Source organism: Asanoa hainanensis (assembly GCF_900188485.1).
In the GTDB taxonomy this organism is placed as follows: Bacteria; Actinomycetota; Actinomycetes; order Mycobacteriales; family Micromonosporaceae; genus Asanoa; species Asanoa hainanensis.
The window spans coordinates 113,637-168,893 of the sequence record NZ_FZPH01000016.1; the positions used below are offsets into that span (position 1 = coordinate 113,637).

56 protein-coding genes and 1 riboswitch (2 of these 57 running past the window's edge) are annotated in these 55,257 nt (G+C 71.9%); of the genes, 30 read left to right on the plus strand and 26 right to left on the minus strand.

All coding sequences use genetic code 11. The features are described 5' to 3' along the window. The 4 genes from CHC05_RS31605 to CHC05_RS31620 all read left to right on the plus strand — a co-directional run. Positions 1 to 333, plus strand: partial view of a nitroreductase family deazaflavin-dependent oxidoreductase gene (locus CHC05_RS31605; protein ID WP_089254285.1) — the 3' portion only. Its footprint begins 111 nt before the window's first position; the window shows 333 of its 444 coding nt (coding positions 112–444); the start codon falls outside the window, past its left edge; it ends in the stop codon at positions 331 to 333. A gap of 77 nt (positions 334 to 410) precedes the next feature. Beyond that, the gene (locus tag CHC05_RS41780; protein ID WP_089254286.1) at positions 411 to 713 is read left to right on the plus strand and encodes a cupin domain-containing protein; all 303 of its coding nucleotides are present in this window, start codon (positions 411 to 413) and stop codon (positions 711 to 713) included. A 91-nt stretch (positions 714 to 804) separates the two neighbouring features. Continuing rightward, positions 805 to 2,316 carry a serine hydrolase domain-containing protein gene (locus CHC05_RS31615; RefSeq protein WP_089254287.1) on the plus strand — a complete coding sequence of 504 codons (1,512 nt, stop codon included), beginning with the start codon at positions 805 to 807 and terminating at the stop codon, positions 2,314 to 2,316. Between the two features lie 39 nt (positions 2,317 to 2,355). Next, positions 2,356 to 3,435 (plus strand): cytochrome P450, encoded by a 1,080-nt coding sequence (locus tag CHC05_RS31620; protein ID WP_089254288.1) that lies wholly within the window; start codon positions 2,356 to 2,358, stop codon positions 3,433 to 3,435. Position 3,436: 1 nt separating this feature from the next. On the opposite strand, the gene CHC05_RS31625 is transcribed toward CHC05_RS31620, so the two are convergent. The 3 genes from CHC05_RS31625 to CHC05_RS31635 all read right to left on the minus strand — a co-directional run bounded on the left by CHC05_RS31625 (position 3,437) and on the right by CHC05_RS31635 (position 6,552). Beyond that, complete coding sequence (locus CHC05_RS31625) at positions 3,437 to 4,897, minus strand: long-chain-fatty-acid--CoA ligase (protein ID WP_089254289.1); 1,461 nt, start codon at positions 4,895 to 4,897, stop codon at positions 3,437 to 3,439. An 80-nt stretch (positions 4,898 to 4,977) separates the two neighbouring features. Further along, a complete protein-coding gene (locus CHC05_RS31630; RefSeq protein WP_245871309.1) occupies positions 4,978 to 5,955 on the minus strand; it encodes a phosphotransferase in 978 nt (325 codons plus the stop codon). Between the two features lie 42 nt (positions 5,956 to 5,997). Continuing rightward, a complete protein-coding gene (locus CHC05_RS31635) occupies positions 5,998 to 6,552 on the minus strand; it encodes a TetR/AcrR family transcriptional regulator (RefSeq protein ID WP_089254291.1) in 555 nt (184 codons plus the stop codon). 93 nt (positions 6,553 to 6,645) lie between these two features. Between CHC05_RS31635 and CHC05_RS31640 the strand changes: the two genes are divergently transcribed. Beyond that, entirely contained in the window at positions 6,646 to 7,569 is a 924-nt protein-coding gene (locus CHC05_RS31640) for an SDR family NAD(P)-dependent oxidoreductase (RefSeq protein WP_089254292.1), read from the plus strand. Here CHC05_RS31640 and CHC05_RS31645 read toward each other — a convergent pair. Continuing rightward, a complete protein-coding gene (locus CHC05_RS31645; protein ID WP_089254293.1) occupies positions 7,556 to 8,155 on the minus strand; it encodes an iron transporter in 600 nt (199 codons plus the stop codon). The genes CHC05_RS31640 and CHC05_RS31645 overlap by 14 nt on opposite strands. A 71-nt stretch (positions 8,156 to 8,226) precedes the next feature. Between CHC05_RS31645 and CHC05_RS31650 the strand changes: the two genes are divergently transcribed. Beyond that, entirely contained in the window at positions 8,227 to 8,847 is a 621-nt protein-coding gene (locus CHC05_RS31650) for an NADPH-dependent F420 reductase (RefSeq protein ID WP_089254294.1), read from the plus strand. Between the two features lie 55 nt (positions 8,848 to 8,902). On the opposite strand, the gene CHC05_RS31655 is transcribed toward CHC05_RS31650, so the two are convergent. Beyond that, entirely contained in the window at positions 8,903 to 10,270 is a 1,368-nt protein-coding gene (locus tag CHC05_RS31655; protein ID WP_089254295.1) for a glycosyl hydrolase family 18 protein, read from the minus strand. Between the two features lie 106 nt (positions 10,271 to 10,376). Between CHC05_RS31655 and CHC05_RS31660 the strand changes: the two genes are divergently transcribed. From CHC05_RS31660 to CHC05_RS31670, 3 genes are all read left to right on the plus strand, one after another. After that, positions 10,377 to 11,534, plus strand: a complete 1,158-nt coding sequence (locus CHC05_RS31660; RefSeq protein WP_089254296.1) for an RNA-guided endonuclease InsQ/TnpB family protein — start codon at positions 10,377 to 10,379, stop codon at positions 11,532 to 11,534. 231 nt (positions 11,535 to 11,765) lie between these two features. Then, positions 11,766 to 12,752 (plus strand): NADPH:quinone reductase, encoded by a 987-nt coding sequence (locus CHC05_RS31665; protein WP_089254297.1) that lies wholly within the window; start codon positions 11,766 to 11,768, stop codon positions 12,750 to 12,752. Between the two features lie 9 nt (positions 12,753 to 12,761). After that, positions 12,762 to 13,964, plus strand: a complete 1,203-nt coding sequence (locus tag CHC05_RS31670; protein WP_089254298.1) for a DNA polymerase domain-containing protein — start codon at positions 12,762 to 12,764, stop codon at positions 13,962 to 13,964. A gap of 84 nt (positions 13,965 to 14,048) precedes the next feature. Here CHC05_RS31670 and CHC05_RS31675 read toward each other — a convergent pair whose 3' ends face one another. Next, positions 14,049 to 14,711 (minus strand): Type 1 glutamine amidotransferase-like domain-containing protein, encoded by a 663-nt coding sequence (locus tag CHC05_RS31675; RefSeq protein ID WP_089254299.1) that lies wholly within the window; start codon positions 14,709 to 14,711, stop codon positions 14,049 to 14,051. Positions 14,712 to 14,798: 87 nt separating this feature from the next. Here CHC05_RS31675 and CHC05_RS31680 point away from each other — a divergent pair, with 87 nt between their 5' ends. Next, entirely contained in the window at positions 14,799 to 15,329 is a 531-nt protein-coding gene (locus tag CHC05_RS31680) for a winged helix-turn-helix transcriptional regulator (protein ID WP_089254300.1), read from the plus strand. Here CHC05_RS31680 and CHC05_RS31685 read toward each other — a convergent pair. The 3 genes from CHC05_RS31685 to arfB are packed head-to-tail and all read right to left on the minus strand — an operon-like array spanning position 15,292 to position 17,578. Beyond that, positions 15,292 to 16,023, minus strand: a complete 732-nt coding sequence (locus CHC05_RS31685) for an enoyl-CoA hydratase/isomerase family protein (protein WP_089254301.1) — start codon at positions 16,021 to 16,023, stop codon at positions 15,292 to 15,294. The two genes, CHC05_RS31680 and CHC05_RS31685, sit on opposite strands and share 38 nt — an antisense overlap. Positions 16,024 to 16,074: 51 nt before the next feature. Then, on the minus strand, positions 16,075 to 17,127 hold the full coding sequence (locus CHC05_RS31690; RefSeq protein ID WP_089254302.1) for an ROK family protein: 1,053 nt from the start codon (positions 17,125 to 17,127) through the stop codon (positions 16,075 to 16,077). 25 nt (positions 17,128 to 17,152) lie between these two features. Next, positions 17,153 to 17,578, minus strand: coding sequence for an alternative ribosome rescue aminoacyl-tRNA hydrolase ArfB (arfB, locus tag CHC05_RS31695; protein WP_089254303.1), 426 nt, complete (start codon positions 17,576 to 17,578; stop codon positions 17,153 to 17,155). Positions 17,579 to 17,642: 64 nt separating this feature from the next. Between arfB and CHC05_RS31700 the strand changes: the two genes are divergently transcribed. Then, positions 17,643 to 18,122 carry a MarR family winged helix-turn-helix transcriptional regulator gene (locus tag CHC05_RS31700; protein ID WP_245871310.1) on the plus strand — a complete coding sequence of 160 codons (480 nt, stop codon included), beginning with the start codon at positions 17,643 to 17,645 and terminating at the stop codon, positions 18,120 to 18,122. Next, complete coding sequence (locus tag CHC05_RS31705; protein ID WP_089254304.1) at positions 18,119 to 19,372, plus strand: MFS transporter; 1,254 nt, start codon at positions 18,119 to 18,121, stop codon at positions 19,370 to 19,372. Before CHC05_RS31700 ends, CHC05_RS31705 begins: the two co-directional genes overlap by 4 nt. On the opposite strand, the gene CHC05_RS31710 is transcribed toward CHC05_RS31705, so the two are convergent. Continuing rightward, positions 19,299 to 20,252 (minus strand): Kae1-like domain-containing protein, encoded by a 954-nt coding sequence (locus CHC05_RS31710; RefSeq protein WP_089254305.1) that lies wholly within the window; start codon positions 20,250 to 20,252, stop codon positions 19,299 to 19,301. The two genes, CHC05_RS31705 and CHC05_RS31710, sit on opposite strands and share 74 nt — an antisense overlap. Before the next feature lie 117 nt (positions 20,253 to 20,369). Here CHC05_RS31710 and CHC05_RS31715 point away from each other — a divergent pair, with 117 nt between their 5' ends. Next, entirely contained in the window at positions 20,370 to 21,620 is a 1,251-nt protein-coding gene (locus tag CHC05_RS31715; protein WP_089254306.1) for a M48 family metalloprotease, read from the plus strand. 6 nt (positions 21,621 to 21,626) lie between these two features. Here CHC05_RS31715 and CHC05_RS31720 read toward each other — a convergent pair whose 3' ends face one another. The 4 genes from CHC05_RS31720 to CHC05_RS31735 form a co-directional block, all read right to left on the minus strand. Then, entirely contained in the window at positions 21,627 to 21,812 is a 186-nt protein-coding gene (locus CHC05_RS31720; protein WP_089254307.1) for a hypothetical protein, read from the minus strand. 167 nt (positions 21,813 to 21,979) lie between these two features. Next, positions 21,980 to 22,771 (minus strand): class I SAM-dependent methyltransferase, encoded by a 792-nt coding sequence (locus CHC05_RS31725; protein WP_245871311.1) that lies wholly within the window; start codon positions 22,769 to 22,771, stop codon positions 21,980 to 21,982. A gap of 87 nt (positions 22,772 to 22,858) precedes the next feature. Beyond that, positions 22,859 to 23,101 carry a hypothetical protein gene (locus tag CHC05_RS31730; RefSeq protein WP_089254308.1) on the minus strand — a complete coding sequence of 81 codons (243 nt, stop codon included), beginning with the start codon at positions 23,099 to 23,101 and terminating at the stop codon, positions 22,859 to 22,861. Between the two features lie 10 nt (positions 23,102 to 23,111). After that, entirely contained in the window at positions 23,112 to 23,327 is a 216-nt protein-coding gene (locus CHC05_RS31735) for a hypothetical protein (protein ID WP_144022865.1), read from the minus strand. A 275-nt stretch (positions 23,328 to 23,602) separates the two neighbouring features. On the opposite strand from CHC05_RS31735, the gene CHC05_RS31740 reads away from it, so the two are divergent. Genes CHC05_RS31740 through CHC05_RS31750 form a run of 3 tightly spaced genes read left to right on the plus strand, consistent with a single transcriptional unit; the run spans position 23,603 to position 25,062 of the window. Next, on the plus strand, positions 23,603 to 23,857 hold the full coding sequence (locus CHC05_RS31740) for a hypothetical protein (protein ID WP_245871312.1): 255 nt from the start codon (positions 23,603 to 23,605) through the stop codon (positions 23,855 to 23,857). A 32-nt stretch (positions 23,858 to 23,889) separates the two neighbouring features. Continuing rightward, complete coding sequence (locus tag CHC05_RS31745; protein ID WP_089254311.1) at positions 23,890 to 24,774, plus strand: helix-turn-helix domain-containing protein; 885 nt, start codon at positions 23,890 to 23,892, stop codon at positions 24,772 to 24,774. A 57-nt stretch (positions 24,775 to 24,831) separates the two neighbouring features. Continuing rightward, positions 24,832 to 25,062, plus strand: a complete 231-nt coding sequence (locus tag CHC05_RS31750) for a hypothetical protein (protein ID WP_245871313.1) — start codon at positions 24,832 to 24,834, stop codon at positions 25,060 to 25,062. Between the two features lie 21 nt (positions 25,063 to 25,083). On the opposite strand, the gene CHC05_RS31755 is transcribed toward CHC05_RS31750, so the two are convergent. Next, the gene (locus tag CHC05_RS31755; RefSeq protein WP_089254312.1) at positions 25,084 to 28,563 is read right to left on the minus strand and encodes a 3-keto-alpha-glucoside-1,2-lyase-like domain-containing protein; all 3,480 of its coding nucleotides are present in this window, start codon (positions 28,561 to 28,563) and stop codon (positions 25,084 to 25,086) included. 192 nt (positions 28,564 to 28,755) lie between these two features. Here CHC05_RS31755 and CHC05_RS31760 point away from each other — a divergent pair, with 192 nt between their 5' ends. Further along, a complete protein-coding gene (locus tag CHC05_RS31760; RefSeq protein WP_089254313.1) occupies positions 28,756 to 29,568 on the plus strand; it encodes a S1 family peptidase in 813 nt (270 codons plus the stop codon). Here CHC05_RS31760 and CHC05_RS31765 read toward each other — a convergent pair. Next, positions 29,565 to 30,506: an aldo/keto reductase gene (locus CHC05_RS31765; protein WP_089254314.1), complete on the minus strand. Its 942-nt coding sequence runs from the start codon at positions 30,504 to 30,506 to the stop codon at positions 29,565 to 29,567. The genes CHC05_RS31760 and CHC05_RS31765 overlap by 4 nt on opposite strands. A gap of 46 nt (positions 30,507 to 30,552) precedes the next feature. On the opposite strand from CHC05_RS31765, the gene pdxR reads away from it, so the two are divergent. From pdxR to CHC05_RS41785, 3 genes are all read left to right on the plus strand, one after another. Beyond that, positions 30,553 to 31,932: a MocR-like pyridoxine biosynthesis transcription factor PdxR gene (gene pdxR, locus CHC05_RS31770; RefSeq protein ID WP_089254315.1), complete on the plus strand. Its 1,380-nt coding sequence runs from the start codon at positions 30,553 to 30,555 to the stop codon at positions 31,930 to 31,932. A 34-nt stretch (positions 31,933 to 31,966) separates the two neighbouring features. After that, positions 31,967 to 32,048, plus strand: a riboswitch (ZMP/ZTP riboswitch). 17 nt (positions 32,049 to 32,065) lie between these two features. Beyond that, complete coding sequence (locus tag CHC05_RS31775) at positions 32,066 to 32,923, plus strand: bifunctional 5,10-methylenetetrahydrofolate dehydrogenase/5,10-methenyltetrahydrofolate cyclohydrolase (protein ID WP_089254316.1); 858 nt, start codon at positions 32,066 to 32,068, stop codon at positions 32,921 to 32,923. 320 nt (positions 32,924 to 33,243) lie between these two features. Further along, positions 33,244 to 33,390 carry a hypothetical protein gene (locus tag CHC05_RS41785; protein WP_179266471.1) on the plus strand — a complete coding sequence of 49 codons (147 nt, stop codon included), beginning with the start codon at positions 33,244 to 33,246 and terminating at the stop codon, positions 33,388 to 33,390. Here CHC05_RS41785 and CHC05_RS31780 read toward each other — a convergent pair. Continuing rightward, on the minus strand, positions 33,387 to 35,036 hold the full coding sequence (locus CHC05_RS31780) for a glycosyltransferase family 39 protein (RefSeq protein WP_144022866.1): 1,650 nt from the start codon (positions 35,034 to 35,036) through the stop codon (positions 33,387 to 33,389). The two genes, CHC05_RS41785 and CHC05_RS31780, sit on opposite strands and share 4 nt — an antisense overlap. 91 nt (positions 35,037 to 35,127) lie before the next feature. Between CHC05_RS31780 and CHC05_RS31785 the strand changes: the two genes are divergently transcribed. The 4 genes from CHC05_RS31785 to CHC05_RS31800 all read left to right on the plus strand — a co-directional run bounded on the left by CHC05_RS31785 (position 35,128) and on the right by CHC05_RS31800 (position 37,861). Further along, a complete protein-coding gene (locus CHC05_RS31785) occupies positions 35,128 to 35,571 on the plus strand; it encodes a DUF5709 domain-containing protein (protein WP_089254318.1) in 444 nt (147 codons plus the stop codon). A gap of 66 nt (positions 35,572 to 35,637) precedes the next feature. Beyond that, positions 35,638 to 36,720 (plus strand): LLM class flavin-dependent oxidoreductase, encoded by a 1,083-nt coding sequence (locus CHC05_RS31790; protein WP_089254319.1) that lies wholly within the window; start codon positions 35,638 to 35,640, stop codon positions 36,718 to 36,720. Continuing rightward, positions 36,717 to 37,331, plus strand: a complete 615-nt coding sequence (locus CHC05_RS31795; protein WP_089254320.1) for a CE1759 family FMN reductase — start codon at positions 36,717 to 36,719, stop codon at positions 37,329 to 37,331. The genes CHC05_RS31790 and CHC05_RS31795 overlap by 4 nt, the downstream gene beginning before the upstream one ends. Positions 37,332 to 37,348: 17 nt before the next feature. Beyond that, positions 37,349 to 37,861 (plus strand): LURP-one-related/scramblase family protein, encoded by a 513-nt coding sequence (locus CHC05_RS31800; RefSeq protein ID WP_089254368.1) that lies wholly within the window; start codon positions 37,349 to 37,351, stop codon positions 37,859 to 37,861. 397 nt (positions 37,862 to 38,258) lie between these two features. Here the strand turns inward: CHC05_RS31800 and CHC05_RS31805 are convergent, their stop codons facing one another. Next, entirely contained in the window at positions 38,259 to 38,915 is a 657-nt protein-coding gene (locus CHC05_RS31805) for a hypothetical protein (RefSeq protein WP_089254321.1), read from the minus strand. A 96-nt stretch (positions 38,916 to 39,011) separates the two neighbouring features. Here CHC05_RS31805 and CHC05_RS31810 point away from each other — a divergent pair, with 96 nt between their 5' ends. Beyond that, positions 39,012 to 40,409: a cation:dicarboxylate symporter family transporter gene (locus CHC05_RS31810; protein ID WP_089254322.1), complete on the plus strand. Its 1,398-nt coding sequence runs from the start codon at positions 39,012 to 39,014 to the stop codon at positions 40,407 to 40,409. A 3-nt stretch (positions 40,410 to 40,412) separates the two neighbouring features. Here the strand turns inward: CHC05_RS31810 and CHC05_RS31815 are convergent, their stop codons facing one another. The 5 genes from CHC05_RS31815 to CHC05_RS31835 all read right to left on the minus strand — a co-directional run bounded on the left by CHC05_RS31815 (position 40,413) and on the right by CHC05_RS31835 (position 48,519). After that, positions 40,413 to 40,616 carry a hypothetical protein gene (locus tag CHC05_RS31815; RefSeq protein ID WP_089254323.1) on the minus strand — a complete coding sequence of 68 codons (204 nt, stop codon included), beginning with the start codon at positions 40,614 to 40,616 and terminating at the stop codon, positions 40,413 to 40,415. A gap of 14 nt (positions 40,617 to 40,630) precedes the next feature. Then, entirely contained in the window at positions 40,631 to 41,695 is a 1,065-nt protein-coding gene (locus tag CHC05_RS31820; RefSeq protein ID WP_089254324.1) for a LacI family DNA-binding transcriptional regulator, read from the minus strand. A gap of 89 nt (positions 41,696 to 41,784) precedes the next feature. Continuing rightward, entirely contained in the window at positions 41,785 to 45,495 is a 3,711-nt protein-coding gene (locus CHC05_RS31825; protein WP_089254325.1) for an alpha-L-rhamnosidase, read from the minus strand. A 126-nt stretch (positions 45,496 to 45,621) separates the two neighbouring features. Continuing rightward, positions 45,622 to 47,085 carry an MFS transporter gene (locus CHC05_RS31830; protein ID WP_089254326.1) on the minus strand — a complete coding sequence of 488 codons (1,464 nt, stop codon included), beginning with the start codon at positions 47,083 to 47,085 and terminating at the stop codon, positions 45,622 to 45,624. Positions 47,086 to 47,196: 111 nt separating this feature from the next. After that, positions 47,197 to 48,519, minus strand: a complete 1,323-nt coding sequence (locus CHC05_RS31835) for an aldehyde dehydrogenase family protein (RefSeq protein WP_089254327.1) — start codon at positions 48,517 to 48,519, stop codon at positions 47,197 to 47,199. Between the two features lie 23 nt (positions 48,520 to 48,542). Here CHC05_RS31835 and add point away from each other — a divergent pair, with 23 nt between their 5' ends. Further along, positions 48,543 to 49,475 (plus strand): adenosine deaminase, encoded by a 933-nt coding sequence (add, locus tag CHC05_RS31840; protein WP_245871314.1) that lies wholly within the window; start codon positions 48,543 to 48,545, stop codon positions 49,473 to 49,475. On the opposite strand, the gene CHC05_RS31845 is transcribed toward add, so the two are convergent. Continuing rightward, a complete protein-coding gene (locus CHC05_RS31845) occupies positions 49,453 to 50,649 on the minus strand; it encodes an amidase (protein WP_089254328.1) in 1,197 nt (398 codons plus the stop codon). The genes add and CHC05_RS31845 overlap by 23 nt on opposite strands. Positions 50,650 to 50,708: 59 nt before the next feature. Between CHC05_RS31845 and CHC05_RS31850 the strand changes: the two genes are divergently transcribed. Then, positions 50,709 to 50,987: a hypothetical protein gene (locus CHC05_RS31850; protein WP_245871315.1), complete on the plus strand. Its 279-nt coding sequence runs from the start codon at positions 50,709 to 50,711 to the stop codon at positions 50,985 to 50,987. Here CHC05_RS31850 and CHC05_RS31855 read toward each other — a convergent pair. Then, a complete protein-coding gene (locus tag CHC05_RS31855) occupies positions 50,984 to 51,577 on the minus strand; it encodes a bifunctional 4-hydroxy-2-oxoglutarate aldolase/2-dehydro-3-deoxy-phosphogluconate aldolase (protein WP_089254329.1) in 594 nt (197 codons plus the stop codon). The genes CHC05_RS31850 and CHC05_RS31855 overlap by 4 nt on opposite strands. Positions 51,578 to 51,598: 21 nt before the next feature. Here CHC05_RS31855 and CHC05_RS31860 point away from each other — a divergent pair, with 21 nt between their 5' ends. Then, positions 51,599 to 52,555, plus strand: coding sequence for a sugar kinase (locus tag CHC05_RS31860; protein WP_089254330.1), 957 nt, complete (start codon positions 51,599 to 51,601; stop codon positions 52,553 to 52,555). Here CHC05_RS31860 and CHC05_RS31865 read toward each other — a convergent pair. Further along, on the minus strand, positions 52,539 to 53,531 hold the full coding sequence (locus CHC05_RS31865) for a DUF5937 family protein (protein WP_089254331.1): 993 nt from the start codon (positions 53,529 to 53,531) through the stop codon (positions 52,539 to 52,541). The two genes, CHC05_RS31860 and CHC05_RS31865, sit on opposite strands and share 17 nt — an antisense overlap. A 66-nt stretch (positions 53,532 to 53,597) precedes the next feature. Here CHC05_RS31865 and CHC05_RS31870 point away from each other — a divergent pair, with 66 nt between their 5' ends. Together CHC05_RS31870 and CHC05_RS31875 are read left to right on the plus strand one after the other, a co-directional pair. After that, complete coding sequence (locus tag CHC05_RS31870; RefSeq protein WP_089254332.1) at positions 53,598 to 54,944, plus strand: MFS transporter; 1,347 nt, start codon at positions 53,598 to 53,600, stop codon at positions 54,942 to 54,944. Next, a protein-coding gene (locus CHC05_RS31875) for an alpha/beta hydrolase (protein ID WP_245871320.1) crosses the window boundary here: on the plus strand, positions 54,865 to 55,257 show its start. Its footprint extends 459 nt past the window's final position; the window shows 393 of its 852 coding nt (coding positions 1–393); it begins with the start codon at positions 54,865 to 54,867; the stop codon falls past the right edge of the window. The genes CHC05_RS31870 and CHC05_RS31875 overlap by 80 nt, the downstream gene beginning before the upstream one ends.

The window sequence follows — 55,257 nt, forward strand, 5'->3', positions numbered from 1 at the left end:
ATCATTCTGCTGACCTCGGTCGGCGCGAAGACCGGCAAGATCCGCAAGACGCCGCTGATGCGGGTGGAGCACGACGGCGAGTACGCGGTCGTCGCCTCGCAGGGTGGCGCGCCGATGCACCCCGTCTGGTACCACAACCTCGTCGCCCGCCCGCACGTCGAGCTGCAGGACGGCGCGGTCCGCAAGGACTACGTGGCCCGCGAGGCGACCGGCGAGGAGCGCGCGACCTGGTGGAAGCGGGCGACCGCGACCTGGCCGGACTACGACGACTACCAGACGAAGACCGACCGGGTGATCCCGCTGTTCGTGCTGACGCCGCTGGCTGATGCGTAAACGGACCTGAACCACGACGTCAGTCGATCCGTGCCCCGCGGCAAAGAGCATGTTCCGCTGCGGGAAGGAGTGATCGAATGAAGTTGATCAGAGGCCGGCATGCCGGGGCAGGCCTCGCCGTCGTGGCCGGCGCGATGGCCTTCGTCGCGCTGGCCGCGTCGCCGGCCGCGGCCAGCCCCGTCTTCTGCGGCGCGGGCCGCGGGCTGACCGCCGAGAACGCGATCTGGGGCGCCATGGACGACGCCGCCAACTCGGCGCAGTCCATGGGCTTCTACGGCCAGTGCACGCTCACCGAACCGGCCCAGATCTTCGAGGTGTTCGACGACCCGCGCTTCGGCCATCTGTTCCGGGCCCAGGTGCTGGTCACCTGCCTGCCGTAAGGCGACGGAACGGCGATCCCGACTCCCGGGGTCGCCCTTTCCCGCGTGTCGAACAAGGCGAATTGCCCACATTTGCGGTAAACGAAAGACCATGCGACGACGTACGCTCCTGCGTGCCCTCGGCCTGGCCGCCGGCGCCGGCACGCTGGGCACACCGGCGAGCGCGGCACCGCTCCCCTGGGCCGACTTCGACCGGCAGGTCCGCGCGGAGTTCGCCCGCGAGCGGCTGGTCGGCGCCGCGGTGGCGATCGTCAGCGCCGACCGCGTGCTGCACCGCCTGACGCTCGGCCACACCGACCCGGGCCGGCGGACGCCCATCTCGCCGCGTACGCACTTCCTGGTCGCCTCGACCACCAAGTCGATGTCGTCCCTGCTGGCGGCGACCTATGTGGACGAAGGCGTGATCGGCTGGGACCAGCGGGCGGTCGACGCCTGGTCCGGGTTCCGCGCGCCGACGCCGGAGCTCACCCGGACGCTGCGGGTGCGCGACCTGCTCGGCATGGGCACGGGGATCGGCGAGCCGGCGGCGCTCTCGACTCTGCACGAGGGCTTCCCGACCGCCGAGCAACTGCTCCAGCAGGTCGTCAACCTGCCGGTCGAGGCACCTCCGGAAACCCGCTGGATCTACAACAACACGGTGTACGCCACCGGCGGTTACCTGCCGCTGCTCGCCTCGGGCGTGCGCCCCGCCGACGTCGCGGCCGCCTGGGTCAACGCGATCCGCACGCGCGTGTTCGCACCGGCCGGCATGACCACCAGCACGATCGCCGACGACCCGCGCGGCGTGGTCGCCGACTACAGCCGGGGCAACGGCGTCGACATCTTCGGCGGTACGAACGTGCTGCCGTACGGCCCGGTCGGCAGCTACGCACCGGCCGGCGGCACGCTGTCCACACTGGACGACATGGCCAGCTACGTGCGGCTGCAGCTGCGCCGCGGCCGCTCGGTGACCGGGCGGCGGGTGGTCTCGGCCGCGAACCTCGCCGAGTGCTGGCGGCCGCACGTCGACGTGCCCATCGACCCGGTCCTGGACCCGGACGGGGTCGCGCAGGGCTACGGGATGGGCTGGATCCGCGAACGGTTCACCGACGGCACGTCGCTGGTCTGGCACAACGGGGCCATCGACGGCTTCACCGCGTACGTCGGCTTCCTGCCCGAACGCGACCTCGGCCTGGTCGTGCTCAACAACCTCAACCCGGAGCCGACGGGCCTGTTCCTCTACCTGTACGTGCTCAACCTGATCCTCAGCAGCCGGTTCGGCCTCAACGAGGGCGTGCCGCCGAAGGTCAGCGCGGCGGCGGCCCGGGCGCGCGAGACGCTGACCGCCAAGGGCCCCACGACGCGCCCGGTCGACCCACGCCGGGTCGGGCCGTGGCTCGGCTACTACGAGGGCGGCTACCTGCTGGCGCTGGACCGGTCGCGGTTGGTCCTGGCCCTGCAGTCACGGCGGTTCGACCTGCGCTGGGTACGCGGCGAGACGTACCTGATGGCCGACGGCCTCGTGCCCGGCGCGACCGTGCTGCTGCGCCGCGACCCGGACGGCACCCCGACACTCGCGGTGGCCGGCGTCGAGACGGTCCGGCGCGAAGTGGGTCCGAACTGACCGGTTTATGACTGTTTCCGGCGGGGAACGGTGGTTCGCATGATGCTCACGAAGGGTTACTCCTGGTTACCGGAGCGCCGCCGCCGGAGCGCCGACGGTGTGGTCGAGACCCGCGTGCTGGGCCGGCCGGCGTTCGGCATCGGCGGGGCCGCCGCCGCCCGCTTCTTCTACGACGAGCGGCAGGTCCGCCGTCCCGGTGCCGCCCCGCTGCCGCGCGTGTTGTTCACCGCCGACCGGGTCCACGACCTGGTCGGTGAGACCGCGGCCACCTGGGACGCCACCGCGCCCCGCTGGGCGGGCCGGTCGGTCTCGCTGCTCGACGAGTCCGCCGCCGTGCTGGCCGACGGCGTCGCCCGCTGGATGGGGCTGCCGCGGGACGGCGACCTGGCCGGGGACTGTGTCGCGATGGTCGAGGGGTCCGCCGACGCCGCCGGGCCACGGCGCTGGCGGGCCCGGGCCGCGCGCCGCCGGCAGGAACGGCGGCTCACCGACGTCGTGGCGACCGTGCGCGACGGCCGCCCGCAGGCACCGGGCAGCGCCACCGCCCTCGAGGTCGTCGCGCGGCACCGCGCCGGCGACGGTCACCTGGTCAGCCGGGAGACCGCGGCCGTCGAGCTGCTCGACATCGCGCGGCCGGCGATCGCCGTCTGCTGGCTCGTCGCGTTCGCCGCGCACGCCCTGCACCGCTGGCCCGAGCACCGGGACGCCCTGCGCTCCGGCGACCCGGGGTTCGCGCGGGCGTTCGCGCACGAGGTCCGCCGGCTCTATCCGGGCGCGCCGTTCGTCGCCGGGCGGGCGGCCGGCGCGGTCGAGTTCGCCGGGCACGCGATACCCGACGGCGCTGTGGTGCTGCTCGACCTCCACGGGCCGAACCACGACCCCGCCGTGTGGAAGAACCCGTACCGCTTCGACCCCGGGCGGTTCCTCGGGCCCGACGCGCTGGACCCGGCCGACGTGGTGCCGCCGGCCGCGGACGAGCCCGCCACGGTCGCGCTGCTGTCCGACCTCGCGGTGCGGGTGGCGCGGCTGGACTACGAGGTGCCGCCGCAGGACCTGGACATCCCCTTGGACCGCGCGCCGACCCGGCCCCGGTCCGGGATGCTCGTCCGGCCGCGCTGAGTCAGAGACGCGCCCGCAGCTCGCGTTTCAGCAGCTTGCCGGTCGCGCTCTTGGGCAGCGTCTCCAGCACCCGCACCTCGCGCGGGCACTTGTAGTCGGCCAGGCGGGTCCGGCAGTAGGCGATGAGCTCCGCGGTGTCCAGGTCGGCGCCGGGGCGCACCGAGACGACCGCGACGATCTCCTCGCCGAGCCGCTCGTCGGGGCGGCCGACGACCGCGGCCTCGGCGATCGCCGGGTGGCCGTAGAGGACCTCCTCGACCTCGCGCGGGTAGACGTTGAAGCCGCCCCGGATGATCAGGTCCTTGATCCGGTCGACGACGTAGAGGAAGCCGTCCGCGTCGCGGTAGCCCAGGTCACCGGTGTGCAGCCAGCCGTCCCGGATGGTCTCCGCAGTCGCCGCCGGGTTGCCGTGGTAGCCCTTCATCACCACGTGGCCGCGGACCAGCAGCTCGCCGACCTCGCCGGTCGGCACCTCCGCGCCGTCCGACGCCGCGACCCGCACGTCGACACCCCAGATCGGCCGGCCGATCGAGCGGATGCGGCGGTCGTCGACGCCTGGGTTCATCGTCGCCGTGCTGCCCGTCTCGGAGAGCCCGTAACCCTCCAGCACCGTGATGCCGAACTTCTCCTCGACGCCCTTGAGCACCGCCTCCGGCATGGACGCGCCGCCGCACGAGCCGAGCCGCAGCGCCGACAGGTCGCGGTCGCCGGTGTCGGCGTTGAGCAGCGCGTGGTACATGGTCGGCACGCCGGCCAGGATGCTGACCCGGTGGTCGTGCAGCGCGTCGAGGACCAGCTCCACGTCGAACCGGGGCACGGCCACGATCGTGCCGCCCTTGCGGACCGCCACGTTGACCACACTGGACAGTCCGTACACGTGGAAGAACGGGAGCACCGCGAGGGCAACGTCGTCCGGGCCGCTGTCGAACCGCTCGCCGGAAAGCGAGCAGTTCAGGTAGAGCTGGAAGTGCGTCAGCTCGGCGCCCTTCGGGCGGCCGGTCGTGCCGCTCGTGTAGATGATGACGGCGGTGTCGTCGGCGTTGGTGCTGGCCGCGTACGGCAGCGGATCGTCGGCGCCGAGATAGTCGGGCCGGTCCGGGTTCAGCACCGGCACACCGTCGGGCACCTCGCCGGCGGACAGGTCGCCGGCGACCACCACGCGGGCGCCGCTGTCACTGACGATGTGCGCGACCTCGGCGGCCTTCAGCAACGGGTTCATCGGCACCGCGACCAGCCCGGCCTTGAGAATCCCGAAGTAGCACTCGAGAAACTCGACGCGGTTGGGCAGCATCAACGCCACCCGGTCGCCGGGCGACGCGTGCCGCAGCAGACCGGCCGCGGCCCGGTCGGCGGCGGCGTCGAGCTCGGCGAAGCTGACCTTGCGATCGCCGAAGATGACGGCGGTCTTGTCGGGGTCGCGGCGGGCGGACTCGCGAAGGATCACGCTGAGGTTGAACGTCACGACGGTGCCTCCCCAGGGACGACGAGATCCGTCGATTCTCGCCGAACCCGCGCCGGATGACACCTGATGAATGTCAGGGCTCAGACGACGTCGGGCTCCGTCAGCTCGCCCAGCCATTCGGCGGGTGCGGTGCGCATGTCGTCGTCGAGCGGGAGTGAAGACCGGTCCAGCGCCCGCCGCCACGAGAGGGCCCGGCTGACCCGGGTCACGCGGCAGGCCAGCGTGGCCGAGCGGCGCAGGGCCACCGGGTCGCCGGGCCACGCCGACAGGTACGCGTCGCGCAGCCGCAGCAGTTCCGGCGCGCCCGGCTCCAGGCCGAACGTGTAGCCCGCCGACGACAGCGTCACCAGCAGCGTGCCGAAGGGGTGCGCGACGCTCGCGTCGCCCCAGTCGAAGAAGCGGCCGCTCGCGAACACGTTGCCGTCGTGCAGGTCGTCGTGTTGCAGCGACGTGCCCAGGCCGTCGCCGGCCAGCTCGGCGCACCAGGTCTCGAAGGCCGGCATGACCGCGCTGAGGGCGGCCAGCCGGTCGGAGCCGAGGTCGGCGCGGATCGCGTCGTCGTCGAGCAGGCCCGCCAGCAGGCCCGGCAACAACGCCGGCCGCTGGTCGGGCACGCCGAGCGCGACCATCTCCTCGGCCCGCGCCGCCAACTCCTGCTGCAACCCGGCGTAGGACACCAGCAGCGCCGACCAGTCGTCCAGTGTCGGCGAGCTCTCGCGCAGGATCGCGCCCGCGTCGGCGGTCAGCAGCCAGCCCCGGTCGGGGTCGACGGCGACGGGCACCAGCACCGACTCGGGCGCCCACCAGCCGAGAGCGGACGCCAGTCCCGCCTCGTAGCGGCAGCCGAACGTGTTGGCCTTGAACCAGAACGGGCCCGCGGCGGTCGGCGCCCGCAGGGTGACCGACCACGGGCGGACCCGGGTCTGCCCGAGCGGACCGGTGACCGGGTGGCCGAGGGCCGCGAGCCGCTCGGTGGCCCAGGCCTCGGCGCCCGCCCGCCAGCGCGGGTCGAGCCAGTCGTTGCCGTCTACTGTGGAGCCGTCCGTCACGGGAAGCACGGGCGTCACCCTAGCCCGGGACGCGCCCGGGCAGCACCGGATTTACCGCTGGCGCAGCCCGTCGAACAGCAGGTCGAGCAGCCGGTCGGCCTGCTCCCGCGACGTCGCCGCCAGGGTCACCCCGTTGGTCGCGACCAGCAGGTCGAAGGGGTCGACGTCGGCCCGCAGGATGCCGGCCGCGGCGCCGGCTTCGAGCAGCGGTGCGATCGCGCCGATCAGCAGCGCGCCGCTCTCCGCATAGGGGTCGCCGCCGGACGCGATCACCGCCCGCAGCGCGTCGGCCATGCCCGCCTTGGTGCTCAGGAAGTCGACGCACCGGCCCAGGAAGGCCCGCACCGCCTCGTCGGGCGGCAGGGAAAGCAGCTCCGCCGACCCTTCGACCAGGTGCGCGAGCTCGTTGCGGTACGCCGCCTCGACCAGCGCCTCCCGCGTCGGGAAGTGCCGGTAGAGCGTCCCGATCCCGACGCCGGCCTCCTTGGCGATCGCGTCCAGGGTGACGTCCGGGTCGCGGGAGAACGCGGTGACGGCCGTGGCCAGCAGGCGGTCCCGGTTGCGCCGGGCGTCGGCGCGCAAGGGGCGCGGTGTGGCGGCGGTCACGACGGGTTCCTTCCGACCAGTGTGGCAAACCGGAGGAGCCTCCGGTTATGGTTCCGGAGGACCCTCCGGTTCAACCTTACAAGGAGTCGGACCATGCCTGACCGCGTCACCACCCCCTTCACCGCCGCCTCGACCGCCGCCGACGTGGTCGACGGCGTCGACCTCACCGGCCGCCGGGCCATCGTCACCGGCGGTGCCTCCGGCCTCGGCATCGAGACCGCCCGCGCGCTGGCCACCGCCGGCGCCGAGGTCACCCTCGCCGTGCGCGACCTCGTCGCCGGCGCCCGGGTCGCCGAGGACCTCGTCGCCGCCACCGGCAACAAGCAGGTCTTCGTCGGCCACCTCGAGCTCGCGGACCCGGCCTCGGTCGCGGCGTTCGTCGCCGAGTGGGACGGGCCGCTGCACATCCTGGTCAACAACGCCGGCGTGATGGCCGCGCCGCTGTCCCGTACCCCCGATGGTTGGGAATCGCAGTTCGCCACCAACCACCTCGGCCACTTCGCGCTGGCCACCGGCCTGCACCCCGCCCTGGCGGCGGCACAGGGCGCCCGGGTCGTCGCGGTGGCCTCGTCCGGCCACATCTTCTCGGGAGTCGTCTTCGACGACATCAACTTCGAGCGGCGGGCGTACGAGCCGTGGTCGGCCTACGGCCAGTCGAAGTCGGCCAACGTGCTGTTCGCCGTCGAGGCCGCCCGGCGCTGGGCCGACGACGGCATCACCGCCAACGCGCTGCACCCGGGCGGCATCCGGACCAACCTCCAGCGGCACGTCAGCGAGGCGGACCTGGAGGCCGCGCGCAAGGCGGCCAACAGCACGATCGCCTGGCGTACGCCCGAGCAGGGCGCGGCGACGTCGGTGCTGCTGGCGGCCTCACCGCTGGTCGCCGGCGTGACCGGCCGCTACTTCGAGGACTGCAACGAGGCGGCACCGAACGTGCCCGGCACCTTCACCGGGGTCGCCCCGCACGCGATCGACCCGGAAGCCGCGAGCCGGCTGTGGGAGCTCAGCTCGCGGTAGGCGCGTCCTGGCCGCGGGGTGAGCCCTCCGGGCTCTCCTTGCGGCCGTTGGCGAACGTCACCTTCTCGAACCGCACGTCGACCCGCTCGGCGTACCGCTTTCCGTTGACCGGGTCGTGGCGCATGAACGTCGGCGCCGCGATCCGGACGGTGACGTCGAACGGCCCGGCGTCCGGCACCTTGGCGTTGCCGCCGTAGTGGTAGAGGAACGGGTGCCACAGGAACGGCAGCTCGGCGTTGGTCAGGATCGGCTTCCCGTCGCGCTCGACGTCGACGTGCACCCGCAACCCCGGCACGAACCGGCCGTCGCCGGCGTCGGCCACGGCGACCTCCAGGTGCACGTTGGCGTCCGGCGCCGCCTCGCGCCAGAGCAGCACGCCGTCCTCGAGCATGTACATGCCCTCGGCGTTCTCGTTGACGAACGCGACCAGGTAGTCGCCGGCCCGGGCGGTCGCGGCGCCGTCCTCGTCGGCCATGGCGCCGATCGCGTGCCCGTACGCGTCGCCCTGCTCCCGTGCGACCCGAAGCTCCTCGCGGGTCGCCTCGTTGCTCTCTTCCATCGGCGGATACGTCGGTTCGGTGGTCATGCGTGGCGGTTACCCGCACGGCCGCGGTCATAACCGGGAAGATCGCCGCAGGCCGGGGTGTTTCAGGCGACATGGAAATCGGAATCATCGGTGCCGGCCTCATCGGCGGCACCCTCGCCCGGCGCCTCGGGGCGCTCGGCCACCGCGTGGTCGTCGCCAACTCCCGCGGCCCGGAGACCCACGACGAGTCGCTGGCCTCCGCACCCGGTGTGACGCCCGGCACGGCCGCCCAGGCCGCCGACCACGACCTGGTCATCGTCTCGGTCCCGACGAAGGCGGTGCCGGACCTGCCGGGCGCCTTCGCGGGCAAGATCGTGGTCGATACCAACAACTACTACCCGTCGCGGGACGGCCAGATCGCGGAGATCGACGCCGGCACGCCGTCGAGCCGCTGGGCCGCGGACCACCTCGCCGGTGCCCGCGTGGTCAAGGCGTTCAACTCGATCAACTGGCGGCAGCTCGGCGACGCGGGCCAGCCGGCCGGCACGCCGGGCCGGATCGCCCTCCCGGTCGCCGGTGACGACGCGGAGGCGAAGCGGGTCGTCTCGGAGCTGATCGACGCGCTCGGGTTCGACGTGGTCGACGCCGGGCCGCTGGACGAGAGCTGGCGCCAGGAGCCCGGCACGCCGGTCTACGGCGCCGACGCCGACGCCAACGGGGCACGCACCGCACTGGCGGCCGCCGCCCGATAGACGCGCCATCGGGTACGGCGAGGACGTGCTCCCGCCGTACCCGATGCGCGGCTTGTTAAGGCAGGACCCAGCGCTGGTTCGCGCCCGCGAAGCAGTCCCAGATCTGCAGTCGAGCACCGTCGGCGCTGCTGTTGTCGCGCACGTCGAGGCACTTGTTGGACTGCGGGTTGCGCAGCGTCTGGTTGGACTGCGCCTGCCAGACCTGCGCGCCGGAGCCGTTGCAGTCCCAGAGCTGCACGTTGGCGCCGTTGGCGACCGAGCCGCTCGCGACGTCCATGCACTTGCCCAGCGCCCGCAACGTGCTGTCGCTCGACACCGTCCAGGTCTGCGCGTTGGTGTTGTTGCAGGTGTAGAGCTGGATCGCCGTGCCGTTGGCGGTGTTGGCCGCCGCGACGTCGACGCACTTGCCGGCCAGGCCGGTGATCCGCCCGGTGCGACCGGTCGGCGGCGGCGTAGTGCCACCGGTCGCGACCGTGTAGATCGCGCTGACCAGCGAGTTGGCGTTGTTCGGGTCCTGGGACAGCTCCCAGTTCATCATCCCGCCGGCGTTGGCCATGGCCCACTGCGTCTTGGCGCGGATCGTCGGCAGGCCGTTGTAGCACTGCTGCGCGCCGTTGATGGTCGCGCAGTCCTGGTTCGCCCACGCGGCGTTCTGGGCGATGATCTGGTTGTACGGGATGCCGCCGGGCCGGCTGTAGAACGGCACGCCGACGACCGCCTTGCTGGCCGGCAGGCCGCGCGCCTTCCAGCCGTTGATGTTGTCGATCGTCCACTGGTAGTTGGCGTGTGGCGTACCGCCGTCGTAGGTCATGATGTTGAGGAAGTCGACGTAGCCGAAGACGGCCGGCTGCACGCCCTGCGCCGTGCCGCCCCCGGAGACGACCGCCGCGGTCAGCAGCTTGCCCCGGCTGTGCATGGCCGTGCTGAGCTGCGACATCAGCGCCGTGAAGTTGTTGCCGCTCGTGCCCGGGTCCGGGTACTCCCAGTCGATGTCGACACCGTCCAGGTTGTACTGGTTGACCAGGTTCACGACGTTGTTGACGAACGTGGTGCGGGTGCCCGCGTTCCCGGCCATCTGCTCGAAGCCGGAGTCGTTGCCGTCGTTCCAGCCACCGATCGCGATGAGCACCTTGGTGTTGGCGGCGTGGCCGAGGCTGACGATCTGCTGGAGCTTGCTCGGGTTGTCGACGGCGGTCAGGCTGCCGTTCCCGTTGGGCAGCACGAACGCGTAGTTGACGTGGGTGAGCTTGCTGTACTGGATCGCGGTCGCGCTGCCGGCCCACGAGGGCATGTAGCCGACGCTCTTGAAGCCGTTGGGCAGGACGGCGGCCTGGGCGGGAGTGGGCGCGGCGAGGACGGCCAGCGTGCCGGCCGCGACCGCCGTGACGGCGGCGGACAGGGCAGCGGCGAATCTCTTGGTCATGGGTTTACCTCCATGAATGCCTCAGCGTTTGGTCCGGGAGAAACTGGGAGCCGCCGGGCGGCATGCCTCCGCGAACCCAACAAGCGGGTCCATTACGTTGTGAGATATGGGAAGGGTGGTCAAGCGGGCGTTCCGCTACCGCTTCTATCCCAGCGACGCGCAAGCGGCCGAGCTGGCTCGGACGTTTGGGTGCGTGCGCAAGGTTTACAACCTCGCTCTCGCTGCCCGAACCGAGGCGTGGACGGTCCGACAGGAACGCGTCAGCTACAACGCCACCTCGGCGTGGCTTACCGGTTGGAAGAAGAACGACGAACTCGCGTACCTCAACGAGGTTTCGTCCGTCCCCCTCCAGCAGGCGTTGCGGCACTTGCAGGCGGCGTTCGTCAGCTTCTGGTCCAAACGCGCCAGGTACCCGACGTTCAAGTCCAAACGCACGTCGCGTCGGTCCGCCGAATACACCCCCAGCGCGTTCCGCTACCGCAACGGCCAACTCACCCTCGCGAAGATGTTCGAACCACTCGCGATCGTGTGGTCGCGTCCGCTGCCGGTAGGCGCGTCGCCGTCGACCGTGACGGTGTCGCAGGATGCGGCAGGCCGCTGGTTCGTCTCGCTGCGCTGCGAGGACGTGATCCCGGAGACCACCGTCACCGGGGCCGTCGGTATCGACGCCGGGCTCGACAGTCTGCTGGTCCTCTCCACTGGGGAGAAGGTCACCAACCCGCGCCACGAGCGCCACGACCGCGAGGCCTTGGTGCGAGCGCAGCGAAACCTCTCGCGTAAAGCAAAGGGTTCCAACAATAGGGCGAAGGCACGGTTGAAGGTCGCCCGCGTCCACGTCCGGATCGCCGACCGACGCCGCGACCAACTGCACAAACTGACGACTCGACTCGTGCGCGAAAACCAAACGCTCGTGATCGAGGACCTGACCGTCCGCAACCTGGTCAAGAACCGGCGCCTTGCCCGGGCCATCAGCGACGCCGCATGGCGGCAGTTTCGGACCATGCTGGAATACAAATCCAACTGGCACGACCGAAACCTGATCATCGTTGATCGGTTCCCGTCGTCGAAGCTGTGCTCCGCTTGCGGCGCGCTCGTGGAAAAGATGCCTCCGCATGTGCGGGAATGGATCTGCCGGTGCGGCACGCACCACGACCGGGATTTGAACGCAGCACGCAGCATTTTGGCGGAGGGGCTCTCCGTGGCCGCCTGTGGAGCTGGCGTAAGACCTCACGGGCGCACGCCCGCACGAGGCAGCCGGTGTTGAAGCAGGAAAACCCAAGGGCGACCGAGGGAATCCCTGCCCTTCGGGGTGGTGGAGGAAGTCAAGGGCGGACCTTTCGAGGCACACAGCCTTGTACGTGGAGACGGACGGGGGTACGCGGATGTGCGGCGGGTGGTGGGTGGTCCCGCCGATGGGCCTCGAGGTGGCAAAAGCTTAGGAAACTTTACTATTGAAGTCAATGGATGTTCTGTTGCGTTGACTAGGCTGTCGTCCATGCTGGCTGCCGTGTATCGCGACCATGGGCCCGCCGCCGAGGTGCTGCGGATCGAGGAGCTCGACACCCCGAGTCCCGGGCCGGGCGAGGTGCGGGTGCGCGTCGCCTACTCGGGCGTCAACCCGACCGACTGGAAGACCCGCTCGGGCACCGTGGCCCAGCCGCGCGCGTCGCACCTCCAGGTGCCCAACCAGGACGGCTCGGGGGTCGTCGACGAGGTCGGCCCGGGCGTCGACCCGGCGCGGATCGGCCAGCGGGTGTGGCTCTACATGGCCGCCTACAAGCGGGTTCACGGCACCGCCGCGCAGTTCACCGTGATCCCGTCCGACCAGGCGATCCCGCTGCCCGACAACGCGTCGATGCGACTCGGTGCCAGCCTGGGCGTCCCGGCCGTGACCGCACACCGGTGCCTGTTCGCCGACGGCCCGCTCGACGGCCGCACCGTGCTGGTCGCCGGCGGTGCGGGCGCGGTCGGCCGGGCCGCGATCCAGTTGGCGCTGGCGGCCGGCGCGACCGTGATCAGCACGGTGTCCAGCGAGGCCAAGGCCGACCTGGCGCGCGAGGCGGGCGCCCGGCACGTGGTCGACTACCGGTCGCCGGACGCGGCCGAGCAGATCCGGGCGATCGCACCCGAGGGCGTCGACCGGATCATCGAGGTCGCCCCGGCCAGCAACCTGGCCCTCGACCTCGCCGTGGTCGCCCCGAACGCGATGATCGTCTGCTACGCGGCCGAGCCGCAGCCGCCGCAGATCGTGGTCCGCGAGCTGATGAACCGCAACCTGGTCCTGCGCTTCGTGCTGCTCTACACGATGCCGGACGAGGCGTTCCAGCAGGCGGCCGCGGACATCACCGCCGCGCTCACCGCCGGCCTGCTCACTCCCCCACCGATCACGGTCTTCCCGCTGTCGGAAACGGCGGCAGCCCACGACGCGGTCCAGGCCGGCGCGGTCGGAAAGGTCCTGATCGAGGTCGACCCATCGCTTTAAGGTGGTGCTGTGGCGTCTGAAAAGCTGGAGGTCGCCGGGCGCGAGGTGACGATCACCAACCCCGACCGGGTGGTGTTCCCCGCGGCCGGCCACACGAAGCTCGACCTGGTCCGCTACTACCTGACCGTGGCCGAGGGCGCGTTGCGTGGCGTCGGCGGGCGGCCGATGGTGCTCAAGCGCTTCGTCAAAGGCCTCGCCGAAGAGGCGATCTGGCAGAAGCGGGCGCCCACCAAGCGGCCGGACTGGATCGAGGTCGCCGAGCTCCACTACCGGTCCGGCACGTCGGCGGCCGAGACCGTGGTCCGCGACGCCGCCGCGCTGGCGTGGGTGGTCAACCTCGGCTGCATCGACCTCAACCCCCATCCGGTGCGCGCCGAGGACCTCGACCACCCCGACGAGCTGCGCGTCGACCTCGACCCGATGCCCGGCGTCGAGTGGGGGCAGATCGTCGACGTGGCCCTGGTCGCCCGCGAGGTGCTGGAGGAGCACGGCCTGACCGCCTGGCCGAAGACGTCGGGCTCGCGGGGCTTCCACATCTACGCGCGGATCGACCCGCACTGGAGCTACCGCGACGTGCGCCTGGCCGCCGAGACGGTGGCCCGCGAGGTCGAGCTCCGGGTGCCCGACCTGGCCACCGCACGCTGGTGGAAGGAGGAGCGGGAAGGCGTCTTCGTCGACTTCAACCAGAACGCCAAGGACAGAACGGTGGCCTCGGCTTATTCGGTGCGCCCCCGCCCTGATGCACGCGTCTCGACGCCACTCGACTGGTCCGAGGTCCCGGACTGCCGGCCCGCCGACTTCACGCTGACGACCGTGCTGGATCGGTGGGCGGAGCGCGGCGATCCGTGGACCGGCATCGAGGACGCCCGCGGGTCGCTGGAGCCGCTGCTCGACCTGGCGCGGCGGCTCGGGCCGGCCGAGAAGCCACCCAAGGGCGAGGGGCGTCGACTGCAGACCAGGCCGTTGATCGAGATCGCCCGCTCGAAGACCAAGGACGAGTCACTGGCCGCGCTGGACCGGTGGAAGGCCCGGCACGCGGCGATCGTCGGCTACCTCGAGCCGGCCGACGTGCTCGTCGACGGGATGCGGGGGCGCAGCTCGATCTGGTACCGCATCCGCGTCAACCTCCAACACATCCCCGAGGAGATGCGACCGGAGCAAGAGCCATTGGAAATCGACTACAACCCGTGGACCCCAGGATCAGGATCATAAATTCTGACTCGGGTCCGCGGTGGGCGCGACCGTTGCCCCGCCAGAGACCGCTCCGCTTCGCTCCGCTGCCAGGTCCGCGGTTGGTCAGTCGAACTGCTTCCAGTGGCCCTCCGAGATGACCTCGACCTTGCCGTCGACCACCTTGAGGGCGCTCTGGTCATCGAGGGCGTAGGACGGGTGGCCGATGCTGGCCGCCCAGCGCTCCGCTTCGGACAGGGCGTTGGACGGCCACTCGTCCAGGTGCGGGAAGATCGAGAAGTCGACGACTCCCAGGGTGTTGTCGTTGCCCGTCGGGGACTTCCACTGGACGAAGTCCTCGCCGATGCGGGGCGTCAGGACCATGCTGCCGGCGCTCAGGCCTACCCAGACCTTGTCGTCGAGTGACGGGATGAGGTCCGCCAGGCCTGACTCGCGTAGCCAGTGGGACAGGTAGAGCGCGTCGCCGCCGTTGACCAGCAGGACGTCGGCGTTCTGGACCCAGGAGACCCAGCGCTCCTTGTCGAGGCTCGGCAGCGCCGTCAGCTCCAGGACGCCGACGGACTTCCAGCCGAGCTCCGTCATGGGGCATTGGGGTTCCTGTCCACTCACGAACGACCACGCCCGGACCGGGCCCGCCATCGGGTGGCCGTAGCTCGCGGTGGGAATGCAGAGCGCATCGGACTCGGCGATCGGCTTGTCGAGCAGGTCGACCAGGGCGGTGTGGATGCTCGGGTTCTTGACGCCGGCGGACGTGAGTAGCAGCTTCATCGATGCCCCCGAAACTGGTTGCGGATTGAAAGCAAGCTAACACGACTGGTTGCGAAGTACCATCGGACAACAATGACTAACGACACCATGACTGAGGAACGTGGACCGGCGCACCGGTCGGGATGCCCGATCAACCTGTCGGTCGAGGTGCTCGGCGACCGGTGGTCGCTGGTCGTGCTGCGCGACGTGATGTTCGGCGACCGGCACTACTTCCGCGAGCTGCTGACCCAGTCGCAGGAGGGGATCGCGTCCAACATCCTCGCCGACCGCTTGCGGCGCCTCGTCGCCAACGGGCTGCTGTGGCGGGCCGGCGACGACAGCCACCGGCAGAAGATCCGCTACAGCCTCACCGAGGCCGGCGTGCAGCTCGTGCCGGTGATGGCGGCGCTCGGCTCTTGGGGCCGCCGGCACCTGCCCGCCAGCCACGAGCTCTCGGTGCGCGCCGAGCTGCTCGAACGCGGCGGCCCCGAGCTGTGGGACCGGTTCATGGACGAGCTGCGCGAGCAACACCTCGGCATCGCCCGGCCGCCGGGCACGCCGTCGGTGTTCGCCGAGCTCCAGGCGGCGTACGAGGCCGCGGTCAACGCCGCTTCGCCAGCGACTCCAGATAGGCGCTGATCGCGGCGCGGACCGCGGGGCTGTTCCACACCTCGATCACCTCGTCGGTGGAGCCGCCGGCCATCAACCGGCTCGCGTCGGCGCGCAGCGCGGCCTTGGTCATCGCGAAGCTGACCGCCGGAATGGCCGCGAACGCCTCCGCCCGGGCCAGCGCCGCGTCGAGCAACCCCTCCGGCGCCACCACCTCGTCGACCAGGCCGATCGCGAGCGCCTCGTCGGGCCGCAGGGTCCGCCCGGTGTTGACGAGCGCCGCCGTGCGCGGACCGACCACGTAGCGGATCGCCTCCAGCGCGGTCGCCGGGAACGGCACCCCGACGAGCAGCTCGGTCACGCCGATCGTGCCGGCGGACATGAACCGGTAGTCGCAGCCCGCGGCGATCACACACCCGCCGGCGATCGCGTGGCCGTTGACGGCGGCCACCACCGGGCGCGGGTGGTCGAACACCGCGCGGAAGGCACCGCCGAGGGCGAGCAGGAACTCCCGGGTGTACGTCTCGCCGCCCTCGTACAACCGCTTGAGGTCGACGCCGGCGGAGAACGCCCGCCCGGCGCCGGTGAGCACGACCGCGGGCGCGTCGACCAGGCCCGCGAGCGTCGACGTGAACTCCCGCAACGTGTCGAGGTCCAACACGTTGACAGGACCGTTCTCGAACCGGACAACCGAAACCGCACCGCGTTGCTCGACGCCGATCATCACAGGATCATCCCACGCGACCGGGTCCGGCGTCCGGCCCGCGAAGGACGGTCAGCTGGTGCCGCGCGGCACCGACTGGCGTGCCGCGAGCGCGGCACCGCGCGCGCCCGCCATGTCGAGGTCCGGGACGAGGGCGAACGTCGCCACCTGGCGCTGCTCGTCGCGCAGGTTGGTGTTCTTCTCGACCTGCTGCAGGAACCACTGCCCGAACGCCGCCGAGGCCTGCACGACGCCACCGCCGACGAAGTAGGCGTCCGGGTCGGTGAAGTTGGCGGCGATGGTGAACAGCCGGCCGATCGCCGCGGCCTGCTGCTCGAAGATCTTCACAGCCAGCGGGTCACCCGCCTCGCCCAGCCCGCGCACCAGCTTGGCGGCGGTGGCCACCGAGGCCTCCCCCGCGAGCGGGTGCTCGGGGTGCATGGCCAGCCAGTACGGCAGCAGGTTGCGCTCGATCCCGGTCAGCGAGGCGACGCTCTCCGCGTCGCCGAAGAAGCCGCAGTTGCAGCCTGGGACCGGCTGGTCGCCGTCGAGCAGGCCCTGCATCGGGATGTGCACGTGCCCGAGCTCGCCGGCCATGCCCGCCGCGCCGGAGACGATCCGCCCGGACTCGATGACGCCGCCGCCGAGCCCGGTGCCGACGATCGCCGACACCGACGATCGCGTGCTGCCGAGGAGTCCGAAGTGGACGTGGTGGGCGTACAGCGCGGCCGCGTTGCCGTCGTTGTTGTAGACGACCGGCAGCCCGAGCTTGTCCTCCAGCGCGCCCCGGACGTCGTACCCCCGCCAGGCCGGGTCGACGAAGTTGGTCGAGCCCTTGGTCGAGATCACGCCGGTGGCGCTGGCCGGGCCGGGGGTGTCCAGGCCGACGGAGCGCACCGCGGCCCGGGGCACACCGGTCTGGGTCAGCACGTTGTCGAACGCCTCGGCCAACGCCTCGACGGCGACGACCGGACCTTCCTTGACCCGGCTCGGGCTCTCCAGCAGCCCTTCCACCAGGAACTCGCCGGCCGAGTCGAGCACCGTCGCGTTGTTGGCATTGCCGCCGTTGTCGAGGCCGACCACCACCCAGCGATCACCCTCGAGCGCCCGCACGCTGTCGTTCATGAACCGATCCTGTCACGCTCTCGCGTTAGCCGCCGTCGTCCGGACGCCGGAGGCGCTTGGTCTCGCCGCGCCGCTTCTTCGCCGCGATCCGGCGTTCCTTGGCTCCCCGCGACGGCTTGGTCGCGCGCCGTGGTGGGGGCGGCGGCTCGATCGCGCGCGCGACCAGGACGGCCAGCCGTTCCAGGGCGGCCTCGCGGTTGCGGAGCTGGGCACGGTGCTCGGAGGCGGCGATGGTGAGCACGCCGTCGACCAGCCGGTTGCCCAGCCGTTCCAGGGCCCGCTCCTTGAGCACCGGGCCGAGAGCGGTGGTGGACGCGAGGTCCCAGGACAGCTCGACCCGCGAGTCGGCGGTGTTGACCCCTTGCCCGCCGGGGCCGGAGGAGCGGGAGAAGCGCCAACGCAGCTCGGCATCGGGAATCTCCACGCCGGGTCTGATCGTCAGTGGCGCCATGCCGCCCAGGATAGGTCCCGAACAGGTTTGACAGTACTTATATAAGTGCTGTTACATCTGGTCCGTGGACCTTCTCGACAGCAGTCACTGGGGACCGGTCTGGGCGCTCCTGCACGGGATGGACCGGGAGATCGCGGCGCTCTACAGCGAGGCCGGCATCGGCGACGTGCGCACCCGGTTCGTCGGCCCGATCATCCAGCTCTCCCGGCACGAGCCGCTGACCATCCAGGAACTGGCCGGCCGGATCTCCGTCACCCACTCCGCGATGAGCCAGACCGTGGCCGCCATGCGCCGGGCCGGGCTGGTCGACGACGCCTCCAACGTCGACGGGCGTACGCGGCGGATCCAGCTCTCCGACCGCGGCCGGGAGCTCGTGCCGTTCCTGGCGGCCGAGTGGCGGGCGACCGAGCGGACCGTCCGCGAGCTCGACGCCGAGGTCCCGTACGCGTTGACCGCCGTGGTCGAGGACCTCCGGCGGGCGCTGGAGCAGCGGTCGTTCCGGGACCGGCTGCGGGCCAACTTCTCGCTCGAGCAGCTCGAATGAGAGGCACCCTCGTCGACCTGCGTCCGCTGCGGGACCACCCGACCTTCCGCCGGCTCTGGCTGGGCCGCACGCTGTCCGGCTTCGGCGGCCAGTTCGGCGGCTTCGCCGTCGTCTTCTACGTCTGGGACCGCACCCACAACCCGGCCCTGGTCGGCCTGATCGGCCTGGTCACCGCGGTGCCCCTGGTCGTGGTCGCGCTGCTGGGCAGCGCCTTCGTCGACCACGTCGACCGGCGACGGCTGGCCGCCGGTGCGACCTGGGGACTGCTCGCGACCAGCCTGCTGATGGCGGTCACCACGGCCACGGCCAGCCCCGTCGGCGTACTGATGGCACTGGCCGCCGTCCACTCCGGACTGTCGGCGCTGGCGGCGCCGGCGCTGCGCGCGTTCACCCCGGTGCTGCTGCCGCAGTCGCGGCTCGCCGCCGGGCTGGCCCTCGACCACCTCTCGTTCCAGCTCGCCATGCTGCTCGGACCGGCGGCGGCGGGTTTGATGACCGCGTACGCCGGCACCACGGTCTGCTTCGTCATCGACGCCGTCTCGTTCGGCGCCGCGCTGGTCGGGATCGCCGGCCTGCCCCGGGTCACCGGCACGCCGGGCGGTGGGGCCGGGCTGCGCGCCGTGGCCGACGGGATCCGGTTCGCGGTGCGCACCCGGCCCGTGGCGGGCGCGCTGCTCGCCGACCTGTGCGCCACCCTGCTGGCGATGCCGGTCGCCGTGTTCCCGATGGTCAACCAGGAGAAGTTCGGTGGGTCGCCGGCGCGACTGGGCCTGTTCCTGACCGCGATCGGCGTCGGGGGCGCGATCGCGTCCGTGCTGTCCGGGCTGTCGACGCGGCGTACCCGACCAGGCCTGGTGCTGTTGGTCTGTGGCGGGGTCTGGGGCCTCGGGCTGGCCCTGGCCGGATTCGCCGGCACGCTGCCCGCGGTGCTCGGCTGCCTGGCGATCGCCGGCGCGGCCGACACGTGGGCGGTGGTCGCCCGGGGCACGGTGGTGCAGACGTCCACACCGGACGGTTACCTCGGCCGGGTGGCCGCCCTCGAACACGTCGTCGGCGTCGCGGGGCCCGAGGTGGGCAACCTGCGCGCGGGCCTGGTGGCGTCGGTGACCGGCGGCGGATTTGCGCTGGCGATCGGCGGGCTGAGCTGCGTGGTCGGCACCGTCTTGCTGGCCGCCCTCAGCCGGCCGCTGCGCACAGCAACTGTCCCAGGACCAGCGGCGGTTGTCCCGGTTGTCCCGTCAGCACCGTGAACCCGCGCAGCGCGGTGCACACGGCGTCGGTCAGCGCGGGATCGTCGAACACCGCGCCGGCGAGCACCACGATGTCGAGCCCGAGGTCGTCGGCACACCGGCGGGCCTGCCGGGCGACCAGGGTGGCGACCGTCGCCCGGACGCGCGCGGCGATCGTCTCGGCCGACGTGCCCCGCCGCACGTCGCCGACCACGGCCCGGACCAGGTCGCCAGGATCCAGACCGCGCATCGGGTACGGGTCGAAGGCCCCGTGCCCGGTCGTCGGCCCGTGCAACGCGGCGAGCGCGTCGAGGAGCAGGCCGAGACTGGACGTGGCGCCGCAGCCGTGGCCGGAGTCGAGTTGCCCGGCGAGCACTCGGCGCTCGCGGGTGGCGCAGGCGCGTACCGGCGGCAGGTCCAGGTCCCACGGCACGCCCGCGTGCCGGAGCTGGGCCAGCGCCGCATGGTGGGTGCGCCCGGCGGTGCGCACGTAGTCGAGGTGCGCCAGCCGGCGGAACTCCTTGTAGCCGGCGGCCAGCACCTCGCCGCCCCAGGTGGCTCCGTCCGGACCGTAGCCGCCGCGGTCGAAGGCGAACCCGATCACGTGCTCGTCGGGCCCGAGCCGGTGCGCGGCCATCACGGCGGCGACGAGGGCGTGATGCCGGACGACGGCCCGCACGGGCAGCCCGTTGCGCGCCGCCCACCGCCTGGCCGGATCGCCCGGGTATAGATCGACCGCGACGAGCTCGGGTTTGGCGCCGGACTCCGTCCGCAGGCCCGCGAGCGCATCGTCCAGGTCCTGGTCCTCGCTGGTCCACGCCTGCCGGCCCACGCCGAGCGCCGCCCGACCCGCACCCACGGCAAACGTCGGCGGCACTTCCCACGGCAGCGCGACCACCACACGCGAAATTCTCGCGGGCCGGGGCGAAGGAAGGTGCCCTTATTAACGCTTTCCGTTGTATAAGGGCGCCTTCCATTCGCGCTTGACTGAAGATCATCGTTCTCGCAGGATGCGTCGGTGACCGATCGCTGCCCGACCTGCAACATCCCGTTGGCCGTCGCCGAGGACGAGCCGCCGTGGTGCTCCCACTGCGAGTGGAACCTGGACACGCTCGCCCCGATCGAGGGGGCGACCTGGTTCTGGCGGTCGATCCGCACCCGCGACCACCGCGCGGGGTTCCGCTCCGACCGCCTGCTGGCGTCGGGAGCGGCGCGGGGTCGGCCATGGGTGTACGCGCTGCTGGTCGCGCTCTCCGTCGCGCTGGTGGCGGTGCCCGTGACCGCGTTCCTCGCGGGCCTCTGGCTCCTGATCGCCGGCCCGGTCGCGCTCGGGCTGCTGCTTCTTCTCGTCGCGTACGCGGTGCGTCCCCGGCTGGGGCGGGTCAAGAAGGTGCTCAAGGGGCACTACCGGGTCGACGCCGACCGCGCACCCGCGCTCTACGGCCTGATCGACCGGGTGGCGACCGCGGTCGACGCGCCTCGGCCCGACATCGTCGCCATCCAGCCCGCCTGGTGGAACGCCGGCACGACCGTGGCCGGCCTTCGGCAGCGCCGGATCCTCATGTTGGGCATTCCGCTGCTGGCCAGCCTCGACCGCGGTGAGTTCGTCGCGCTGCTCGGCCACGAGCTGGGCCATTTCGCCAACCGGGACTCGCGACGCTTCCTGCTGACGCTGCCGGCGCGGGTGACCTTCGGACACATCGCCCGCGCGCTGCGGCCGAGCCGGGTCTCCGGGGCCGAGCGGGACCTGCTGGGGCTGCAACTGATCGTTTTCGAGCTCTGGCGGCTGATCAGCGGCCTGCTGTCGTGGCTGTCGTTCGCGGTGCACGCGGCGATCCAGGCCGCCGGGTCACGCGAAGACCGGCACGCCGAGCAGCGGGCGGACCTGTTGGCCGTGAAGGCGGCCGGGCGCGCTTCGACGCTGGGACTGTTCGACGCTATGGCCGCGTTCCCGCTGTTCCACGGCGCGATCAGCGGCGTAGCTCGCAAGGGCTACGCGATGGCGGAGTGGCGGGCGCGGATCGCGCAGAACCGCGCGCGCAACGACGAGGGCCGCACCGCCGTGCTACGCCAGCTCACCATCCGCACCGAGGCGTCACTGTTCGCCAGCCACCCGTCAACGGGCCGGCGCCACCAGTACGTGTCGACGCTACCCAACTCCTACGCGACGGTGACGGTCACGGACACCGAGTGGACGACGATCGTACGCGAGGTAGCCCCGTACGCGGAGACGTTGCGAAACGACCTCGCGGAGCAGTACGAGATGTGAGCCCTGTCAGTAGGGCTCGGCGACCACGTCGCCGGCCGCGGCCGTAAGGCGCGTGCCGTCGGTGAGGATGACGTCGACGAGCCCGGCCGCGTCCGCGGCACTGACCCCGAACACCGGCGCGCCGGCCAGATCCGACTCGGGCGACCTGCGGTTGCGTGGCGGGCGATAGACCCAACGGATCTCACTCGCCACTCCGTTAGCGTTCATCGGCCCGGCCCCCCGTTCCCCACCGCGACCCCGTCGGAGACCGCGCCACCATTTGACCGGATTTTGCCGCCACCCACGAACCGGCGCGCCGGGCCGAACGGGTTGCCCACGAGACCGCCGTTCCGCAGGTCAGATTGTCGCTGCGGCTCGGATCAGCCCGGGACGGTGCCGCGGACGGTCCAGGCTCGGGCGGTGAGGCGGATCGAGCCGTCCGGAGCCGCCGGGAGGCGCGAGCGCAGCAGGTCGCGGAGGCGGTTGCGGTCGGTGGGCTCGAGTGAGGCGACGAAGCCCGGCGCCGGGCCCTGTCCACCGAGGAACGGGGTCCAGAAGTCGTCGAACCCCGTGAACGTCGTCGGGGTCGACACCGCGTCGACGGTCACGCCCTCCAGGCCCGCGCCCGTCCACAGTGTGCGGAGCGGATCCGGGCGGCACACGGCGGCGAACCTGTCGAGCTCGTCCGGCGCCGCCGGGTCGATCTTCGCTGCGGCCGCCCAGAAGTGGCGGAGCATCTCCATGCCGTCGCCGTAGTCCCAGACGTACGCGGCCACCGTGCCGCCCGGGGTCGTGACCCGGGCCAGCTCGGCCACGGCCCGGCGGGGCTCGGGCACGAAGTTGAGCGCCAGCCCACTGACCGCCAGGTCGGCCTCGCCGTCCGGCAGGGGCAGCGCCATCGCGTCACCCACCCGGAACCGCGCGCGCGGATCACCGACCCGGTCAGCGGCGGCGGTCACGAAGGCGGCCGAGCTGTCGACGCCGACGAGGTCCGCGGGTGCCGCCGCCGCGAGGATCGCGCCGCTCAACGCACCCGTGCCGCACCCGACGTCGACCCACCGCCGCCCGGCCGGCGCGGTCAGCCAGCGCAGGAACAGCGGCGCCACGCGACGGCTCCACCGGCCCATGTAGGCCTCGTAGGCGTCCCGCTCCGACCAGCGCTCCGGTACCACGCGGGCAACAGTATCCGCTGATTGCCATCGATCGACCCCCGTTCGGGTGAACGACTTTCGCATCCGTCACCCACCCGACTCATCCCGTCACACGAGGGTGTCCCGGGCACGTGCGACGCGGCGGGCCGCGACCGCGAGCCGCAGGGCCCGGCCGACCCGCAACCGGCGCGAGCTGTCGGTCGCCGCGATGAGCTCGGTCAACGCCGCCCGCTCACCCGGCGGCACGTACGCGAGGATGATCACCAGCGGCAACACGGCGGCGGCGAGCTCGACCACCACGACCACGCCGACGAACGCCCCGATCATCCCGACGAGCGCGATGTGCTCCACCCCGACCTCCTCAGGTTCCGCTCACGACGACCGCGAAGAGCACGACGACCGCCATCCCGACGGCGAAGGCGACACCCGCGATGGCAGCCAACGCGTGGACGATCGGCCCGATGGGCGCCAGTGCCCGCCGCACCGACCGCAGCGCCACGGCCGCGACGACCACCGCGAGGGCCAGGTAGGCGTACCGATGGTCGCTGAGCGAGGTCCAAAGATCCGCAAGACTCACGATGATCACCCCACATCGTCGGGTCGTACGTCAATGGATTCACTATTCATGATCAACATTCAAGGTCACATGCATAATTCAGCTGGCGCGAATTCAACCCACCGATCAAGGTCGAACCCCACGTCAAGTGCCATATAGCTGAGTGCGAGTGTCCAAAGTGCCCGCTAGCCAACGGGGAACTGCCGGCCAGCAGCATTGCAGAAACACCTCAAATGGATGACAATTCAGCGTGGGAAGTTGACGTCACAAAAGATCCTGAATCAAGATGCGGTTTCGTGAATACGCCCAGCGTCGACGCGGTTGGTGTCGCGTCAAACCAAGCTCCTCCGGCTGCCATGAACCTTCGGACCATCGCCGCGCAGTGCGCTTCCGGCACATGTCCCACTGTCTATGACAGCGGGCGCGGCACGATCGTGGTCCAGGGCTATCTGGTGTCCGGCGACCATGCGGGCGTCACCCTCCCGGACGGCGAGCAACTCGTCGAGATCCCGGTCGAACTACTGGTGAATGCCGCGCGAAGCCTTTCGTGATCACCTACTAGCCGCACGGAGAGGGGGCGCCGATGGTCACCAACCTAGGCGCTCCCGACGACAACGCCAGCGCGCTCGGCGCGCGCTTGGCGCGGTTGAGAAGAGCGCAGAACCTCACCGGTCGCCAGCTGGGCAGGATCGTCGGCCTCAGCCAACCGAAGATCTCCAGACTGGAGAACGGCGTCGGCCCGGCCGACACCGCTGACGTGGAGCGGATCGCACGGGCCCTCGGCGCGCCCGACGACATCGTCGCCGAGCTCGTCGAGCTGGCCGAGCTGTCCCATGAGCGGATGACCGACTGGCGACCGCTCGGCCCGTCACTCGCGCACCGGCAGCGCAGCGCCGGAGCGATCGAGGCCGACGTGCGCGTGCTGCGCGTCTTCCAGCCGCTGGTGATCCCCGGACTGCTGCAGTCCAGCGACTACGCGCGAGCCGTGCTCGCACCCTTTCAACACCTGATCTTCTCGACCGGCGAGGCCGCCGCCCGCGTCGCCGTGCCGGAGGCGGTGTCCGCCCGGATCGCACGCCAGGAGATCCTCGTCGACCCGGCCCGAACCTTTCACTTCCTCATGCTGGAACACGTCCTCACCGACAGCGTCTGCGGGCCGGAGTTCATGTCGGCACAGATCGAGCGGCTTCGGGAGATCGCGAAGCAGGAGAACGTCACGGTCGGCGTGATCCCGGACGGCACCCGCATTCTGCCGCCGCCGCTGAACGGCTTCGAACTGGCCGACGCGGATCTGGTGACCGTCGACCTGCTGAACACCGCGCTGACCTCCCGCGGCCGGACGGACGTGGCCGTCTACGGGCAGATCTTCGACGAGTACGCCGAGCTGGCCACCACCGACATCGACGCGATCCTGGACCACCACATGGACGTGCACTCGCGAGCCCTCCAGGCGCGACAACGGCACTGAGGCCCGGCTCGACACCTCGCCCTTGCCTGGCGACGGAAATCTTCCTACCGTCAGAATATGGCCGAACACTCTCAGTCACGTGCGCCGACCCCTACCGTGATCGCCACGTTGTGCACCACCGGGACCTGTCCGACCGTCTACCAGACGCCGGACGGCACCTACCTCGTGCAAGGACGACCCGTCGAGCCGGCGAGCGTCGGGATCGACGTGCCCGCCGACGAAGCCCTGGTCGAGATCCCCGAATCGCTTGTGGACCTGCTCCGCGCGGGCGGGCGCCGGATCGAGTGACCCGACGCCCGCCTTGAAGCCTTACGCCGGTTCGATCCAGATGTTGCGGTAGCGCACCGGGTTCGTGTGGTCCTGTAGGCGGATCGGGCCGAAGGTGTTGGCCTCCGCCGCTCCCCCGCCCGTCGGGCCGTTGACGGCCACGTTGTTGTGGACCGTCACCCCGTTCCAGACCACGGTCATCCGGGCGTCCTCGGTCTTCGTCGTGCCGTTGAAGCGGGCCGCTCGGAAGGTGACCTCGTACGTCTGCCAGGTCTCGGGCGCGGTCGCGGCGTTCACGTCCGCCGCCTTCTTCTGGTAGATCGAGGCCGCTTCGTCGTTGCCCAGGGACGTGTCTCCGTACGAGTCCAGGACCTGCAGCTCGTACCGGTCCTGTTGGTAGACACCGCTGTTCGCGCGGGCCTGGCCCGTCACCTCCGGTCCGTACAGCGGCAGCCAGAACTCGACGTGCAGCTTGTAGTCGCCGTAGCTCTGCCGCGTCCGGATGTCACCGCCGTTGACCTGCATGCCGCCGCCCGTGATGGTCCACGTCGGGTTGCTGCCGTTGGTGTGCGCCCAGTTCGCGGTCATCGACGCCGCGGTGCCGTCGAACAGGACCGTCCGGGTGGGACCAGAGCCCCCTGAGCCGTACACCTCGAACTCGTAGATCCGCGCCGCCCCGTTTCCGTCGCTCGCCGGGGTCTGCACGTTGAGCCGCACATAGCGCGCCTGCACCGCGGTGAAGTTGTGTGTCGTCGTCGCCGCCGTGTTGGCCGTGACCGTGGCCACTGTGGACCAAGAGGTGCCGTTCGTCGACACCTGCAGGTTGAAGTCCCGCGTGTTCCACGACGCGTTCTCGCCGCCGGTCGCCGCGTGCTTGAGCACCACCCGACTCACCGTCGTCGCGGCACCCAGGTCGACCTGCATCCACTTGGTCGAACCGAGCGAGCACCACTTGTCGGTGTTGCCTCCCGTCGTGCTGCCGTTGACCGCCTTGGCCGAACCCTCGTTGGCGTTGCAGGAACTGTCCGATGTGGCCGGCTTGTTGAGCGCCAGGTTGACGGCCGCCGGGCCACCGGTGACCGAGATGTTGTCCAGGTTGACGTTGCCGATGTCGCCGGCGTCGTACCGGTAGGAGATGGTGTTCGTGCCCGCGTTCAGCGTCACCGCCTCGGTCTTCGTCGCCCACGTGTCCCAGTTGTTGGTGAACGGCAACTGGGTCTGGCGCAGCTTGGTGCCGTTGACATACAGCGACACCGTCTTCGTACCCGTGCCGCCGTTGGGTCCGTTGGAGTACCGCAGGTTCACGTCATAGGAACCCGTGGAGGCCGCGGACACCGTGAACGTCGTGGTCGCGCCCTGGGTGCCGTAGCCGGCCACGAAGCCCGAACCGGTGTAGTTGAGGTGGTCGTTCATCACCACAGCGCCGCCGGACAGCGCCGCCGACTCCGCCTCCAGCACGCCCGGCTGTTGCGGGCCGCCGATCAGCGAGTTGAGCGTGTACCAGGCCTCCGTGCTCCACAGCTCCTGGCCGTTGGTGGCGGTGAACGAGCGCGGCGAGCGCAGGTGGACCACCCGACCGGCCTGCAGACCGTTGATCTTCAGGGTGACCTTGCGGCCGTCGGCGGACGCGGTCGCGGACGTGACCGACAGCGTCTGCTCGTCGACCTTCGGACCGCCGTAGTTCTGCGTCGGCACGTACCGCCACTGCTTCACCTGGTACTTGGTGGCCAGGCCCGCGATCGTGGCGGCCGACAGCGGCTGCGTGTACTCCACCTCGAAACCGCCGCTGATCGCGCGCACGGCGAGCATGTCGAACACGTTGCCACCGTTGGGCGTCAGCTTCTGCAGGCCGTACTTCAGCTTGCCCGCCTGACCCCAGTTGCCGTCGGCGCCGAGGCCACCGACGTAGATGGCGCCGTTCGGGCCGATCGACGTGCGCAGCACGCCCATCTCCAGGCCCTGGGTGTGCCGGAACAGCGCGCCCTGGTACTCGCCGTTGATCTTCTCCAGGTACGCCCGTTGCAGGCCGCCGTAGGTCACGTCACCGATCAACATCTGCCCCGCGTACGTGCCGGACGGGATCATGACAGGCGTGCTCGGCGAGTTGGCGATCTCGTTCTGCGGCATCCACAGCACCGGCTGCGTCACCGGCTGGCTCTGGAACGGCCCGGGCGGGTTCATGTAGAGGTTGAAGAACCGGTCCTGCTTGATGTGCACGAGCTTCGACGACGGCAGCCAGTCGCCCTGGTTGTCGGTGACGAAGATGCCACCTTCAGGACCCCAACCGATGCCATCGGGGGTACGCAGGCCGCCGGCGACGTAGTGCACCGCGCCCGTGTTCTTGTCGACCCGGATCGTGGAACCCCGGTTGGCGGCCGGCTGCGGGTTCGTGGTCGCGCCGCCGTAGTTGATCGAGATCGACAGGTTCAGGTAGAAGTACGGCGCCTGGTAGAGCAGCCCGAACGCGAACTCGTGGAAGTTGCCACCCCACGGCCACGTCGCCACCTGGCGGTAGTTGTCGGTCACCCAGTCGCCGTTGGTGTCGTTGAGCTCGACGAGCCGGTGCTTCTCCGACACGTACAGCTTGCCGTCGACGTATTTGATGCCCATCGGTTCGCGCAACCCGGTGGCGATCCGTTGGTACGTCACCTGCGACGGCTGCGTCGCGGTCTGCACATTGGACAGCAGGTAGACCTCGCCGAGCACGTTGTCCGTGCCGCCCCAGGTCGTGATCGCCATCCGGCCGTCGGGCAGCCAGTCCATAGCGGACACCTGCGGCTCGAACCCGGTCGGGCGCAGGTTGGTCAGCGTGTAGTTGGGGTTCACCGAGGTCAGCGGCAGGCCGTCGCCGGGCGAGTCGGTCACGCCCTCGCACTCCTTGCGGCCCGGGGCGGTAACCCGGACCACGCCGGCGTCGGTGGACAGCACGCTGTTGGGCACGAGCACGAAGGTCGAGGATCCCGGCGTACGCCAGTCCAGCGTGATCTGCTGGTCGACGCTGCGCTCGAAGTGGTCGATCCGCAGCGAGTGGTAGCCGGTGGTGAGGCTGATCGTGCCTTCCTTGGGCGGCTGGGCGCTGTGCAGGCCGTCGTGGTCGATGACCACGGTGTTGTCGATCAGCAGCCGCGAGCCGTCGTCGCTGGTGAGCCGGAAGGTGTAGCTGCCGGCCGTGGCGATGTTGATATTGCCGATCACCTGGGTGACGAAGTTGTCGCTGAACCCGCCGAAGTCGGCGGTCGTCGTCCAGTTGATCGTGGGCATGAGCTTGTCCACGTTGGGCGTCTGGCTGGGCTTGAGGTCACAGATCTCGTTGAGCGGCACCTGTACGTCGAAGACGCGCAGGGTGACGCCGGGCTCTTGCGGCGGCGGAGCCGCCTGCGCCGCGACCGGCGCGACCAGGACACTGCCGAACAGCAGGCCCGCGGCGGCGAGTATGGACAGGGGACGGCGTAAGCCAGGACGTCTGAGGTCCTCAGATGCCGTGCCGCTACCGCGGCACAGCGTCTTCCGGTTGTTGCTCATTGTTCCTCCGGGACGGTAGAGGACGAGCGAATCGACGCGGGTCACCGCGTTGCGCACACGGTAGGGGTCTTCCAGGGCACGTGTCCATATCTAAACTTCGATGGGACAGAACTTCCGTCTTAACGAGCAGAAGTAGCACCGATGCCATCGAAAGGGTTGCCGACGGTCACCCATTCAGGGATATTCATCGATATGCGCCCAGCCCGGATCCTCGCCGCCGTCGCGGCGCTCGCCCTGTTCCTGCCGGCCACCGCCGCCGCGGCTGCGCCCGGCCTCGCCGCCTACCGCAGCCTGCCCGGGACCGCCTGGTGGAGCGACGGGCACGGCACGCACGTCGCGGTGGACGACACCGTCCCGGCGACGACCGTTTCCGGTCTCCGCGCGGCCCTCGGTGGCCGGGGACAGGTCGTCCACGAGAAGGGTGTTCTGCGCAGACACATCGCCGGCGCGGACCCGTTCTTCCAGGCGGGCGGCTTCCGGTGCCTGGTCGGGTTCAACGCCCGCGCCGGCAGCACGTTCTACTTCCTGACCTCGCGGCACTGCGTCGGCGCGGTCGGCAGCACCGTGTACGCCGACGCGTCGGCCACCGTGCCGCTCGGCGTGGTCACCACCGTGACCCCGGGCTGGGACACCGCGCTGGTCCGCTACACCAACACCACGATCGCCAAGCCGAGCGCGGTCAACATCTATCCGGGCCTGGCCCCGATCACCAGCTTCGGCACGCGGGCCGTCGGCACGCGGGTCACCCGCAGTGGCCCGAGCGGCGTCCGGTCCGGCACGATCACCGCGCTGAACGTGACCGTCAACTACGCCGACGGGTCCGTGACCGGGCTGATCCGGACGACCATCTGCAGCCAGCCCGGCGACAGCGGCGGACCGCTGTTCGCCGGGACGACCGGCGTCGGCATCACCTCCGGCGGCAGCGGCTCGTGCACGACCGGGGGCGTCAGCTACTACTCCCCGACGGTGCGGGCCGGCTCCGCGTACGGGGTCGGCCCGTACTAGGCGGCGTTGTCCAGAAGCTCGCGCTGTTCGGGCGTGAGCGTGATCGACATCGCCGCGATCGCCTCGTCGAGCTGATCCACCGTGCTCGGGCCGACGATCGGCATCACCGGCGGGTGGTCACCGGTCATCCAGGCCAGCACCACGTGGTTGCGGGTGGTGCCGAGCTCGGACGCCACGGTGTCCAGGGCGGCCAGGCGGGCGACGGTGCCCGGGTGGTCGTACTCCGGCGCCAACGGCTTGTCCGCCCGGGTGTAGGCACCGCTCAGCAGCGGCGTGTAGGCCCAGACGGCGATGTCGTCGTGGCTCTCCACATAGGAGCGCAGCTCGTCCTCGTAGAAGCCGAACCGGTGCACCACCGTCGGCCTCGTGCCGGGTCGCGGCCGCAGGTAGGTGTGGTGCTGCTGCACCGCGGTGTAGCCGACCACGCCCGCGTCCGCCGCCGCCCGGCGTGACCGTTCCAGGCGCCAGGCCGCGAAGTTGGAGCAGCCGAGCCGCTTGACCAGGCCGGCGTTGACGAGCTCGCCGAAGGCGCCGACCGTCTCCTCGACCGGCGTACGGCGGAAGTCCTTGTGCGCCCAGTACAGCTCGACCCGGTCGGTGCCGAGCCGGCGCAGGCTCTGCTCGATGCCGGCCTTGATCGTCGGTGCGGCCAGCCCCTCGGCCGTCTCCGGGAAGCGACCGGCCTCGAGCGGCTCGCAGCCGACCTTGGTGCTGATCGCCACCCGGTCGCGCACCCCGGGCCGGCGGGCGAGCCAGCGGCCGAGCAGCGTCTCGCTCTGGCCGCCGAAGCCGCTGGGGTCGGCCCAGAAGGCATAGCAGTTGGCCGTGTCGATCCAGGTGCCGCCCGCGTCGACGAAACGGTCGAGGATCGCGAACGCGCGCCGCTCGTCGACGGTGGTGCCGAACATCATCGCTCCGAGTACCAGGTTCTCCATCATGCTGTCGACGGTAGTGAGGATCGGTCGGGGCGTACGCTCCAATCTCATGGCAGATTCCCAGACCAATCTGGCATGGGCGACGCTGCTCGACCTGACCGGAACCGGCCCGGTCCACCAACGGCTGGCCCGGGCCCTGCGCGGGGCGATCCGGGACGGCCGGCTGCCGACCGGGTCGGCCGTGCCGCCGAGCCGGGCGCTCGCCGAGGAGCTCGGGTGCTCCCGTTGGGTGGTCACCGAGGCGTACGGCCAGCTCGTCACCGAGGGCTACCTGGCGGCGCGGGTGGGATCGGCGACCCGGGTGGCCTGGACGCCCGACGTGGTTTCGACCCCGCGGCCGGCCCACTCCCGCGCCCGGACGATCGCGATCCGCTACGACCTCGCGCCCGGCCTGCCGGACCTGCGGGCGTTCCCTCGCCGCCGCTGGGCCGACAGCGTCGCCGCCGTGACCCGCACGGTCTCCGTCACCGACCTGGGCCTGCCCGACCCGCGCGGCCATCTGGTCGCCCGCCGGACCATCGCCGACTACCTGCGGCGCTCCCGCGGCGCCGTCGCGGCCGCCGACACCGTCACCATCTGCTCGGGGATCACCGACGGCGTGACCCGGGTGGCGCGGGCGCTGCGCCGGCTCGGCGTCGACGCGGTCGCGGTGGAGGAGCCCGGCTGGCCCCGCCTCCGGGCCGCGATCACCGGCGCGGGCCTGTCGGTGCGCCCGGTCCCCGTCGACCGCGACGGACTGGAGATCAGTGCTCTCGACGGAGTGCGAGCGGTCGTCGTCGGAGCAGCGCACCAGTTCCCGAGTGGAGCAGTGCTCTCGCCCGAGCGCCGCGCCGCCCTGGTCCGATGGGCCCGCGCGGTGGACGGCTTCGTCGTAGAGGACGACTACGACGCCGAGTTCCGCTACGACCGCCGCCCGATCGCCGCGATGCAGGGCCTCGACCCGGCCCGGGTGACGCTGCTCGGCTCGGTGAGCAAGACCCTCTCCCCCGCGCTCGGCCTGGGTTGGCTGGTCGCGCCGGGCACGCTCGACCTGGGCGCGGAGGCCGCGCCGCCGGTGCTGGACCAGCTCGCGCTGGCGGCGTTCGTCGACCGGGGCTGGTACGACGCCCACCTGCGCGCCGCCCGCCGCCGCTTCCGGGCGCGCCGCGACCTGCTGCTGGCGGCCCTGGCCGAGGCAATCCCGGAGGGCACGGTCGACGGCACGGCCGCCGGCCTGCACGTGCTGCTGCATCTGCCCACCGGAACCGACGCGGGTGCGGTGGTCCGCACCGCCGCCCGCGCCGGCCTGAGCCTGATGGCGCTGGACGACTACCGGGCCGACCGCCCGGCCACCCCGACACCGGTGCTGGTGCTCGGCTACGGCAACCTCGCCGACGTCGAGATCGCCCCGGCGGTCGCCGCGCTGCGCAAGACCCTCGACCGGGTGTAGCGATGGGCGGCGCGTGGGTGGTTTCTGGCATGCTGGGGGTGAGTGCGACTGGCGGCACGGGATGGCAGTGACCATCGGGGAGCCCGCCGTGGGTATCGACCGCCTGGGTGCCCACGGTCGAGGGGGGATAACCATGTCCGCACGTCTGCTGCCCGGCGGCCCGGTCGCCGAGAGCATCCTGTCGGAGGTTTCCGACCGGGTGCGCGTCCTGCGCGACAAGGGCGTCACGCCCGCGCTGGCCACCATCCTGGTCGGCGACGACGACGCGAGCGCCGGCTACATCCGGATCAAGCAGCGGCAGGCCGCCGACCTCGGCTTCGTCTCGCCGCACGCCCACCTGCCGGCCGACACGACCCAGGCGGAGCTCGAGCGGGTGATCGCCGAGTTCAGCGCCGACTCCGCCGTACACGGCCTGCTCGTGCAGCACCCCGTCCCCGGGCACCTGGACTACGACGTGGCCCTCGCCGCGATGGACCCCGACAAGGACGTCGACGGCATGCACCCGGTCAACATGGGCCGGCTCGCGCTCGGCCTGCCCGGCCCGCTGCCCTGCACCCCGGCGGGCATCGAAGCGCTGCTCGCCTTCCACGACATCCCGGTCGCCGGCCGCGAGGTGGTCATCCTCGGCCGCGGCGCGACGCTCGGCCGCCCGCTGGCGATGCTGCTCGCACAGAAGCGCCCGACCGCCAACGCCGCGGTCACGGTCGTCCACACGGGCGTCAAGGACTGGCCCCGCTACACCCAGCGCGCGGAGATCCTGATCGCGGCAGCCGGCGTGCCGGGCATCATCCAGCCCGAGCACGTCCGCCCCGGCTCGACGGTCATCGGCGGCGGCGTCCGCTACGAAGGGCGGCGCCTGCTGCCCGACGTCGACGAGTCGTGCGCGGAGGTGGCGGGCGCGATCACGCCGCGCGTCGGCGGCGTCGGGCCGACCACCGTCGCGATGCTCTTCCGCAACGCGATCACCGCCGCCGAGCGAGCGAGCTCTTAGCCAAAGGCGACAGTCGCGATGCGCTCCCGCAACGCCGTCACCGCCACCGAAAGGGCCAGCTACTAGCCAAAGACGACGGTCGCGATGCTCTTCCACAACGCCGTCACCGCGGCCGAATTAGCCAGCTCCCGATCAAAGACGCGATTCATTGCTCGGGTCCGTCCGGGGCACGACCGATGCTCCCGCCAGAGAGCGCTCCGCTTCGCTCCGCTGCCAGGTCCGCGGCTGGTCAAGGCAGAAGGGAGGGTCCCTCGTCAACTCTGCCCGTTGACAAGGGACCCTTCTTCGCTGGACCGACGGCGAGCCCGTCGCCGGCCGCGTTGACCGGCACCCATCGCAGGACCGGCGCGGACCGCAACCCCAACGCGGAACGCAGGACCAGCGCGGACCGCAACCCCAACGCGGAACGCAACCCCAACGCGGGCCGCAAGACCGACGCGGGCCGCAAGACCGACGCGGGCCGCTAGACGGAGATTCGGTCGGACTCGACGGTCGGTGCGGTGGGTTGTGTCGGGGTGACCGGCTGCCGCTGCGACGGTGGGACGACCACGGGCACCGCGGGTCGGTGGATGGCCAGGCGCGTGGTGGCGACCAGAGTCGCTGCCAGTGCGGCCAGTCCGCCGACCACCACCACGGCCAGGACGGCGGGGGGCAGCGCGTACCAGGTGGCCATCGCACGGAGGGCCGCCAGGCGGTCGCCGTTCGCCGGGGTCCAGAACAGGTCAAGCGTGTATCCGAAGTAGACGGTCTGCATCAGCGCCGCGAACAGGAGCACGAACAGGGGGGCGGTGCGCCGCCAACGGGCTGGCAGGCGGCCCGCCGCCGCGACGGCCACCACCGCCAGGCCGACCAGGCCGCCGTACAAGTAGCGGCCCTGCATTCCCGCGTACGTCTGGTTGGCCGCCCACTGTTCGTAGGAACCCTTCGCCACGATCGCCAGCAGCGCGGCGACCGGCAGCAGCAGGACCAGCGCCGTGGTGCGCGGCATCGCGCGCAGGGCCAGCGTCAGCGCCACTCCGATCGCGAACACCAGGGCCGCCACCACCGCCAGCTTCCATGGCCAGTGGTGCAGGCGGTCGCCCGTCTGGTCGTGCACGAAGAACAGTGTGTTCATCCTCTCCAACAGCCGCAAAAGCCAGGTCAGGCCGCCGTCGCCGAACGAGTGGGTCGGCTCCAGCGGCGGCGTCTCGGTGAAGCGACCGTGTGGCTGCACCGACCCGTACGCGATCCGGTTGTGGATCCACCACGACAGGCCCGGTAGTAGCGCCAGCCACGCGAACGCGAGCGACCCGAGCGGCCGCGTGCTCCGGCGCCGCACCGCCGCCACGGCATAGGCGACGCCAACCCAGACCGGCACCAGCAACGCGAACCCCTTTGTCAGCAACGCCAGTGAGCCGACCAGGCCGATCGCCAGCGCGGTGCGCCGGGTGGTGTCGCCGGTGAGTACCCGCACCACCAGCAGGGTCAGCGTGGCGAAGAGCAGGACCAGCAGGTTGTCGTTGTTGACCGCGGACTCGGTGTGGGTGAGCTCGGGGATGGCCAGCGGCACCAGCGCCGCCGCCACCGGGACCGGATCGGGCAGTCGGAGCCGGCGCGCCACCGCCCAGAGCAGCAGCGGGAGAGCGGCCGCGAACAGCACGTTCCACCAGCGCAGCGCCAGGAAGACGAGGTCGAACGGGATTCCGTCCCAGCCGGGCACCAGAGAAAGCGTGGCACCGCCGAGAACGTAGTACATCGGCGGGTGCTGGACGAGCTGGTTCGCCGGCTGGTCCGCGTCGGGTGCGTCGCCGCCGCCGGCCAGGTAAGACAGACGGTCCGCCGGCGGAGGGTGCTCGGCCAGCCGAAGCCGCCCGTCGATCCGGTTGGACCGGGTGAAGCCGCCCGCACCGCTGCCCTCCGTCACCGCCAGCGTGCCCGGGTCCGGCCAGGGCCAGGCGTCCCCCCGCGCGACCGCGACGATCAGATCGGCGTGCTGGCGCTCGTCCGGTGAGCGGAAGTTCGGGAACAGCGCGGTCTGCCAGAGCACCACCGCGACGTGCGACACCAGGATCAGCCATACCAACCCGGGCACAGTTCGCTTTAGGCGCAGGAACGGACGAATCACGACAGGCACCGGCGCAGGCTAGCGGACCGCCCCGACCGGGACGACGCACCGCGCGCGAAGGCTCTTAGGCTGGCACCCGACCGAGGGAAGAGGGATAACCATGAGCCAGGATCCAGAGTTCGAGGTGCTCGAGGACGACGGGGTGCTCGACGCCTCCGACACGCTCGACGACGACCGCGTGGCCGACCCGCTGGACGTGGGCATAGCCGCGGCCGACCGGTGGAGCGGCGCCGACCGGTTCGGCACGACGGCGGCCGAGGAGCGCCAGGGCGAGTCACTCGAGCAACTCCTGGCCGAGGAGGAGCCCGATATCGACCCGTACGCGGAGGTCGAGGACGACGAGGACGAGATCAGCCGGCGCGGCTACGAGCAGGACCCCCGGTCGGGCCGCCTGGTCGAGGAGGACCAGGGATTCGGCGAGGACACCGAGGCCGACTCGGTAGCGTGGGACGCCGGGATCGACGCGGGTGGGGCCAGCGCCGAGGAAGCCGCGATCCACGTGGTCGACGGCCCGGACGACCAGGGTGACGGACCTCTCCGTTAGGCTCAGCGGAATAGTTGCGGCGTCAAATAAGTTGACGGTGGCTGAGCGAAAGCGAGGTGCTTCGAGATGCAGTTCGGGATCTTCACCGTCGGCGATGTGACGCCGGACCCGACCAACGGCACGACCCCCAGCGAGCACGACCGGATCAAGGCGATGGTGCGCATCGCGCAGAAGGTCGAAGAGGTGGGTCTGGACGTCTTCGCGATGGGCGAGCACCACAACCCGCCCTTCGTGCCGTCCTCACCGACCACGATGCTGGGCTACATCGCGGCGCGCACGGAGAAGCTGCTGCTCTCCACCGCCACCACGTTGATCACCACCAACGACCCGGTGAAGATCGCCGAGGACTACGCGATGCTGCAGCACCTGGCCGACGGCCGGGTCGACCTGATGATGGGCCGCGGCAACACCGGGCCGGTCTACCCCTGGTTCGGGCAGGACATCCGCAACGGCATCGCGCTGGCCATCGAGAACTACTCGCTGCTGCACAAGCTGTGGCGCGAGGACGTGGTCGACTGGAAGGGTCGCTTCCGCACCCCGCTGCAGTCGTTCACCGCGACGCCGCGCCCGCTCGACGGCGTGCCGCCGTTCGTCTGGCACGGCTCGATCCGCAGCCCGGAGATCGCCGAGCAGGCCGCCTTCTACGGTGACGGCTTCTTCGCGAACCACATCTTCTGGCCCAAGGAGCACACCCAGCGGATGATCGGGCTCTACCGCGAGCGTTACGCCCACTACGGGCACGGCACCGCGGAGCAGGCCATCGTCGGCCTCGGCGGCCAGGTCTTCATGCGCAAGAACAGCCAGGACGCGGTACGCGAGTTCCGGCCCTACTTCGACGAGGCGCCCGTGTACGGCCACGGCCCGTCGCTGGAGGACTTCACGCGTGAGACGCCGCTGACCGTCGGGAGCCCGCAGCAGGTGATCGACCGCACGCTCGGCTTCCGGGACTACGTCGGCGACTACCAGCGGCAGCTGTTCCTGATGGACCACGCCGGCCTGCCGCTCAAGACCGTGCTGGAGCAGCTCGACCTGCTCGGCGAGGAGGTCGTTCCGGTGCTGCGCAAGGAGTTCGAGGTCAACCGCCCGGCCGACGTGCCGGACGCGCCGACGCACGAGTCGCTGGTGGCGGCTTCCAAGGTCTCGGCATGAGTGAGCGCACCCTCGCGGTGGTCACTGGCGGGCTCCGCCAACCCTCGTCGTCGCGGCTGCTGGCCGACAAGCTGGCGGCCGCGGCCGGCGACGAGCTGACCCGGCTCGGTGTCACCCCGAAGATCGAGGTGATTGAGCTGCGCGACCACGCGCACGAGATCACCGACAACCTGCTGACCGGCTTCGCCGGCGCCGCGTTCGCCAAGGTGGTGGAGACGGTGGCCGGCGCGGACGGGCTGGTCGCCGTCTCACCGATCTTCACCGCGTCGTACAGCGGGCTGTTCAAGTCGTTCGTCGACGTGCTGCCGGACGGCTCGCTGGCCGGCAAGCCCGTGCTGATCGGCGCGACGGGCGGCACCGCCCGGCACTCGCTGGCGCTGGACCACGCGCTGCGCCCGCTGTTCGCGTACACCCGCTCGATCGTCATCCCGACCGGCGTGTTCGCGGCGCCCGAGGACTGGGGCGGCGACGAGGAGGGCGGACGGCTCGACAAGCGGGTCAGCCGCGCGGCCGCCGAGCTCGCGGCCGAGGTCGCCCGCCGCGACCCGGCGACGGTCGAGGACCCGTTCGCGCTCAAGACCTCGTTCGAGGACCTGCTAGCCGGCGAGTGATGCGCGAGGATGGGGTCATGTACCTCATCCGGGAGAAGTTCCTCGACATCGGCGACGACTTCGACATCACCGACGACGCGGGCAACAAGGTGTTCCACGTCGACGGCAAGGTGCTCAGCCTGCGCGACAAGCTGGTCATCGAGGACGCGTCGGGCCGCGAGGTGGCCGCGGTGCACCGCAAGCTGATCGCGCTGCGGCCGACGTACGCGATCAGCATCGGTGGCGAAGAGGCGGCCGAGATGCGCAAGAAGCTGTTCACGCCGTTCCGCGACAAGTACACGATCGACGTGCCGGGCCCTGACGACCTGGAGATGAAGGGCGACCTGCTCGACCACGAGTACGAGGTGGAGCTGGGTGGCCGCCGGGTCGCGAACGTGTCGAAGAAATGGTTCACCATTCGCGACACGTACGCCGTGGACATCGCCGAAGGGCAGAACGATTTGCTGATTTTGGCGGGTGTGCTGGCTTTGGATCTCGCTGAGTCGCGGGCCGAACGGAAACGAGCCGAGGAAGCCGGCAAGGACGAATAAGGGCGATTCATTACTCGGGTTCGCGGTGGTCCGGACCGTTCCTCCCGCGAGGGATCGCTCCGCTGCGCTCCGCTTGCCAGGTCCGTCGTCGGACAGGACCACGTAGGGCTGGTGTAGGCCCGTCGGTGACCTGGTCACGGGTGGATCGGGGTCTGCCGGCTGGCTGCGGTTCGGCCGGATGGCCGGGTGCGGGCCTGTGGGCGGGTCTGGCCATGGTCGGCTTCCAAGATCGGGTGTGCCTGGTCTGGTAAATCCGGCACGAGGTGGAGGATCGGGTGCGCCTGGTCTGGTCGCCACGCCGTGCCCTAACCAGACCAGGTGCATCCGATCACGGGGCCGCGCTGTCGTTGCCTCGACGAGCCACACCCGATCATGACCGGCTTCGGACTTTGTTCGGCTAGCAGGGGCGGGGGCCGTCCCAGTGCACCTTGGCGAGGCCGAACGGGGTTACGCCTTTTTTGATCGTGCGCGGGATGGTGACGTTTCCCTTGACCACGTACCAGGAGTCGTCGCACACGTCCGGCGTCACCACGGTGAAGGTCCACTTCGGGTGCTCGCGGTCGATGTAGTGCGAGCCTGACCGGTAGAGGACCGACCCGCCGCCCGACGCCGGGCCGTAGCTCACCCAGGTCACCTTGATCCGCTCGCCCGGGCAGATCTTGTTTCCGGCTCCCATGCGGGCGGACACGGTGATCACGCCGCTGTTGTAGGGGTTGGGCACGTCGACCACGCCCGCGTGCATGCACGCCGGCTTGTTCGGGGTCGGCGGGCGCTTGGGCGGCGCGGAGGTCGTCCGGGCGGGCGCGGTGCGGCGGACCGGCGGCGCGGTCGTCGTGGGAGCGGCGGAGGCCCTCGCCGTGGCGGTGGCCGTCGGAGCCGGAGTCGGGGTCGGCTCCGGTGCCGGAAGTGTGGTCGCCGGCGTGGCGACGTCCAGGGCGGCGGGCTGTGGCTCGTCGTTGGTCACGGCGAAGGCGGCCGCGCCGGCCAGCAGGAGTGCGAGGGCCGAGCCGGAGGCGATCAGCAACCAGCGGCGCCGCGGAACGTTGGACAGCATGTGGTCTCCGGGTCGAGGGGAAGCTGATCTTACGATCGCGGGCGATCGTTCGGTGCCCGCCGAAGGATGCTGGTGTGAGCGCGGTCACAGGTGGGCATGAAGGGCCATTTGTCGATCGCCGAGAGCTCCCGGCCCGCCGACGCACCGCGCCGCCGCGACCGGACCGCGTACCTGTATCTGGCCGTTGTCGTCGCCGTGCTGGCCGGCATCTTCGTCGGGCTCGTCGCGCCCGGTGTGGGTGAGTCGCTCAAACCGCTGGGCACCGGGTTCGTCAACCTGATCAAGATGATGATCAGCCCGATCATCTTCTGCACGATCGTGCTCGGCATCGGTTCCGTGCGCCAGGCCGCCAAGGTCGGCACGGTGGGCGGGCTGGCGCTGGGGTACTTCCTGCTGATGTCCACGGTGGCGCTGGCGATCGGCCTGCTGGTCGGCAACATCCTGCACCCCGGCAGCGGCCTGGACCTCAGCGCCGGCAAGGCGCCGGACACCAGCGAGTCCGAGGGTACGGTCGACTTCCTGCTCGGCATCATCCCGACCACGCTGTTCTCGGCGCTGACCGACTCGCAGGTGCTGCAGACCCTGCTCGTCGCACTGCTGGTCGGCTTCGCGATCCAGGCGATGGGCCCGACGGGCGAGCCGATCCTGCGCGCGGTCGGGTATCTCCAGAAGCTGGTCTTCCGGGTGCTCGCGATGATCATGTGGGTGGCGCCGATCGGCGCGTTCGGTGCGATCGCCGCCGTGGTCGGTGAGACCGGCTGGAAGGCGCTTGCCGGACTGCTCCAGATCATGCTCGGCTTCTACCTGACGTGCCTGATCTTCGTCTTCCTCGTGCTCGGCACGCTGCTCAAGCTGGTCACCGGGCTCAACATCTTCGCCGTGTTCCGCTACCTCGGTCGCGAGTTCCTGCTCATCCTGTCGACCTCGTCGTCGGAGTCGGCGCTGCCCCGGCTCATCACGAAGATGGAGCACGTCGGCGTCTCCCGCACGGTCGTCGGCATCACGGTGCCGACCGGGTACTCGTTCAACCTGGACGGCACGGCCATCTACCTGACGATGGCGTCCATCTTCGTCGCGGACGCGCTCAACAAGCCCCTCGCGGTGGGCGAACAGATCGGCCTGCTGCTCTTCATGATCATTGCTTCGAAGGGCGCGGCCGGGGTGACCGGGGCGGGCCTGGCCACGCTGGCCGGCGGGCTCCAGTCGCACCGGCCGGACCTGGTCGAGGGCGTCGGGCTGATCGTCGGCATCGACCGCTTCATGTCGGAGGCCCGAGCACTGACCAACTTCGCCGGCAACGCGGTGGCCACCTTCCTGGTCGGCCACTGGGCGGGCGAGCTCGACAAGGACCGCGCGCAGGCGGTCCTGGCCGGCGCGGACCCGTTCGACGAGGCCACGATGCTGGACGAGGAGCCGGAACGGGAACGCGAGCCGGTGGTCGCCGCCCAACGCACGAGCAACGACCGACCGACCCGCGATTCTGAACCGATCTAGTACCTAGATCGCGGCTGTGGAGCAGGCCCGGCGGGGTTCGACCCGGTCGGCCACCCGCCGCAGGGCGACTGCGGCAAGGCGACGCAGCGGGTCGCCGCGACCGGTGCGGCGTACGCGGTCGGGCACGACCGGCGCGTCCGGGCGAGCCGAGTAGACGTGGTCACGGGTGGCGTTGAGGGCCTGCACGAAGGCAGTGGGATCGAGCATGACGGACTCTCCTGTCAGGACGGGGCCGGGCCGGTTGTCGCTCGCACGACGAGCCGCGTGGGCAGCACGACGGTGCGGTCGGCCGGGTCGGCCGGTCGGTCGAGCAACAGTTCGCCGGAGCGCCGGCCGCGGTCGGCTGCCGGCTGGTGGACGGTGGTCAGGTTCTCGGCCGCGGCTTCCGGGATGTCGTCGAAACCGACGACCGACACGTCCCGGCCGGGCTGCAGCCCCCGCGCCCGCAGGGCGTCGAGCACCCCGAGCGCGACGATGTCGCTGAGCGCCGCGATCGCGGTCGGGCGCGGCGCCCGGTCGAGCAGGTGCGCCGCCGCGGTCGCGCCGTCGTCGCGGCAGTTGCCGGGCACGTTGACCGTGGTGACCGTGGACCAGTCGACGCCGGCGGCGGCGAACGCCGACTGGTAGCCGCGCAGTCGCTCGCGGCTCGTGTAGTAGGCCACGTCGGCCGGCGACGTCAGCAGGGCCGGGCCGATCGTCGGCGCGACGCTGAGGTAGTCGCCGATGACCGCGACCCGCCGGTGCCCAAGTGCCATCAGGTGGTCGCCCGCGGCCCGCGTGGCCGCCGCCTCGTCGATGCCGACGAACGCCGACTGTGGACCGTCGCTGGCCCGCCGCTGCCCGCTGACCACCGGCAGCCCGCGCGCCGCGAGGGCGTCGAGCGCCGGGTGCCAGTCGGGCATGCAGTAGACGCAGAAGCCGTCGACCACGGCCTCGTTGACCGCCGCGACCGCGGCCGCGTCGTCCTCGACGGACAGCGGCAGCAGCAGCAGGCCGGTGCGGGCCTGTTCGGCCGCCTCGGCCAGGCCGCGCAGGTAGCCGACCGCGTACGGGTCGGTGAACGCGAACGACAGGCTGGCGGTGAACAGCATGCCGATCGCACCGGTCCGCCGCTTGCGCAGCGATCGCGCCGTCGGGTCCGGACCGGCGTAGCCCAGCGCCGCCGCCGCGGCCAGCACCCGGTCGCGCAGCTCGGTGGAGAGCTGGTCGGGCCGGCTGTAGGCGTTGGAGACGGTGCTGCGCGACACCCCGACGGCGTCGGCCACGGTCTGCAACGTGGGTCGCACGAGCCCACCTCCTCGGCACTGTATCGATCCAGAACCCTTCTGGATCGATACAGTACGCCGTTGGCAGGAAAACGCAAGTGGTAAATGTGTCAGACGGTGAAGGTGTAGGAACCGGCCGCGAGCTGGAAGACCGCCGCGCCCGACACGTAGCCCATCGCGACCGCCTGCGCCGGGGCGCTGACCGCGGCCGCGGACGGTGCCGGCACGCGTACGGTCGCCGTCGTGTTCGCGGGGATCTCGACCCGCAGGGTCAGCGTGCCGCCGGCGATGGACCAGTCCGACAGCGCCCGCCCGTACGGCGTCGCCAGATCGGCCCGTCCGGAGGTGAGCCCGCCGCCGGGGCGGGGCGCGATGACCAGGCGGTGGTAGCCCGGGTCACGCGGGTCCGGCCCGACGCCACCGACCGACCGGTAGAGGAAGTCACCGACCGAGCCGAGTCCATAGTGGTTGAACGAGTTCATCCCCGGGTCCTGGAACGACCCGTCGGTGCGGATCCCGTCCCAGCGCTCCCAGATGGTCGTGCCGCCGCGCGCGCTCATGTAGCCCCAGCCGGGGTAGTCCGGCTGGAGCAGCACCTGGTACGCGGTCGCCAGATGCCCGTTCTCGGCCAGCACCGGAAGCAGGTTCTCCACGCCCAGGAAGCCGACGCTGAGGTGCCCGCTGCGGGAGGCCACCTTGGCGGCGAGCTTGTCGGCCACCGACTGCACCCGGCCGGACGGCACGAGCCCGAACGAGAGCGCCAGCACGTACCCCGTCTGGGTGTTGCCCGAGACCGTGCCGTCGGCCGCGACGAACCGCCCGGTGAACGCCGCCGCCACCTGGTCGGCGAGCGTCCCGTAGGACGACGCCTCGGCCGTGCGCCCGGTCGCCGCCGCCATCCGGGAGACGAGCCGTGCGCTGTAGGCGAAGTAGGCCGTCGAGATGAGGTCGTTGGCCGTGTTGTCGCCCACGTTGAGCCAATCCCCGTACGTCGACTGGTTGCGGATCAGGTCGGCACCCGAGGTGGCCCGGGAGTAGTCGACCCAGCGGCGCATCGCCGTGAAGTTCTCGTCGACGATCCGCAGGTCGCCGTAGCGCTGCCAGACCGTGTACGGCACGATCACGCCCGCGTCGCCCCAGCCCGCCGTGCCCGCGCCGCAGCAGACGGCCGGCGCCACGTCGGTGAACGCGCCGTCGGTGCGCTGCGCGTCTGTCAGGTCGTCGGTGAACTTGTCGAGCAGCCCGTGCACGTCCATGTTGAACGTCGAGGTGCCCACGAACGCCGCGATGTCGCCGGTCCAGCCGAGCCGCTCGTCGCGCTGCGGGCAGTCGGTCGGGATCGTCAGCATGTTGGACCGCTGGCCCCACAGGATGCTCCGCTGCACCTGGTTGACCAAAGAGTTCGAGGTGCTGAACGAGCCCGTCGCGGCACCGTTGGTCCAGGCCGCGAGCCCGGTCACCGACGAAAGCGTTGGTGTGCCTGGGAAGCCCGTCAGCTCCACGTAGCGGTAGCCGTGCACCGTGAAGCGCGGCTCGTAGACCTCGTCGGCGCCGGTGCCGGCCAGGGTGAACCGATCGGTCGCCCGGGCCGCGCGCAGGTTGGCCAGGTAGACCGTGCCGTCCGGGTTGAGCACCTCGGCGTGCCGCATCGTCACCGTCGTGCCGGCCGGGCCGCGTACCCGAAGCCGGTTCCAGCCCGCGAAGTTCTGCCCGAGGTCGACCACCCAGACGCCCGGCGTGGGCTGGGTGACCGCGACCGCCGGCAGGGTCGCCTGCACCGCGACGCCCGGGTCCACCGAGGACACCAGGTTGGGCTTCGTGCCGGTGCGGACGACCGCGGCCGCCCACGACGCGTCGTTGAACCCCGGCTGGTCCCAGCCGGCCTGCGTGGAACGGGCGTCGTACTCCTCGCCGTGGAAGATGTCGTCGAACCGGATCGGGCTCGACGCGGTGCGCCAGGAGCCGTCGGTGCGCACGGTCGTGGTGGTGCCGTCGGTGTGCCGCACCACGAGGTCGGCCGAGTACCACGGCTGGGTGCCGTAGCGCTGGTTGCCGCCCATGCCGAGCGATCCCGAGTACCACCCGTTGCCGAGGTAGGCGCCGATCGCGTTGTCGCCCTGGCGCACTTGGGAGGTGACGTCGAGGATCCGGTACTGCACGCGGCGGTTGTAGTCCGTCCATCCTGGAGCGAGCGCCTCGCCGCCGACCTTCGCGCCGTTGATCCGGGTCTCGTGCAGGCCGAGCGCGGTCACCATCAGGCGGGCGCTGGCCACGGGCTTCGCCAGGGAGAAACCCTTCCGCAGGTACGGTGCCCCGCGCGCGACGGATACCTGGGCGCCCCAGGGGCCGGCGCCGTAGCCGGCGATCGCCCGCGCGGCGGGCCACGCCGCGTCGTTGAAGCCGGGGTTCTGCCAGCCGGCGGGCGCGGTCTGGCTGGCCTTCCAGGCGCCGTCGGTGACGATCCGGGTGGTGGCCGCGCCGGTCACCTCGAGCGCGGCGATCGCGCCCGCCGGTGAGACGGTGGTGTTCTCGGTCGCGACGGCGATGGTGTTGGTGCCGCCCGCCACGAGCCGGGCGGTGACGTCGAGGACGGCCGCGCTCTTCCACGACTCGTACACCCGCGGGGAACTGCTCACCTGGGTGCCGTTGACCCAGACGTCGGCGGTGTCGTCGCCGGTGACGGTCAGCGTGCCGCGGGTGATGGCACCGGCCGGGAGGGTGAACGTGCGGCGCAGGTAGCGGGTGCCGACCGGCGCGCTCGCGCCCGGATCGCCCTCCGGGTACCAGATCCAGGTGGCGCCGGACAGCGCCGGCGCGGTCGCGCTGGACCCGATGAACGCGGCCTGCCAGCCAGTGGCCGGGTCGTACTGCCCGGTCTCGAACCAGCTCACCGGGCCCCACGATCCTTGCCGGCCCTGGGTGTCCCAGACCCGCGCGCGCCACCAGTAGCGGGTGCGCGACGCGAGCGCGGCACCGCCGTAGGCGGCGTCGACCGAGCGGCCGGAGACGACGCGGCCGCTGTCCCAGACGTCGCCGGTGCCGCCCTGGGCCGCGGCCTCGGACGCCGAGACGATCACCTGGTACGCGCCCTGGAGGAGCTCGGTGCCGGCCGGAGCGATGGCCTTCCAGCCGAAGCGTGGTTTGGCGGCGTCGACGCCGAGCGGTGTCACCCGGCGCTCGGTGGTCGGTGCGGTGACCGTCAACGGCGAGCCGGCGTTGACGTCCGGGCCGGTCACCCCGCTCCCCCACGGTCCCGCGCCGTAGCCGGCCGTGACCAGCGCGGCGGGCCAGCCCGCGTCGCTGGTGGCCGGCTCCGTCCAGTCCGGGCCGACGCTGTTCGCGGCCTTCCATGCCGCGTCGGTGACGAGCTCGACGGTGCCGCCGGCGGCGACCACCCGGAGGCGGCCGAGCACGCCGGCCGGCCCGGCGGCGGTGTTGCGGGCCGCGACGGCGAGCGTGTTGGCGCCGGGTCGCAGCGCGCCGGCCAGGTCGACGTAGAGCGCCTGGCGCCAGGAGTCGACCGCCTGGGCCGAGCTGGCCAGGGGCACGCCGTTGAGCCACACGTCGACGCTGTCGTCGCCGGTCACGACGAACTGCGCCTCGCTGACCGCGCCCGACGGCGCGGTGAACGTGCGGCGCAGGTAGCGGGTGGCGGCGGGCGCGGTGGTGGCGGGGTTGCCTTCCGGATACCAGATCCAGTTGGCGCCGGCCAGGTTGACCGGCGCGGCCTGCGCGGGGGCGGCACCCGAGACCAGCAGGGCGGCGACGCAGGCGAGGGTGGTGGCCGCGCCGGCGATGCGGCGTGGTGTCGTGGGTGGCATGGGATCCCTCCAGACGATCCGGGGACGGGCGGATCGGTGCCGGCCGCGCGGTGAAACGTTTCATCGACGGCCGCAATCGCCATGCTACGGATTGCCACGACACCTGGCAATGACGGATATGGATGTCTAGTCGCGGGCGGCCGCGCCCATGCGCTCGGTGTTGACCTCCGCCGCGCGCATGGCCCGCGGCGAGGTCGAGACCAACCCGATGACCAGGTTGGCCAGGCCGATCGCGCCGATCACCGCCCAGCTGATGTGGTACGCCCGCATGAACGCCGGCGTCTGCGCGACCTCGACGACCTGACCCGCGATGATCGACCCGATGATCGCCACGCCCAGGGTCTGGCCGAGCTGCCGCATGGTCGAGGCGATGCCCGCGGCGACGCCGGCCTGGCGGTTGGGCATGCCCGCGACCGCCGTGTTCGTGATCGCCGCGTTGGTCCAGCCGAGCCCGAAGCCGATCAGGCAGTACATGAAGAACAGCCGGAAGTAGTGCGGGTCCTCGTGCGGGATCACGGTGATCACCCCGGCGACCAGGACCGACAGGCCGCCGATCAGGAGCGACGGCCGCGGGCCGTAGCGGGCCACCACCCGCCCGGATATCGGGCTGAACACCGCCAGCAGGGTCGCCATCGGCAGGATCGCGAGGCCCGCCGCGACCGGCGAGAACGCCAGCACGTCCTGGAGGTAGAACGTGTTGAGCAGCAGGAAGCCGCCCTGCGCCGTGTACGCCAGCAGGGCGATCGCGGTGGCGCCGGAGAACGGCGGCGACCGGAAGAAGCGCAGGTCGATCAGCGGCTCGCGCCGGCGCAGTTCCCACCACACCAGCACCACGAAGACCACGGCGGCGCCCAGGAAGAAGCCGAGGATCGCCGGCGACATGCCCCTCATCGGCAGCTCGATGATCCCGTAGGTGAGCGACCCGACCAGCACGACGAGCAGCACCTGCGCGAACAGGTCGAGCCTGCGGCGCTTCGCCGCCATCGACTCGCGGATGTAGCGGCCGGCCAGGACGTACGCCGCGATCGCGATCGGCACGTTGATCAGGAAGATCGCCCGCCAGGAGAACGCCTGCACCAGCGTGCCGCCCAGGATCGGACCGGCGGCGATGCTCACGCCCACCGTCGCACCCCAGAAGCCGATTGCCTTGGCCCGGGCGCGCGGCTCCGTGAACGTGTTGGTGATGATCGAGAGCGCGACCGGGTTCAGCATGCTGCCGCCCAGGCCCTGCAGGATCCGGAACGCGATCAGCCAGCCGAGGTTGGGCGCCAGCGCGCAGAGCAGTGAACCCAGCGCGAACACGGCCAGGCCGACCTGGAAGACGCGCCGCCGGCCTATCCGGTCACCGATGGAGGCCGAGACGATCAGGAACGACGCGAGCACCAGCATGTACGAAGCGAGCGTCCACTGCGCGCCTTGGATCGACGCGTTGAAGTCCTGCTGGATCGACGGCAGCGCGACGTTGAGCGCGCTCGTGTCCAGCCCGACGATGAAGATGCTGGAACAGCAGATGGCCAGCACCAGGAGTCCCCGGGCGCGCGGCGGCTGCCCGGCCTGCCGGATGACGTGCTGCCTCGGGGGTCCCGCCATGAGTTGAACGTTCGCCCTCGCTGAAGGTCAGATCCGCCTCTCAGCCTATTCCCGGAGGTCGTCGGGGTTCCGACTGTCGCCGAAACCGCTGGCACCACCGGCCACATCCGCCTAACGCGTCAGCCGCTCCGGGACGTTCTGCAGCGCGACCGTGCGCAGGAAGCGCTCGACCGCGGCCGTGCCGACCGACGTGAACGCGCCGGACGCCGCCGGCCACGGGCCGCCGTGCTGCATCGCGTCGACCACCGCGACCCCCGTCGGCACGCCGTTGTAGATGACCCGACCAGCCCGGTCGACCAGCGCGGGCAGCAGCGCCCGGACCGCGTCGTCGTCATCCTCGCCGGCCAGCACGGTCGCGGTCAGACTGCCCTCCAGCCTTTCGGCGAGCGGGCCGTAACCGTCCACGGCGGACTGTGCGATGACGACAGTCGGGCCGAAGTGCTCCGCCAGCAGCTCGCCGTCGAGCGCGTCGCCTCCCACTCGGACGGCGAACGGCGCCGCGCCACCGGCCGGCGCGGTCGCCGCGCCCTCGGCCGCCGGTGCCCGGTCGCGCCAGGCGGCGTGCGCGGTGGCCATGGCGGGCGTCAGCATGCGCTCGAACACCGGTGTCCCGGCGACCTCGGCGGCCAGCCGGTCGGCGAACGCGGCGCCGGCCGCGCCGTCGGGCACGACCACCAGGCCCGGCTTGGTGCAGAGTTGCCCGGCCGAGCCGGTCACCGCGGCCGCCAGCGTCGCGGGCCAGCGCTCGTCGGCGAGGGCCGCCGGGAAGACGAACACCGGGTTGAGCGCGCCCATCTCGGCGTACACGGGGATCGGGTCGGGCCGAGCGGCGGCGGCGTCCATCAGCGCCCGGCCACCGGCCGCGGAGCCGGTGAAGCCGACCGCGCGGATCTCCGGCGCCCGCACGAGCGCGAGCGAGACGTCGGCGCCGCCCTCGACGACCCGGAACGCCTCGCCGAGCGCCGGCTGGACCGCCGCCGCGATCAGCCGGGCGGTCTCGGGCTGGGCCGGGTGCGCCTTGGCCACCACCGGGCAGCCGGCGGCCAGCGCGGACGCGGTGTCGCCGCCCAGCACGCCGAACGCCAGCGGGAAGTTGGACGCGGCGAACACCGCGACCGGCCCGATCGGCACCCGCACGGCGACGATGTCGCCACCACCGGGAGCGGCGCCGGCCGAGCGGACCACCGGGCGGTCCCGGCCGTCGGCCACGAAGTCACCGAGCAGCCGGAGTTGGCCGGTCGTGCGAGCCAGCTCACCTTCGAGCCGCGGCCGGGGCAGGCCGGTCTCGGCCATCGCCGCCTCGATGACCGGCGCCGCGGCGGCCGTCAGCGCGTCGGCGGCGGCGTGCAGGGCGTCGCGGCGCTGGGCGCCGGACCAGGTGGCCAGCTCACGCGCGGCGATGGCGGCCTCGGCGGTGCTGCTCTCGACAGACACAGTGCCTCCGTAATGTTCCGGGGGTGACAGCGGCGACGCTACCCAAGACCAACCTGCATCTGCATCTCACGGGCGCCATGCGCCCGAGCACCCTCGCCGAGCTCGCGGCCCGCGACGGCCTTCCGTTGCCGCCGCCGTTCGCGCCCGGCACGGTGCACGAGTGGGCCGCCTTCCAGGAGCGGTACGACCTGGCCCGCGCCACGATCCGCGGCCCGGCGGACATCGAGCGGCTGGTGGTCGAGGCGGCCGAGGACGACGCGACGTGCGGCGCGCGCTGGCTCGAGCTCCAGGTCGACCCGACGTCGTACGCGGTGGTCGCGGGCAGCCTGCACGGCGCGGTCGAGGCGGCCCTGACCGGCGCGGCCCGCGCACCGATCCCGGTCGGCATCGTGGTCGCGGCGAGCTGGGCGGCGGGACCCGAACACGCGCTGCGCCTGGCCAAGCTGGCGGCGGCGTACGCGGACCGGGGTGTCGTGGGGTTCGGACTGTCCAACGACGAGCGCCTGGGCCGCGTCGAGGACATGGCGCCGGCGTGCCGGCTGGCCGCCGAGGCCGGGCTGCTGGTGGTGCCGCACGGCGGCTTCTACACCCCGCCGGCGCACGTCGCCGACTGCGTCACGGTGCTCGGTGCCCACCGCATCGGCCACGGGCTGGCCGCGATGCACGACCCCGCCACCCGCGACCTGCTCGCCGAAGGCGGGGTCGCGCTGGAGGTCTGCCCGACGTCCTATCCCCCGCTGGGCGTCGCGGCCATCACGGAGCTTCCGATCCGCGACCTGCGAGCGGCCGGCGTCCTGGTCGCCCTGGGCACCGACGACCCACTGCTGTTCGGCTCCGACCTGACCACGCAGTACGCGCTGGTCACCAGCGACCCGGCGGAGCAGGCCGACCTGGCCCGCTGTTCGGTCATGGCGAGCGCCGCACCCGCCGCGCTCAAGGCCGCACTGCTGGGCTGATCGTCGCGGCCCAGGCGAGCAGGCGCTCGTCGTCGCCCCGGGCACCGACGAGCTGGATGCCCCAGGGCAGCCCGTGTTCGTCGCGGCCCGCGGGGACGCTCAACGCGGGCGCGCCGAGCACGCTGAACGGCACCGACATGGCCGCGCTCCCGGTGCTGTCGAGGCCGCGCGGTGCGGTGCCCGGCGCCGCCGGCGTGACCCAGACGTGCACGTCGGTGTCGTCGAAGGCCGCCACGAACTCGCGGCGCCAGCGGGTCGCCTCGGCGTAGTCGGCGGCCGTGACCGCCATCCCTTCGCGAACCGCGGCGGCGGTCTGCGGGCGGTAGCGGTCGGCGTGCTCCGGGAACCAGGTCGCGTGGGTGCGGGCCAGCTCGAACCGGTTGAGCACCACGCACCGCTTGGCGTTTTTCTCCACATCGGACAGGAAATCGGTGGTACGCACGACGAAGCCCGCCGCCCGCAACGCCGTCACCTGTTCCTCGAAGGCGGCCCGCGCCTCCACACCGGCCCGCGCGAGATAGGCCGGGGACGGGATGCCCAGCACCGGCTCGTTCGTCGGCGCTTCGGGCGTCCATGATGGACAGGCGACGGCAGCCACCTGGGCAGCGCTGGCCACGTCGGCGGTGAACCAGCCCACCGTGTCGAGCGACGGCGAGTGCGGCACCATGCCGTCCGTCGGGACCCGGCCGTGCGTGGGGCGGAAGCCGACCACTCCGCAGAACGCCGCCGGCCGGATCACCGAGCCCAGGGTCTGCGAGCCGAGCGCGACCGGCACCATCCCGGCCGCGACGGCGGCCGCCGAGCCGCTGCTGGATCCGCCCGGGGTGTGCGCCGGGTCGTGCGGGTTGCGGGTCGGGCCCGGCGCGGCGCTGGCGAACTCGGCCGTCACGGTCTTGCCGGCGATGACGTAGCCGGCCGCTCGCAGGCGGGTGACCAGCGACGCCTCAGGGCCGTCGAACAGCTCGGGCGGCAGCACCGAGCCGGCCCGGGTCGCGAACCCGTCGACCCGGAAGATGTCCTTGACGCCGAGCGGCACTCCTTCTGTGAGGCGCGCCCGGCGGCCCGGCTCGGGCAGGAACGCGTGGAGCACCGGGTCGACCGTGTCGATCCGGTCCAGCCACGCGGCGAGGGGCTGGGGATCGGCCAGCGAACGGGGCCGGACCAGAGGTGCCATCAGGGACCAAACTACGCGAGCGGCCCGACTCCGGGGCGGTCCGGGGGTACGTTCGGGACATGGCCGACGACAGCATCCCGCGCCCCAGCCAGGCCGCCGGACTGCGCGAGTTCTGGGCTGGCCTCGGCACCTTCCGCCGGGCCGGCGTGGTCAGCCTGGCCGCGTTCGAGGTCGTCTGCACGACCGCGGCCGCGCTCGACCTGATGCGCCGCCCGCAGCACCTGGTGCGCGGGCCCAAGGCGCTCTGGTGGCCGGCGATCTTCGTGCAGCCGGTCGGCTCGGTCGCCTACCTGACCTGGGGCCGCCGCCTGCGCACCGGCCCCGACGTGACGCCCTAACGCAGCACGGCGAGCAGGTCGGCGAGGCCGCCCTCGCGGGTCACGGCTCCGCCCACGCCGAGCGCGTCGGCGCCCGCCGCGAGGAAGTCGCGGGCGTTGTGCGGGCCGATGCCGCCGGTCGCGACGAACCGCACGTCCGGGAACGGTCCGCGCACCTCGCGCAGCCAGCCGGCGCCCAGCGAGCCGGCCGGGAACGCCTTCAGCCAGTCGCAGCCGGCCTTGCGGGCGTGGTGCACCTCCGACGGGGTGGCCACGCCGGGCAGGTGCGGCAGGCCGGCGGCGGCGCTCGCGGCGACCACGTCGAGGTCGAGCCCGGGCGCGACGGTGAACACCGCACCGGCGTCCGCCGCCACCTTCACCTGCTCGACCGTCACCACCGTGCCGGCACCGACCAGGGCTCCGCGCGCGGCCGCGGCCGACGCCACCGCCCGCAGGCACGCCACGGCCTCGGGGGTCTGGATCGGGACCTCGACGGCACCGAGGCCGCTGTCCCACACCGCCTCGGCGAGCGCCACCGCCCGCTCGATCGGCACGTTGCGGAGGATCGCCATGAGGGGTTTGCCGCGGAGCAGCGTCGCGAAGTCGGTCATCGGAATGGCAAGGTAGCCGGCATGCCCCAACCGGTCAACCGCGCACCCGCCCCACCGGACATCGTCGGCCTGGGTGAGGCGATGGTGCTCTTCCAGGCGGCCGGCGGGGCGCCGCTGGACACCTGCGCGACCACCTCGGTGCACGTCGCCGGGGCCGAGCTCAACCTGCTGGCGGCCGCGGCGCGGACCGGCGCGCGGGCGGCGTTCTGCAGCAGGGTCGGCGCCGACCCGTTCGGCCGGCGGGTGCTCGCGGCCGCCGCGGCGCTCGGCGTCGACACCGACCTCGTGGCCACCGACGACGGCTTCCCGACCGGGGTGTTCTTCAAGGAGGTACGCCCCGACGGCGCGCGCCGGGTGCACTACTACCGGGCCGGCTCGGCGGCGTCCACGATGGACGAAGACGACGCCGACCGGGCCCTGGCCACTTCGCCGCGGCTCGTCGCCGTCTCCGGGTTGACCGCGGCGCTGGGCGAGGGGCCGGAGCGCGCGGTGGTGCGGCTGGCCCGGCAGGCTCACGCCCGGGGCGTCGCGGTCGCGCTCGACCCCAACCTGCGGCCCGGGCTGCGGCCGGTCGGCGAGACGCTGGTCGGGCTGCTGCCGTACACGGCCTATCTGGTGCTGGGTCGCGACGAGGCGCCCACGCTGTTCGGCACCGACGAGCCCGCGGAGGTGTTCGCAAGGGCCCGGGCGGCCGGTGTCGGCGAGGTGGTGCTCAAGGCCGGCGCGGACGGCTGCTGGTACGCGACGGACGACGGGCCGGTGCACCTGCCCACGGCGGCGGTGCGGGTGGTCGACCCGGTCGGTGCGGGCGACGCGTTCGCCGGTGCCTACCTGGCGGCCCGGCTGGCCGGCATCGACCCGCGCGGGGCCGCCTGGCTGGGCAGCCAGTTCGCCGCTGGCGTGGTGGCCGCACCCGGCGACACGGAAGGGCTGCCGGACCCGGACCGGGCGCGCGAGCTGGTCAGCTCGGTCCGCTAGTCGCGAGCAGGTCGCCCAGCGGCGTGCGGTGGTAGAGCACGGACCGCCCCGAGCGGGCGGCGTCCAGCAGGCCGGCCCGGCGCAGCGCGCGCAGGTGGTCGCCCGCGGAGCCGACCGGGACGGCCAGCGTCCGGGCCAGTTGCGTGGTGCTGGCCGGCTCGCGCAGCGCGACCAGGATCCGGGCCCGGGTGCGGCCTATGAGCTCCTCCAGCGCGGCCGAGGGCGGCTCCGGCCGGGCACCCCACCAGTCGGCGACGCCGCGCGCCGGATAGATGATCGCGCGGTCCCAGGGGTCGTCGGAGTGCGCGGCGATGCTGGGCCAGATGAACACCGACGGGATGAACGTCATGCCCCGACCGCCGACCACGACGTCGCGGCCGGCGATCCGGCTCACCTCGATGCTGCCGTCGCGCCAGCGGACCCGCTGGTGCAGGCCGTCGAGCGCGGCCGCCCAGCCGTGCCGGGCCAGCAGGCCCGAGCGGTAGACGATGTCGCGCTCGCAGATCGCCCGCAGCTGGAGCCAGTCGGTGGCCAGCAGGGCGTCCCAGGCGCGGCGCAGGCCGTCGGCGAGCAGCTCCGTGACGTCCGGCGAGGCCAGGATCTCGCGGGCGTCCGGGTCCTTGGCGGGCCGGGCGGCCAGGCACACCGCGATCTCGGCGCGGGCCACGGGCAGGGGCACCGCGCGTACCACCTCAAGGTCGTCGTCGATCGTCTGCAGCGCCGACCGGGTCGGCGGTGGCGCGACGAAGTCGGCGCCGCCGTGCGGGTGGTGCAGCGCGAGCAGGGCCCGCATGGCCGGGTCGGTGCGGCGGAGGTGCTCGAACGCGGGGCGCAGCCGGGCGGCGGGGCCGGGCGTACGCGGGCCGTGCCGGTCCGTGCCGTCGAAGAAGCGCAGCAGGTTCTCCAGCTCGAAGCTCGGCGACAGCGCGAACCGGCTGTGCAGCAGGTCGGTCTGGTCGACGAGGTAGCGGAGCACCCCTCGACGTTACGGCCAGGACCGTAACTTTGGCCACCGGGGCGCCGCCTGCCGCAGGCTGCGGCGGTGAGCACACAGTCCGCCACGTACCGCGAGGTCTTCGCGGTGCCGGCCTTCCGGGTCCTGTTCGTCAGCCGCTCGATCGCCATCGCCGCCGACGCGCTGCGGATCGTCGCGCTGTCGGTGCTGGTGTTCGCGGCGACCGGCTCGCCCCTGCTGTCCGCGATCACCTTCGCCATCGGCTTCCTGCCGCAGGTGCTCGGCGGCGCGCTGTTCGGCTCCCTGGCCGACCGGCTCCGGCCCCGGCCGCTGATCGTGGCGGGCTACGGCGCGGAGTGCGTGGCCGCCCTGACCCTCGCCACGGTGCCGCTGCCGACCTGGGCCCGGCTGGTGCTCGTCGCGGTGGTCGCGGTCGGCACGCCGGTGTTCAACGGCGCCTCCGGCCGGCTGGTCGCCGACGTGCTGACCGGCGACGCGTACGTGCTGGGACGCTCGGTGAGCAGCATGGCGTCGGGCGGCGCGCAGCTGCTCGGCCTGGCCGCCGGCGGCGTCGCGATCGCCGCGCTCGGCGCGCAGCGGGCCCTGCTGCTCACGGCCGCCTGCCACCTGGTCGCCGCGCTGATCGTCCGGTTCGGTCTGGCCGACCTGCCCGCGGTGCCGGCCGCCGATGGCGGCGGTGCGGTGCGGCAGAGCTGGTCGAGCAACGCCGCGCTGCTGGCCGACCCGTGGGTCCGGCAGTTGCTGCTGCTGCAGTGGCTGCCCTCGGCGTTCGTGGTCGGCGCCGAGGCGCTGATGGTCGCGTACGCGTCGACGCGGGGCTTCCCGGCCGGCGCGGTCGGGCTGCTGATGGCGGCCTCCCCCCTGGGCATGCTGGTCGGCCATCTCGTGGTCGGTCGGCTGGTGCCGCCGGACACCCGGATCCGGCTGGTCGCGCCGCTGGTGCTGCTGCTCGGTCTGCCGCCCGTGGCCTTCGCGTTCGACCCGCCGTTGCTCGTCTGCGCCGTGCTGATGACCGCCAGCGGCGTCGGGTTCGCGTACTCCCTCGGCCTGCAGCGGGCGTTCGTCGACGCGGTGCCGGAGCGCGGCCGGGGCCAGGCGTTCGGCCTGCTCTCCACCGGCCTGATGACCCTGCAGGGCGTGGGACCGGCCGTGTTCGGTGGGCTGGCCTCGCTGACGGCCCCGCGCTGGGCGGTCGCCCTGGCCGGTGTGACAACGGTCACGACCGCGCTGTTGGTGCCCAGGCGCCGATTCCTTCTCGACTCCGGTGCGGTCAACACCGGCGGACGGAAGGAGAGCCACGATGGCCAGCACACAGTCGAGCGCCGTGGAGCGCATGTACCGGACCTGGACCCGGGACCGCTTGAACCCGCCGCCGGAGCCGGAGCCGCGGGAGACCGACGACCACTGGGGTGACCTGACGGCGGAGCCGCGCGGGGTGGACTACCTGGAGGTGGAACACGGGCTGCGGCTGGTGCCGCACGGCGTCCGCGACTCCGGGGCGGCGCTGCTGTGCCTGCACGGCGGCGGCTTCGTCAGCGGGTCGGTGTTCACCCACCGCAAGCTGTACGGGCACCTCGCCAAGGCGATCGGCGTGCCGGCGCTGATCGCGCACCAGCGGCACACCCCGGAACAGCCGTTCCCGGCGCAGCAGGAGGACGCGCTCGCGGCGTACACCTGGCTGGTCGGACAGGGTTTCGATCGGCTGGTCCTGGCCGGCGACTCGGCC

Coding starts and splice junctions, on each gene's coding strand:
- CHC05_RS41780 (WP_089254286.1), top strand. CDS start 411: ATGAAGTTGATCAGAGGCCGGCATGCCGGGGCAGGCCTCGCCGTCGTG.
- CHC05_RS31615 (WP_089254287.1), top strand. CDS start 805: ATGCGACGACGTACGCTCCTGCGTGCCCTCGGCCTGGCCGCCGGCGCC.
- CHC05_RS31620 (WP_089254288.1), top strand. CDS start 2,356: ATGATGCTCACGAAGGGTTACTCCTGGTTACCGGAGCGCCGCCGCCGG.
- CHC05_RS31640 (WP_089254292.1), top strand. CDS start 6,646: ATGCCTGACCGCGTCACCACCCCCTTCACCGCCGCCTCGACCGCCGCC.
- CHC05_RS31645 (WP_089254293.1), bottom strand. CDS start 8,155: ATGACCACCGAACCGACGTATCCGCCGATGGAAGAGAGCAACGAGGCG.
- CHC05_RS31650 (WP_089254294.1), top strand. CDS start 8,227: ATGGAAATCGGAATCATCGGTGCCGGCCTCATCGGCGGCACCCTCGCC.
- CHC05_RS31655 (WP_089254295.1), bottom strand. CDS start 10,270: ATGACCAAGAGATTCGCCGCTGCCCTGTCCGCCGCCGTCACGGCGGTC.
- CHC05_RS31660 (WP_089254296.1), top strand. CDS start 10,377: ATGGGAAGGGTGGTCAAGCGGGCGTTCCGCTACCGCTTCTATCCCAGC.
- CHC05_RS31665 (WP_089254297.1), top strand. CDS start 11,766: ATGCTGGCTGCCGTGTATCGCGACCATGGGCCCGCCGCCGAGGTGCTG.
- CHC05_RS31675 (WP_089254299.1), bottom strand. CDS start 14,711: ATGAAGCTGCTACTCACGTCCGCCGGCGTCAAGAACCCGAGCATCCAC.
- CHC05_RS31680 (WP_089254300.1), top strand. CDS start 14,799: ATGACTGAGGAACGTGGACCGGCGCACCGGTCGGGATGCCCGATCAAC.
- CHC05_RS31685 (WP_089254301.1), bottom strand. CDS start 16,023: ATGATCGGCGTCGAGCAACGCGGTGCGGTTTCGGTTGTCCGGTTCGAG.
- CHC05_RS31690 (WP_089254302.1), bottom strand. CDS start 17,127: ATGAACGACAGCGTGCGGGCGCTCGAGGGTGATCGCTGGGTGGTGGTC.
- arfB (WP_089254303.1), bottom strand. CDS start 17,578: ATGGCGCCACTGACGATCAGACCCGGCGTGGAGATTCCCGATGCCGAG.
- CHC05_RS31705 (WP_089254304.1), top strand. CDS start 18,119: ATGAGAGGCACCCTCGTCGACCTGCGTCCGCTGCGGGACCACCCGACC.
- CHC05_RS31745 (WP_089254311.1), top strand. CDS start 23,890: ATGGTCACCAACCTAGGCGCTCCCGACGACAACGCCAGCGCGCTCGGC.
- CHC05_RS31750 (WP_245871313.1), top strand. CDS start 24,832: ATGGCCGAACACTCTCAGTCACGTGCGCCGACCCCTACCGTGATCGCC.
- CHC05_RS31755 (WP_089254312.1), bottom strand. CDS start 28,563: ATGAGCAACAACCGGAAGACGCTGTGCCGCGGTAGCGGCACGGCATCT.
- CHC05_RS31760 (WP_089254313.1), top strand. CDS start 28,756: ATGCGCCCAGCCCGGATCCTCGCCGCCGTCGCGGCGCTCGCCCTGTTC.
- CHC05_RS31765 (WP_089254314.1), bottom strand. CDS start 30,506: ATGATGGAGAACCTGGTACTCGGAGCGATGATGTTCGGCACCACCGTC.
- pdxR (WP_089254315.1), top strand. CDS start 30,553: ATGGCAGATTCCCAGACCAATCTGGCATGGGCGACGCTGCTCGACCTG.
- CHC05_RS31775 (WP_089254316.1), top strand. CDS start 32,066: ATGTCCGCACGTCTGCTGCCCGGCGGCCCGGTCGCCGAGAGCATCCTG.
- CHC05_RS31785 (WP_089254318.1), top strand. CDS start 35,128: ATGAGCCAGGATCCAGAGTTCGAGGTGCTCGAGGACGACGGGGTGCTC.
- CHC05_RS31790 (WP_089254319.1), top strand. CDS start 35,638: ATGCAGTTCGGGATCTTCACCGTCGGCGATGTGACGCCGGACCCGACC.
- CHC05_RS31795 (WP_089254320.1), top strand. CDS start 36,717: ATGAGTGAGCGCACCCTCGCGGTGGTCACTGGCGGGCTCCGCCAACCC.
- CHC05_RS31800 (WP_089254368.1), top strand. CDS start 37,349: ATGTACCTCATCCGGGAGAAGTTCCTCGACATCGGCGACGACTTCGAC.
- CHC05_RS31805 (WP_089254321.1), bottom strand. CDS start 38,915: ATGCTGTCCAACGTTCCGCGGCGCCGCTGGTTGCTGATCGCCTCCGGC.
- CHC05_RS31810 (WP_089254322.1), top strand. CDS start 39,012: ATGAAGGGCCATTTGTCGATCGCCGAGAGCTCCCGGCCCGCCGACGCA.
- CHC05_RS31815 (WP_089254323.1), bottom strand. CDS start 40,616: ATGCTCGATCCCACTGCCTTCGTGCAGGCCCTCAACGCCACCCGTGAC.
- CHC05_RS31825 (WP_089254325.1), bottom strand. CDS start 45,495: ATGCCACCCACGACACCACGCCGCATCGCCGGCGCGGCCACCACCCTC.
- CHC05_RS31830 (WP_089254326.1), bottom strand. CDS start 47,085: ATGGCGGGACCCCCGAGGCAGCACGTCATCCGGCAGGCCGGGCAGCCG.
- CHC05_RS31845 (WP_089254328.1), bottom strand. CDS start 50,649: ATGGCACCTCTGGTCCGGCCCCGTTCGCTGGCCGATCCCCAGCCCCTC.
- CHC05_RS31850 (WP_245871315.1), top strand. CDS start 50,709: ATGGCCGACGACAGCATCCCGCGCCCCAGCCAGGCCGCCGGACTGCGC.
- CHC05_RS31855 (WP_089254329.1), bottom strand. CDS start 51,577: ATGACCGACTTCGCGACGCTGCTCCGCGGCAAACCCCTCATGGCGATC.
- CHC05_RS31860 (WP_089254330.1), top strand. CDS start 51,599: ATGCCCCAACCGGTCAACCGCGCACCCGCCCCACCGGACATCGTCGGC.